This window comes from Thermosporothrix hazakensis (assembly GCF_003253565.1).
Taxonomy (GTDB): Bacteria; Chloroflexota; Ktedonobacteria; order Ktedonobacterales; family Ktedonobacteraceae; genus Thermosporothrix; species Thermosporothrix hazakensis.
On sequence record NZ_QKUF01000032.1, the window covers coordinates 1 to 57,671 of the forward strand.

A 57,671-nucleotide genomic window follows, 5' to 3' on the forward strand; every position below is an offset into this window, starting at 1 on the left:
TTCGACCCATCGAGCTTGTATTCGTAGATCAGCATCCCTTGCTCCTTGTTCGTCCTCACTATCTTCGCGTATCCTAACACAATGATTGTCTTCTGTCAAGCGAAGGGGAACGTTCTGCCTCTGATGGCTTCCTGCGCCATCCATCCCCTTGGCTGAAGCCAGGGGCCTTCTGCCGCTTTTTGGTAAAGGTGAAATCGCATGAGCAGTACATCCTGGAACGAATTGCACAACCGTGTGATCGAGGAGTTTCGCGCAAAGCATGGCAAGGTGAAAGGCCCGGAGGGCGGCGCCCTCATCCTGCTCAACACAAAGGGCGCGAAAACCGGTCAGCCTCGCACCTACCCGCTGATGTCCGTTCCATATGGGGAAAACTATCTTGCTGTTGCCTCCAAAGGCGGGGCCCCGAGCAACCCGCACTGGTACTACAACCTGCTGGCCCATCCCGATGTCACCGTTGAAACCGGCGCCGAAACATTTCCTGCAAAAGCACGTCTGCTGACAGGTGAGGAACGCGACAAGGCCTATGCCCACGCGGCAAGCATTTTTGCGCCCTATGCAGAATATCAGCAGAAAACGACGCGTGTCATTCCCGTATTTCTGCTTGAACGCCAGAAAAACAAGTAAGGCATTGTCCCTGTTTCGTGCAGCAGCATGCTCCGGATTGATACCGCATCCAGCAAGCCACGAGGCAGGGAACACCCTGTTTATGAGATCTCACACCTGCTCCTGTTTCGTCAGATAAGCCAATTTTCCGGTCAAGCAATATCTTAACAAGATTTTAATATATAAATACGCTCACATCTGCTATACTTCATCTGGTATTACCTCCCATCCGGAAAATGCAATTGTTGCTTTGTTAGAAGTCGCTCGGGTGTTCCGGGCGGCTTCTTTCTCTTCGGGAGGATCGCGCTTTTCCTGTTCGCCTGTTTCATGCGCTGCTTTCGCTCACGCTTGCCCATTAAGCGCTATTGTTTTTTTCGTCGATGGAAGCAAAATCTTTCTCTATTCTTTATGCAGCTTCAGACTTTCGCTGCTACAATAGCGACATCACAGAGACGGCCCCGAAAGCTCCCGTCTTCAGAGGGAGAGGAATGGGCCTGCTGCAACAGCTCCAGAAGCGTGTTAAAGAGAGATCAGCAAAGTCTTCCCTTCAAAAATGGTATTTACATCAGAATGCTTGACAAATTCTTCCGATGCTGTATACTACTTCATAGTATACAGCAAAGGCCGATTGCGCCGTGAACTGTTATACGTGGCGAATGGAGAACGCTTCTCGCCCGGTCCTGCCGGACGAGAACGGGGCAGGTGTTCCTTGTCCCTGATGTGTCGGACAAGGAAGCCAAAGCAGCCTTCTTCACAGAGGATTGAACTGCGGTGAAGCCCAGGCACAAGCCTCCCCCTGAAGGAGGTAATTGACCTTTTCTTTTCTCCAATCACCACCATTTCCAAACCAAACAAAGAACGGTGATTCAGCGCTACCCTGTATAGACGGGGTAGCGTTTGCCTGCTTACAGCGAGAAAACAACTGCGTATTGATTAAAAATGAAAAATGCTGTATACTGCTAGTAGGGTTCTCACGAAAGCTGTGCATGTACGTTCTCTCGACATATGCTACATGTATGCACAGCCCTCGGCATGTCTTCTGAGGGAGATACCCGTTCCCTCCTCAGAGCACATGACCATCTACTCATCTTGTTGTTTGTCTCCTCAGTAGACGCTCTTTATGTATGGGTCGGTTCTTCAACCCTGAAGCAACCGAGAGCAAGTATGTAGCATTTTCTGAATGAGTGATCCACTGTCTTCGTTCGGATCGGTGGCCCTGGTGCGACAGGCGAACGAAAAACAGATATCTATACTTTTTCGGCCTTTTATAGCGTCAATATGTATCATCGTTATGTAATGTAAAAAATGTTGTATGTTCAAAATCGGATGTTGTTTTGTTCTCCCACGGAAAGGAAGTGCATATGTTCACCTTTATTCTTCTCTTCTTGCTCCTGCTTATTTTCGTAGGTTCATTTGGCTATATGCTTTACAGCTACGAAACTGAGCTCCGTGCCGAGAAAGCCATAGAAGCAGAAACCGCGAATTAGAAACGCAATGAAATAGCCCGCCCGGCCTTACAGGCTGGAATCGCGGGCTCTTTTTTTAGTCCGGTCGATCGAGGTGCAGCACATCACGCGCAAGCAGGCTCGCCACGCGGTCCGATGGCTTATCCACTGCCCCATAGTGCACACAGGTAAACCCACACGGATTCAGCGCATAGTCATATCCCATGATGCCGCCCGGCAGGCCATCCAGATAGGGATAAAAGTAGCGCGTTGAGGGAAGCTGATACGCCTTCCCCTGCACGCAATGCGTTGCGATCAGCCCCTGATCCCAGATATAGCGAATCGGAATCCCCATCTCCGCGATCCGTGGCACAACCTGTACCATTGTCTCCGCAAGCGCACGCGCCTCCCGCCGACGGCGCAACCAGTACAGCCCCGTGTTAATCTCCCCCGTCCCATGTGCGGGACGCCCCCAGAATGCCTCATATTCCGCGCTATGGTCCTGATCGGGAATGTAGACCAACTGATGACGTTGAAACGCCGTAAGCGCGTCCTGAACCGGCTGTAGCACAAAGATATCGTCATCCATAAAACAGTAGTCAGCAGGCGGATAGAGTGGCCCGATACAGCCCTTCATCACGAACCAGTGACGCAAAGCCAGCTCTACAAGCCGCGTCCCGGCAAGCAGACGAACATGCTCAAGCACCTCATCGGTCGGCACGATCCGGGCAAAGGGGAACAGTTCGGCGAAGCGCCTGCGACTCTGCTCGCTCCATTGATACTCTCCAAAGACAAGCACCTGCGCTGGCTGATAGCCATTCAGCACCATGCTATAGAGTGACAGCGCCGTCCGAAGCGGCGTCCTGCCATCAAAATACATCTTCAACGTCGGGCCATTGGGCTGTTGCAGACGCCGCTCAACCCGTCTCCGCGCTTCGTCGATCCATGTATCATCCTGCCCCACCTGCAGTGCTGCACTCCACTGCCAGCGGCCAGAGCGCTGCCAGTCCGCGACTTCCAGACAGTCCCCGGGCCGCACCTCAAGCGTACAGGAAGCGCCCGTAGCCAGTACGGCCCCATCGCGCCTGATCGTACACGCATGAGATGCCTTCACATGCAGGGTTCCACTCGCACAAAGCCGAAGCTGAAAAACAACATGAAAACCGCGCATCTCTCCCCGATGAGGATAGGAGCCCCAGTAGCGAAGCGAGCCCGCAAAGAAGCGGTTCCAGTCGATCACATACGCAACCTCGTCCTGTATCTCTTGCCAGTCTGGCTGTGGAAGCGTCGGCATCAGTGGCGCATCCCACTCCGGCTGTTCGCCTGGACGCGGCCAGCTACAACGAAGCAGCTCAAATAGCGGTGTGAGCATCCTCTTTTCCTCTCGATCCTCATCACTGAGGCTTTGTCTGCACATTGCCCGATTGCAGCGATTGAAGAAACAGTTCCAGCGTCACAAGCGCCCAGATCATATGGTGAGGGCGGTACGCATCGTGAGGGATCTCTTCCTCGAAATAGCCCTGTAGCAGACGCTCAAGCGCCACAGGCTCAAAGTATCCGCGCCGCCTCAGCCCGTCCAGCAGCAGCGCCTCAACCCACGAGCGCAGTTCCCCTTTCAACCAGATACCAAGCGGCAAAGGGAAGCCACGCTTGTGCTGGTGAATGATGGTCTCGGGCAAATAGGGCTCGGCGATCTTGCGTAGCAGATACTTGTTCATCGAACCGTTCCGTTTGGCCTGTGGAGGCAGCGAAAAGGCATATTCAGCAACACGATGATCCAGAAACGGGACGCGAATCTCAACAGCGGACAGCATGCCCATCTTATCCGCCTTCAGAAGCAGATCATCCACCAACCAGCAGGTACAATCGACATAGAGCATCTGATGCAGCCAATCCCACGAACGCACGGTCGCAGGCAATTGAAGCGGCTCCGGGAGTGCCTCGAATGAGAGAAGCTGCGCCTTCTCTTCCTCGGTGAACAGCACGCCCATCCCCATATAACCGGGACGCGGCTGCGCATAGACCGGATAGCCCGCAAAGAGTTCATCGGCGCCCTCACCCGATAACAGAACCGTCACCCCTGCCTGCTTGATCCAATCACAGAGCAGGTGCAACAACACAGCAGGCGGGTCCGCAATCGGCTCCTCAAGCTGATATAGCGCTTTCGTACAGGCATGCATAAAGAGCTCCGCGTCAACCGGTAATTCTGCGTGCCGTGTGCCCGTTGTTCGGGCAACCAGCCGGCTATAGCGGTGCTCCGAGACGCTCTCTTCAAGCAACGCATTCCCAAAAAAGACAACCGAGAACGTCTGCAAGGGATCCTGACTGGCTCGGGCAGCCATCGCAGTCAACAGGCTCGAATCCAGTCCACCACTGAGCAGCACGCCATATGTCACCTCATCAGCCAAGCGAGCAGTCACCGCCGCCTCTAACAGGGCGCGTCCCCTGACAATCTGCGCTTCTTCGTCATAGGCTATCACCTCTTCTCGAGGATAATCCCAGTAACGCCGCTGCTCAGGCTCATCTACAGCCGAAAAGGTGAGATAACAACCGGGCTGTAGCTTCATGATCTTCTGAAAGATCGTCCGCGGGCCCGGCACAAAGCGGTGCGTCAGATAGCGAGCAAGCGCCTGCAAGGAGAGCTGCGCAAGCTCCGGAAAGCCCGCCAGAAGCGCCTTCAGCTCTGAGGCAAACACCAGCCCGTCCCCGATGCGTGCGTAATAGAGCGGCTTGACCCCGCTTCGATCGCGAACCAGCACGCCACGCTTCGCCAGCCGATCCCAGAACACAAAGGCGAAATCTCCATCAAGCGTCTGAACGCTTTGTATACCCCACTCCTCAAACGCATGCAAGAGCACTTCCGCATCCGTCTGCGAGCGGAAACGATGCTTGCTCAACTGCTTACGGAGCTCCCGGTGATTGTAGATCTCGCCATTGAGCGCCAGCACACAGGTGTCGTCCTCGTTCCAGTGCAGTGGGCTCGCACAGGCCCTATCCACAATTGCCAGGCGACAGAGCGCAATGCCTGCCTCCTCATCGCTATACATCGCCACGCCATCAGGGCCGCGATGCTCGATAGCCGCAAGCATCCGAGCAAGTAGAATCTGTTTCTGTTCGGGTGAGCAGGCACGCGAGTAGATACCAACCAATCCACACATACAGAGGCTCCTTTCCAGCCAGCATTATACTTTTCGAGAGGGAAAGGCGTAGAAAGGAGCAATATGCGTGCAATACCATTCCTCGAAATTCAAGGCGCAGGCACGATAGCCCTCAGCGCCGGGGTGCAACAGGTCACCCTTCTCGGGCAAAAACAGGTGAACATGCTCGGGCCCGAACAGCGTGCGCCCATCCAGGTAGTACACATGCCGATCGCCAGCCTCGCGCAGGATCGCCAGCGCCGTCTGAATCTCCTCCCGGATGCCCTGGAATGAGAGCCCGCCGGGACCGGGGCGCTGTTCCAACGAGGGGGTGTAAATAGGGGATATAACCACAAAAGGCGTTTCTGGATGCTTTTCTCGCACAATCTGAATAAAGCCGATCAGCGCCGAGCGGAAGGAATAGGCATTCAGGCTCCCCCGCTCGTAGATGTTGCCTCCTACACAGATCGTCAGCAGGTCCGCATCCAGATCGCGCATCAGGCGAGCAAACATCACCTGCAAATGGCAGCCATCGCCCATCGCAAGCGAGACCAGATGAAAGCCGCAGCTTCGAGCAAACAGCGCAGGCCAGATCTGCGATGGAGAGGCAGCACCGCGCCCCTGAGTGGTCGAATCGCCAAAGATCAGCCAGCGTGGCCGCGTATCGTGAACAGGTTCCAGCGTGGCCCCGTCGCTGATCTGAAGCGAGCAGAGCCGAAATTGATTGTAGTGTGGCAGCCAGAGCGCCAGCGTCTTTTCTCCGGCTGGCAGATTGAGAAATTGAAAGGAACCGGTATCCCCCTGCTCGATTGTCTCCCACAATATCCCATTGATAGAGAGATCAAGCCGGGGAATTTCCGCCGGTTCGCGGAGCGTCGAGGGTGGCGGGTCGGCTTCAAAGGTGCCCGCAAGCAGCGTCGTATCACTCTTTAAGACGATGCGTACTCCTGAAGGCATCGCCGCCCGACCCACACCCGAAGGGATGCCGGTCTTTCCATAGCCGTTGGGGAAGAAAAGAGGCGCTTCCTGATAGGGGATACGCCACGGGGCGACCCATTGCGGTGTCTTCAGCAACGAGATGCTTCCCTCATAGGTAAGCCGTGGATCATCAGGAGCGATCCGCTGTACCATAGCTCTCCGGTTCCTTTCTCAATGCGAACAACGCGTGCGCTTCTCTCACAACACGTCTTGAAGCGAGAAATCAAGCAGGACGGTTATACTGGAATGTAAATGAGCGGCGGGGCTTGTCTGACAGGTTCTCGGCGGTCTTATGGAGAATCAGGCTATGGAACATCACCGCCGAACCAGGCTCAAGCTCGCAGTAGATGGCCTTCGATACATCAACGCGTTGCTCATCAAGCTGTAACTCATCTCCGTCATGAGGAATCAACCCGAGCTTATGTGAACCGGGGATAAACTGCATACATCCATTCTCTTTTGTTGCAGGATCAATCGCGATCCAGATACTTGTTTCTATCAGGCCACGCTCCGTAAAATAGGCAAGTTCCTGATGCCACGGCTTGACCGATCCAACGCGTGACGGCTTGAACCAGAGCACCGTAGTCGTCACCTGCAAACGCGGGCCAATGATCGCTTGCATCAGCTCGGTAATACGGGGATCTTCGGAAAAGCTTTTAAAAAGAGCAGAATGCGCAATCACGTTATGGACTTTTCGCAGTACACCCTTATAGCTCTTCACACCACCCTGCATCCCGAAAAAGCCGCCTCCAGGCGCTTCAAGGTTGAAGTCGCCAGAACTCTCCTCCCAATCGGCCACCATCGCCTGAAAGCGCTCACATTCAGCGCTCGCCGCTTCCATCTCCTCGCGAGTAAAGAGATGAGGCAGGATGAGATATCCCTGCTCCTGGTACTGTGAGCGTTGTGCTTCTGTCAACATGCCATCACGTCCTTTCTTTGTCAGGCACTCTCTAGAAATACAGCAAGAAACACTTAGACATACAATCTATCTTTTTGCATGTCTTTATTCTCACAAGCAATACTACCATAAAATGGGCAAAATTTCAAAAGATAAATTGAATACCCCAGAGGAGCAGGCAGGCAGCTATAGTACGCTAGCCGCCTGTATTTCCCGCTCCTGAAATCGTGGAGCAAGCAAGAAGAGGCTGGACCCGCCAAACAGCATAATGACCACGCCACACAGCGCAATGCCAGCGGCGGGCGAGAGGTGCGCATACAGCAGGCTTGCACCCATGCTGCCAAGCGAGATCCCTACATTGCTGATGGTCCGTTGCAGGCTGTAGAGTTTGCCGAGGTGTTCAGAGGGGAATTGAGTTTGTAGCAACATCACCAGAATCAGTTCTGCCAGCGAGCCACCAATTGCACCAAGAAACATACTTCCTACAGCCATATATCCCGTTCCAGCCAGCACAAGAAGCAGGAAACTGGCACCCTGAAGAATCTTTCCCAGGTACATCAACAACAGCAGACGCTTCTTCAACACGCCCAGAAAGACGCTGCAAATGTTGCCCAGGCCATACGCGCTGGCGATCATGCCCCACAGCGCAGCGTTCTCATGAAACGTATGCTGCACCCACAGCGGCAACCCGATCATATACGCCGCACTCCATGCAATATTGGTGATGCCAAGCACGATCAGCGACCAGAAGAAGACCGTGTTCTTTCGCGCAAGCGTATAGCCGGTTGCGATATCGCGCCAGAGGTCGAGAAAGAAGGCCTGCTTTTTCGGCGGCTGCTCCTCATGCACCTGCGGAGGCGAGAGCAGGCGCTTCCAGATCAACAGCAGCGAGCCCGCTGATACCACAAAGCTCAGCGCATCGAGCGAGAAGAAGGCGAAGAAGGGAAGAACCGCGAGGATCACCCCGGAGATTGCCGGGCAAATCGTCCTTGCGAGCCGCTTCGTTGTCTCCATGACCCAGTTTGTTTCATACAGTGTCTTGGTGTCTCCTGCCAGCATTGGCAGACTTGCCGTCAGCGCGGGATCAAAGATAGTGCCAAGCAGCTCTATAGCCAGCACCACACAAACAAGCAAGCCTATCTGAACGCCGGTCAGCACCGTCATAATCACAAGGATACCAAGCAAGAGAGCACGAGCAATATCAGTCCAGATGAGCAGTTTTCCCCTATCCACACGATCCGCAATAATCCCACCAAGAGGGCCAAACAGCAAAGCGACAAGCGTCGTTATCCCGAAGATGAAGCCCGCCACGCCGCCTAGCTTCTGTGTTGTCAGCCAGAGGAGCGCCATGCCCGAAAACTGACTGCCGAAGGCTGAAAGCGTCTGACCGCTCCACAGCAGGGCAAGCACAGGCTTCTTCAACGTACGAACGAAAATCATACAATCCTTTCTATCAGTACTTTATGAAAAGAGCAATACTATATATTGTACTGAGCAGTTCAATTGCACAGAAAAAACAGTGAATTCTTTAAATAACATGAATGAGGCATACCCGGAGAGGAAACGCGAAGCACACCACCACACCTCAGCCCTCTCTCTATCTCTTAATCGGCAGAGCAAGCCAGCAATCAAGTTCAGCTATACAAGAGGCTGAGAAGCGCGTTCATACTGCTTAACTGGGATGGACATATCTTTTGCTCATCAAATACGGTATAATAAAGAGAACTCTGGCAGAGACTGGTGTCTGTGGGCACTATTCCCGAGTCGTACCAGAGATGCACAGCCGGGAAAAATTGGCTGAACACGTATAATTGTTCATAGCTTCGTTTCATTGCTTACAAGCGACAAAGCCCTGCACCCCTTCCAGTCGAAAGGAGGAAGAAGTGCGTCATACAACGCTCTACAGGGTATCCACCCGTTTTATCTGGCATATCCTGCTTATTCTCGGCTCGTTTATTATGCTCTATCCGCTGCTCTGGCTGTTCTCCTCTTCATTCAAGCCAGCGGCCTCTATCCAGGATATGAGCTTGCTTCCCCGCTCGCTTACCCTGGACAACTACCGGGCGGGATGGAACGCGCTCCAGTATCCCTTTGGGCTCTTTCTCGGGAACTCTCTGTTTGTCTGCATCGGGGCTGTTGCAGGGAACGTGCTTGCCTGCTCAATGGCGGCATACGCGTTTGCACGTCTTCGCTTTCGGCTCAAACGCGTCTGGTTCGCGCTGATGCTGGTTACCGTTATGTTGCCCTATCACGTGCTTGTTGTACCGCAATATATCCTTTTTCTACATCTTGGTTGGATCAATACATTTCTTCCACTGATTGTCCCGAAGTTTCTGGCCACCGATACCTTCTTTATCTTTCTTCTGGTTCAGTTTATTCGCACGATCCCGCGTGAACTGGACTCCGCCGCCCGTATTGATGGATGTAACGCTTTTCAACTCTACTGGCGCATCATCCTGCCTCTCTCTCTACCCGCGCTGGCAACCACGGCCATTCTCACCTTTATCTGGACATGGAGCGATTTCTTTACGCAGCTTATCTTCTTAAATGACCAGAATACCTATACCATTTCTATAGCGCTTCGGGCTTTTCTTGATAACAGTGGCAATACGGAATATGGGGCGCTCTTCGCGATGTCGGTGCTTTCGCTCATCCCGATTGTCGCCTTCTTTTTCCTCTTCCAGCGCTTCTTGATAAGTGGTATCGCAACGACAGGAATACGAGGATGACATTACCCATTTCACAACAAAAGAGTATCGAGAGCCAGGAGAAAGCTGCCAGGCAGGCACAGAAGAAGAGCGCAGCGGCAAAAAGAGAGAACGTCAGCGGCTATCTGTTCCTGCTTCCCTGGCTGCTCGGGCTCTTCCTGCTGACCATTGGCCCGATCCTTGCATCACTCTATCTCTCCTTTACGCGCTTCGATCTGCTGTCCGCGCCGCAGTGGATCGGACTACAGAATTACCTCACCCTGCCAGGGGATCCCCGCTTTCTGACGGCCCTTCAAGTCACCTTTTCCTATGTTTTTCTCTCGGTGCCGCTCAAGCTGGTTTTTGCACTGCTCCTGGCGCTGGTGCTGAACAAGGGGGTGCGCGGACTCGCCATTTATCGCGCCATCTTCTACATTCCCTCCTTGCTTGGTGGCAGCGTCGCCATCGCGATCCTGTGGCGGCAGATGTTTGGCCCGGGCAGCATTGCCGAGCAGCTCGCCAGCCTGTTTGGCGTACAGCATGCCGGGACCTGGATCTTACACCCACGGCAGGCGCTGCTGACGCTGGTTGCGCTGGCACTCTGGCAGTTCGGCTCACCCATGATTATCTTTCTGGCTGGCTTGCGACAGATCCCGCGTGAGCTCTATGAGGCAGCAGCCGTTGACGGTGCGGGACCGCTCAGGACCTTCTTTCACATCACCATGCCAATGCTCACACCGTTAATCTTTTTCAATATGATCTTGCAGATGATAGCAGCCTTTCAGGCATTCACACCCGCCTTTATCCTGAGTGGAGGAACCGGCGGCGTGCTCGACTCATCGCTATTCTACACGCTCTACATCTACCTTGAGGGCTTTGGAAACTTCCGTATGGGCTACGCCTCTGCGATGGCCTGGATTCTCCTGCTGCTTATCGCCCTCTTTACCGGAATTGCCTTCCTGACCTCACGTCACTGGGTTTTCTATCAGGACGAACAGCATTAGATGCAAGAAAGGATTGTAGTTATGATACCGGAAAGCCACCTCGACCTTGTTCAGAGGCCCATTCTCGCACATCTGGCAACCATTATGGAGGATGGAAGCCCACAGATCACCCCCGTCTGGATCGATTACGACGGCTCTCTGTTGCTTGTTAACACGGCTGCGGGGCGAAAGAAGGAGCGAAATATGCGTGAGCGGCCCGCGGTGGCGCTCGACATTGTTGACCCCGACAACGCCTCACGCAAGCTGATGATCATGGGGCGCGTCATCGAGGCCACCGCCGATGGCACTGAAGAGCATATAGACCGGCTCTCACAGCGCTATCTCGGCGTGCCAACCTATCCCTCACGGGTTCCGGGCGAAACACGGCTGATTGTCAAAATTGAGCCCGAACGTGTGATCGCTCAGTGAGGTGCTCAAAGGCCGCCGCTGCTCGCAACACCAACGCATCCTCACCGCGCCGCCCGACCAGCATCATGCCCACAGGCAATCCATCAATTACGCCACAGGGCACGCTGAGCGCCGGGTGGCCGGTCGCATTAAACGGGCAGGTATTGACCGTCACGGAATTGACCTGTGTAAAGCGCTCTTCTCGCGTTGCTCCGGCCTCGGGCAGCCTGCATGCTCGCATCGGGGTTGTGGGCAGCGCCAGCAGATCGACCTGCTGAAAAAGCGCATCGTAGGCCCGGGTGAGCGCCGGAACACAATTCTGTGCCCTCGCGTAGTATGCACCATGATAGTCTTCATGCAGGTAATGTCCGAGCAAAAGATGCAGCTTCGCGACATCCGACAGGGTGTGTATGCGCTCGCGCTGTCCCCGATCCATTGCGGCAAGCAGCGCAAGCGGAGTGTATCCCTTGCTTGTTGCCGCCCGCCCGCGCTGCACAAAGACAGTCATCCAACCACCCTCAAAATAGAGTGGTGCAAGCAGCGTCACCCCATCGCGATGCAGAGGCAGTGAGACGGCCTCTACTGTGGCGCCAACCTCCCGCAGGCTGAGCGCCGCCTGTTCGACGCAGACATCAACCGCCTCCTCCGAGAGCCCGGGCCAGCCAAACCCTTCACGCAGCAACCCGACACGCAAGCCATCAATCGGCTCCGTCAGACCTGGCAGGCAGGGTGCAAAGGAGACTCCTGACTGTCGGGGGTCAAGCCCGTCCGCGCCCGCGATCACATCGAGTAACAGCGCGACATCAGCCACTGAAGCCGCCATAGGTCCCACATGATCCAGGGTCGGCTCTAGCGGAAAAACACCTGTATAGGGAACCAGACCAAAGGTCGGCTTCAGGCCATAGACGCCACACCACGCGCTCGGCACCCGAATTGAGCCCCCTTGATCGCCTCCAAGCGCCATATCACAGGCCCCGGCCGCAACGAGCGCCGCGCACCCGCTGGAAGAGCCTCCAGCAGAACAGGCAGGCTGACGCGGATTTCGCACCGCCCCCGTATCGGTCGTATGGCTCCCTGCCGAGAAACAGAACTGCTCACAGACGGCCTTTCCGCAGATCTCGCCCCCGGCATCGAGCACCCGTGACACAACGGTCGCATCCTCATCCGGCACATAGTCGCCCAGGAGCGCCGCGCCGACCATCATCGGCACCCCGGCCAGAGCGATTGTATCTTTCAGCGCGATCCGTTTCCCGATCAGTGGTCCCTCGCTCGCTCGCCGCACAGCGCAGGTACAGTACCAGGCATTGTATGGATTCTCGGCCTCAGAAGGGCGCGTAAAGGCCCTGGGCCCCGGGGTAACTGGCGGTGATTGCGTCAGCGCGTCAAACCGGTGATAGGTGGCCAGCGAGCGCCGAATCATCTGACGGAAGAACGCAAGGTCTTCCTCATCCAGCGTCAGGCCGTACAGGTGAGCTATCTCCTGTAAGCGCTGCTCATTCGGCTCTTCAATCATTGCCGGGTCATCCGCCGCTGATAGCGCTCTATTGCCTTCTGCCGCCGCGCCGGAAGCTCATGCGCACCATACCAGGCAGTCACATGTTCTGGCACAATCTTAAACAGAACCCGGACCTCTCCCGGCTCTGTATGGGGGAAATGCGATGTTCCCCGATAGCGCTCTACGAGCCGCTCAAGCTGCTCTACAGCTCCTTCAGTGGTCGCCTCAACGACGCGCCCGCGAATCGCAAGCCAGCGATAGTCATCGTCGGGATCGACCAGTTCAAGCGCCACGCGTGGACGAGCACGCATGTTCTTCGCTTTCTGCCGCTGTTCGGTGGTATTAATGAGAATGTACGTGCCATCATAATCAACCCAGACAGGTGTGGCCTGCGGCCTGCCATCGGGCATCACTGTAGCCAGGTGACCGAGTATCGGACGTTGAAAGAGATCAAGCAAGCTTTCAGGAAGCGCTGTTTCCATAACTGGCTGTTATCCTTTCAGCATTGAGAGATAAGAAAGCGATCAAGCTAGAGATGAGCAAGGTCGATACCATCAAGAGTCTGATGGTACTCGTCGAGCAGACCGGCAGGCATAGGCATAGCATAGTGCACATTGATCTCATGCAGTCGCCGAAAGACCTCCTGCATAGTTTCCATATCCTGCATCAAAATAATACGCAGAAATTTTGCATTCTCTTCATTAAAGGCCCGAGAGGTGGAAAGCTTGACAAAGGCACGACTGGCAACATAGAAATCGAACAGTTCCGCGCCGCTGATCCCGTCCACCGCCTGAAAGCCGGGCGGCACTGCCAGCAGATACTTATACCCGCTTGCCGGAGGATAAATCGACGCTTCGGGCCAACCAAGCGCTTTCCAGGCCTCAAGACTGAAATGGAGAGTCTCCGTAATCGAGCGACTGAGTGCCCGTCATTCCTCGTCCTCGCGGAAGGCCTGTAGCGCCGCGAGAGCCGCATACTGGCAGGGCTCAGGCAACATCACGCTGTATTCAGAATTGTGGATACGTAACGCATTGATCACCTCGGCGTTGCCCGCCACCAGTGCGATGCGCAGGCCCGGTAGGCCAAACTCCTTGCTGAATGAGAGAAGCGTGATCGCCACCTCTTTTGCCCCATCTATCTCAAGAATATTCGGCAAGGAAATGCCAGAAATATGCGCCTGATACCAGCTATCCATGTCATGCACGACGAGCACCTGAAATTGTTTTGCGAACGCAACCACTTCTTCAAAAAAAGCCCGAGTGGCACACACGCCAGTCGGGTTATGCGGGTAATTCAGGTAGAGAAAGCGAATTGTCGGCCGGCCCTCTCGCTCCAGCAAACGAGCAGCCTCTTGAAGGTTCACCAGTCCTGAAACGGGATGAAGCGGGATACGGAGCGGCCTGGCCCCATTGGCAATCGCGATCGTATGAATGGTGCTAATTGCCAGATCGGGTAACAGGAAGCACTCTCCCTGAAAGGTGCGTGAAAGCGCATCAAAGGCCTGGGATGCCCCTGCTGTAATCATCAACTCCTTTTCCATGTCGATATGGACGTTAAAACGGGTGCGCAGGAAGCGCTGCGCCTCCTCCCGAAGCTGAAGCAGACCAAACGATGAGGGATACCAGCGGGCAGTATACGCATAGTCACCCAGAGCCTGTAGCGCCTGTTGTGTCGCGCTATACTGTTGAAAGAACGGGTAGAAAGAATCAGTTCCCAGATCGAGAAATGCTTTTCCTTCCTGTATAGCACGTTGTCTGAGTAATCTTCTGATAACGAGATGTACCTTTTCTGCTTTCCCTGCTTTTCGTCCTGCGATAAGCTGTGGCGAAATCCCGCCGCCAAGCTTCACAGGCGCGAATTCGGGGCTCGAAAAAGGTTGCGTGCGCTCCTCTTTTTCGCCCTCGCGCATGGCTTTTCTCCTTCTCAATCAAAAATGAGGCCAGGAACGTTCTACAATTCACCCCTTTTCGATACAACAAATATAGTAATATCATATGAAATAGAAATCTGCAATTTTATGCTCATAGTATCTATCGTATTTGTTTATTAGCAAAAGCACCATTTCAGGAGAAACAGAGCCATTTGGCAGCAGACCGTACCCTGAAAAAGGGCGAGCATCCTCTGTATTCGAGCAAGAGAAATGGTATACTGAAATAGAAGAGAAGCAGTAGAGAAAAAGAAAGGTGGCCGATGACAGGACATATTTCAAGAAGAGAAGCGCTTCAGGCGGGACTTCTTACGCTTGTCCTGCTTGGCGGTTGCGGCGAGCCACAGGCCAGCGGGAAAGGGGCTCCACTTCAACTGACCTACTGGGGCGGGATCGAGCGCATGCGCCGCACCAATCAGGCGATCACGCTGTTCACCCGGCAATATCCCACAATCGGCATTAGCGCTCAAGCGATGGCCTGGCAGGGTTATTGGGATAAGCTGGCAACGCGCATCGCAGGCGGCAGCGTTCCCGACCTTATCCAGATGGATACACGCTATCTTGCTCTATACATCCAAAAAGGTATTCTCCTCGATATATCGAACTATACATCGAATCTACTCTCTCTTACCGACTTTGATCAGCGGCTGCTGACCGGCAACTTTTTTCAGCAGCGCCTCTATGGCATCCCGCTTGGCGGCCACTTTGTCTCGCTGATCTACGACCACACGCTGCTTGAGCAGGCTGGAATCGAGCCGCCAGCCGCCGCGCTTACCTGGGATCGCTTCGCCACATATACCCGCCAGCTCACCCGGGCGCTCAAGAGCAAGGTCTTCGGCACGAACGACCCGAGCGGCTCCATCCCTATCTTTGAGATGTTCATCCGACAGCGCGGCAAAGAGATGTTTACAGAAACGGGCTCGCTGAATCTCGAAGCGCAAGACCTGATTGATTGGTGGAGCTACTGGGAAGAGCTCCGGCGCTCAGGTGGCTGTATCTCAGCAGATGCACAACTGGCCTTCTCGCGTGCCTATGATCCTGGCCAATCCGCGCTGATTGCCGGACAGGTCGCCATCGATTTCGTCAGCACCAACTTCCTGGAGTCGCTGCAAAAGCTAACGAAGCACACGCTTGCTCTGGCCATTCCCCCGCTCGGGCAGCATCCCGGCCTGTATTTTAAAGCGACAATGCTGCTCAGCGGCGCGGCCAGAACAGCGCATCCAGAGGATGTGGTACGCTTTCTCAATTTTGTGATCCACGACACGGAAACAGCCAGGGTGCTCGGGATGGACCGCGGGCTTCCGGGCACGCAGCAGGCACGAGACGCGCTCTTCCCGACCATGAACATGGTGCAACGCAAGGCGCTGGACTATATCCGACAGGTTGCCAATCCACCCCATTCAACGCCGAAAAGCCTGCTCGATCCCCCGGCAGCGGGCGAGATTGAGCAAATACTGCAACGCATGGCCGACGGGGTCAAGCTCCATATGCAATCCATCCCGGAAGCAGCGGACCGCTTCCTGCGCGAGTCGGAAAAGGCCATCAAAGATAAGGCCAGCTAAAGCCTCAGGAGGAAACTTGTGGCAACGATCCTCTTCTTTATTGATGAGTTCACCGGGCACATTCACGCCACCTACAAGCTGGCCCATGATCTCTGCCAGCGCGGGCACACCGTCATCTACCTGGGCACACCAAAAACCGGACAACAGGTGCGAAAGCAGGGTTTCGCGTTTGAAGAGGCCCCCTTTCTCCATAGCCTGATGCGGATCAGCAAGCTTCCCCGGCCAAACCGTGCGGGCCGGCTTCCGTTCAGGCAGCAGCTCCCGGAAGCATACAGGCAGTACCGCATGTTACGCGAGGAGAGCGCCCGTATCCTGCACGATCTGCACAGTATTCGCTCCATCACCGATGCACTGGTATCACGCCTGAAACCCGACTTGCTGATATTCGATCCATTCTACCTGATAGATGCCATCGCCTTCTATCCCTACCACATCCCGACCACGGTGCTCAGCACCAAGCCGCTGCTCGACCGCGATCCCGCCGTGCCACCCTACACCTCATCCCTTATTCCCCATCGCTCGGCCTTCTCCCCGTTCCTGCTTCAGCTTGTCTGGCTTCACTGTCACACCAAATTCCTGCTCTATCGGCTTCAAATGTGGCTTCGTACGATTCTGATCGGCACATCACCCTATGACCTCGCTCGCCGCCTTGCCCATGCGACCGGCTTCCCCTTACGGCAGGAGCTGGCTCTACGCGGCGTCTCGCTCGATTTCTCTCTGAAGAGCATTCCTGAACTCGTGCTGAACAGCGAGGCCTTTGACTTCCCCCGCAAGCGAGCGCTCAGGCAAAACGTCTTCTATCTGGGCCCATGCGTCCATCTCGAACGGGAAGAACCGGCCTTCCCCTGGGACTCGCTGCCCCCCGGCAACAAGCTGATTTACTGCTCTATCGGCACGCTGCCCCCGTGGCGAGGCGGCCTGGAAGCCGACTTTCTGCGCCGCGTGCTCGATGCATTTCGCCTTCGCAAGAGCTACACGCTTGTGCTATCCAGCACTATCGAGCTTCCCGGGCCACTTCCCGAGAATGTGTTCATTGCTCCGTTTGTGCCTCAATTACAGCTCTTGCGGAGGGCCGATCTGATGATCAGTCATGGCGGCGCCAACTCGGTGAAGGAATGCATTCTGCTTGGCGTTCCGATGCTCATCTATCCCCGACAGGCGGATCAGCCCGGGAACGCCGCCCGCGTGGTCTATCATGGCCTGGGGCTGCGCGGCAATATTCGGAAAGAGAGCAGTGAAGAGATTGCACAGAAGGTCGATCTTCTTCTAGAGAACAGCAGCTATCGTACAAACCTGGAGCGGATGCGTCAGCGCTTCCTTCAGGAACAGGCCTCACTCCGAGGCGTGGAGATTGTCGAAGCGTTCCTCAAAGAAGCAGACTGAACGGAAAGCCGTGCTCTCGCCGCTCTACAAATACTCTACAAAATCAGGCGAGAAAGAAGCTTTGCGCAATAGCTCATCTATAAATAAGAGAATGTATACTTGACACTCAAGAAATCTGTATGAGAGAATCAAGCATGCTGTTGTCCCCTTTGAATAAGGTATGGTCTATGGTAGAGCAAAGCGGGTTCTTTTCACTTTTCACGACTGAGCAAAGCGGGCAGGCAAAAGCCGAGGCTGCTCTTTTTGAGACCCTTCAGGACGCCGTGCTTGTCTGTGACGCGCAGTACCGCCTTTCTTTTTGGAGCAAACAGGCAGAAGCGCTCTATGGCTGGACGGCTGAAGAGGCGCTTGGGCAGGATGTGCGGGAGCTCCTTCACCGCCAACTGATCCACGCGGACAAAGACGAGGAACAGTGTCTCTTTCGCGATCACAGCACCTGGGAAGCGGAACTCTTCCACCGTACAAAAAGTGGTGAGCACATCATTGTGGCCTGTCGCTCCTCGCTCATCTCGGGAAATGAGCATCTCTTTTTGCTGGAAGCGCATCACGATATTACCTCACAGCGGCAACGAGAGCAGGTGCTTGAGGAATACTATCGGCGTGTCCGCAAGGCGATTGATATCGGTGTCTGGCGGTGGGAGTTTCGCAGAGACGAACAGGGCCATCTACACCGCGATGGCGTTGTCAATAGCAGAATGGCGCATCTACTTCATGTACCTGCACATACGCATCTCAGCGAAGAACAGTTTTTTGCCTTTATTCACCCTGATGATCGGCCCGCTGTCGAACAGGCAATCGAGCATACGCTGAGGACAGGCGAAGACTACCAGGCAACCTATCGTCTGCTCGACGAGACTCAGGGAGAACGCTGGATCGCCTCCCGAGGCAGCCTCGTTACTGACCAGCAGGGAACACCACTCTATGCCGTCGGCATCGCCCTTGACATTACCACGCAAAAACAGATGGAGGCTGCTTTACAGCAGGCGAACAGGCACGTCACCTCTATTTTAGAGCATGTAGCAGATGGCTGTATCCATATCGATAACGAATGGCGCTGCACGTATGCAAGCAAGCGTGCAGAGGAGATTACCGGGCTCTTGAGGCAGAATTTCCTGCATAAAAGTATCTGGGAGACGCTCCCTGAGCTGCGTCACACTGAGGTGGAACAGTATCTGAGACTGGCCCAGGAAACGCGCCAGCCGGTCAATTACGAGATGTTTTTCGAGCGTACACAGCAATGGTTTGAAGTTTATGTGTTGCCAGAAGATAACTATCTTGCGCTGTATTACCGTGACATCACTGAACTCAAGAACATAGAGTCGCTCTACAGGGAGCGCGACGAGATGCTACGCCGTCTCTCGGATGCAAACCTTATCTGTATCGCTTCCAGCACAGAGGCAGATGACATTCTTGACGCAAATGATGCGTTTCTCTCATTAATTGGTGCGACGCGCGAAGAGCTACAAGCGGGCAAGCTCAATTTCCGCGCGCTGACCCCCATTGAGTATCGATCGCTGGACCGGGAAAAGCATGCACTCTGTCGGGCGACCGGTGTCTGTCCGCCATACGAAAAAGAATACTATCATAAACGAGGTCATCGGGTTCCGATCCTGGTTGCAGCCGCTTATATGGATCGTTCACAGCATTATATTGCTCTGATAATGGATATTACCAAACAGAAAGAGCTTGAGAAGCAGCGAGAAGTGTTTCTTGGTATTATCGGTCATGAGCTTCGCACGCCGCTGACAGCCATCGCGGGAAGCCTGCAACTGGCTCGCCGTCGTCTCCAACGCTTTGGTACGCAGCAGCCAGTCACAGACAATATTGCAGCTATTCTGCACAGTACAGATCATCTACTCGATCAGTCCTTGAGGCAGACCCGGGTTCAGAATCGTTTGATTGAAGATTTGCTTGATGCTTCTCGACTTGCCATCGATAAACTGGAATTGATGCTTGCACCAGTCAATCTGGATGAGCTGGTAGGCAGCACAGTAGAAGACCTGCGCTCCACTGCTGCAGATCGTCCGCTTGAACTCCGACTGCTCGGGAAGCCGCTACCAGTATATATAGATGCGGCCCGTATTGCTCAGGTACTCAGCAATTATATTACGAACGCGCTGAAATATTCGCCGCCAGAGGAGCCTGTGACTATAGAGATTACCGCCACAGACAATGAGGCGCGTGTCTGGGTACATGACCACGGCCCCGGCCTCTCCGAAGAAGCCAGGCAGAAGATCTGGAGCCGCTTCCAGCGCTCGACGGATCTGAAAACACAGGGCAGACTGGGCGGAGACCTGGGTCTGGGTCTCTACATCTGTCAGTCGCTTATCCAGCGTCATCATGGCATGGTTGGTGTGGAAAGCGAGGAAGGCAAAGGGGCCTCTTTCTGGTTCTCGCTCCCGCTGACATCCGTCCCGGAGAAGCTGTAGAGCCATCGAAAGAGCCACAACACGAAGCGAGGTGCTCCTGTAGGCCCCTTTTCTGTATATTCCTGGCTGACAATCGACATCCCGGGATATGGTGCGGTGAGTTTTGGCGGTGCAGTAGAAGGGGGTATATCCTGCAAAACAACGCCATTGTGATCGCAGAAACGCGAGGGAAGGATTGGCCCCGCGTAGGAAGCGATAGCAACACGCACTCCCAGATCCTCAAAAATCCCCCGTGTTCTCAAAAGAGAACTATTAACCAGTTGCCGAACAGAGTATACCAGTAGCGCTGTCAGGACTCAAGGATCTCTATAATGCCTGCTTCTACTCAGGGTAGAGCATTGCCAGCGCCCTGACCGGGAATGTTCCAACTCCCTTGAACTTAGGTGGAATCGCGCTGAAAGTAAATCCCTCATCCGGTAGCTGATCCAGATGACACATATGCTCAACAATCAGGATTTCGGCCCTGAGCAAGGTAGAATGAACAGGCCGCTCACCGCCGCTGGTATCATCAATATTCACAGAATCGATACCAACCAGCAAGGCCCCGGCTTCCACAAGATAGGTCGCGGCATCCGCCGTGAGGTACGGATGATTTTCAAAGTACTGTTCCGTGTTCCAGTAAGTATCCCAACCAGTATGCACGAGCACGGCACGCCCGCTCACATCTTTATCCCGGAAATAGTCTACACCGATCGCCAGGGACTTGCGATAGTCAGCACGAATGACGATGCCTTCCAGGTCTGCCAACCGCTCCAGAGCGACTTCAGAGAGGTCTTTCCCATGCTCATAACGATGAAAGGGGCAATCAATGTAGGTTCCGGTATTCGCCACCATTTCAATCTTTCCAATCTGGAATTCGGTGCCGGGAGCGTAGTGTGCCCGCGATTCCTCACGACTCATGTAATCGCAAATAATGGGTGCAGGCAGTCCTTTATACGTCACGGTGCCATGTTCGATGGTATGGCTGAGATCGATCAGCTTTCTCCCTCTGGCTGAAACCGCCTGAGAAGCACTGTTCCGTTCAGCTTCAAAAACAAGCTTATTGCGAATATGCACCTGTTCAACCATCAACAAATGCTTATTCTGGACCAGGCGACGAGCAAGCTCTTCATCGCTGATACGGTCCTCGCTGATATTCAGGCGAAAGCCCTGGCCCTGTATTTTTCTGCCGTCGGTAAACTCTAGCTCAAAATCAAACTGCACTACTCGCTTCATACGCCCCTCCTTTCAAGAAAAACGTCTGTTAGAACAAAGAGGGCAGCGCTTCATTTCACCACCTCGACGTTTTTCGGCATCGATTCACTGCTATCGCATCAAGTATAGAAGAGCGACAGAAAAACTGCACACTGTTCCTTATTATTAAGAAAGTTTTATACTATAAATACTCGAAAAGTGTTGGGTTGTCAACTATTCGGCCATCAACTCGGTTCTATCAGAATATTGCGTCAAAATGGTAGACCCGAAATCAGGGGCCAGTATATCCGAAAGCGGAGGGCAGAAAAAAGGTAGACCCTATCGCTTAAGGCAGCATGCCGGGCTGCGTGTAGAGCTCTTTCACGCGAGCAAGCAGGTAGAACCATGAAGGTAGATCCGAACTGCATTTCTCTCTGCTTCATCCCGGCTAACCGGGAAATGCTTTCTACGGCCTCTATTTGGCTTTTTTGGCGTTTCAAGGATTCAAGGGATAGGGCAAGGGAAGAAAGGCCGTTTTTTTGGCCATTTTGAAGGGGTTTCCAGAGGGAGCTTTTGGCGATTTAGAGAAAGATCTTCCCAAAGAGGAAAAAATCTGCTTCGTTTGGAAGCTTGCTAAACGCCTTCAGTGAGTTTCACTATATCCTCTTCAGTAACTTTTAGGGAAACGTTTATTAGTGATAATTACTGAATTCACTGAAGGCGTTGCGCGGGTCTGCCGGTTCGCTGCGGAATGGTAGACCCAACGGGCCAGGGGTTCGGTCTTTTCCTTGTGGCTCCCTTAGATTCCCTGGCCTGGCTGCCTGGACAAGTGAGCTCTACAGGCGGATGTAGCCCTCTCCTTTAAAGGTCAACAGAGAGGAACAATCCTCGTTTGCATGATCGCTAATCCCTCAAAGGCTGCTTTCTGCCTGTAGAGGTTCCTGAGCAAACGACAAAGCGGCTAAAGCAGCTTCTTATCGGCCTTGAGGTCCTGCTCGATATTACAGCGGATGATCGCTCCAAAAGGTAGACCTCACCGAGAGCAGACGTACAGGGAGCGGGATAAGGGTCTACCAATGAATTTCCGCTTGTCTCTCGCTCACGAAAACGCTGAGATCAGGTCTACTATCTTGCAGAGGGGTGCTCTATAGCCAGGTTCTCCCTCGATTTCGGCTCCAGTTCGGGTCTACTATCTTCCTCTGAAAATGGCTGGAAGCAAGGAAGCGCTATCTTCACTTCTCGCTTGCTTTCAGTCAGATTGCAGGCCCATATGCACAAATAGATCCCCATAAGCCTGGATGTCTGGCCAGCAGGCGACATCCCATTTTCATATTGGTAGACTCAAAGCCTGCGCGAGCCAGAGCAGCCAGTTTGGATGTCTCTCATATTGGTAGACCGAAACCTCACACGTTTCCATGACTGCTTGCTTAGAAGGAAAGGCTCTTTATATAGAGTCGTATCTGCTGGCAGGCGATATCCCTCCGGGAGCCGAATCATTGGGTGCGAGTAAGAGGCCCGTGTCTACTGGTAGATCTCTATCTCTCTGAGCCAGGGAAGCCCGACGAAAAGGCCACACATGACAGGAGATCTCTATCTCTGATACACCAGAGAAACCTATCCAGAAGGCGAAGAGCCTATACAAGTCTGCTATATGTGCTGCTCTACTGATGGACCAATGCCATAAATATGGAATGAATACTTCTGTGCATCAGAATAGCAGAATAAGTCTCCATATCTTATTAATATATCTCAAATATAAAAACAATAATAATATGAGATATTTATTATTGATACCTGAAAGTAGCACTTATATTATGAATCTCCTTAAAAACAGAGGCGAATCAGGGTCTACGAAAAATGGTAGACCCATACGGGCTACCCTCCTGTAGCAACAGAGATCGCTTACTCCTACGAGGAGTAAGGGTATACGAACTGGATCGGAGAAAGTATACCCATTCTCTGACGGCTTCCATAAGACGCGTTAAGGGTATGCTATCTCGATAATATGGCATACCCTTCTCAACTATCCCTGCTCGCCTGCCTGAGTAAGAGTATACGAATGTGTTCGGTATTGTGATACCTTAACACTCACACATTCCCTCCTATCCAGAAAGGGTATGCTAATTGATGAGAAATAGCATACCTGTTCTCTGTTGCCTCGCCGGCCTCACTTGAAGAGTATACTATTCTTCATCTAGAAGGCAGACCCATCCTCATAGCCCTGCTCTATCTTATCTCTCTGGCGTAAGGAGAGGTATACGAAATGGAGAGAGAATAGTATACCCTTCAGGCGAGAAGATATCCCTTTCTATAAGCTGGACGTGGCTCAAGCAGCATGAGAGGCGGCTTCAGCATCGGGTCTACCATCTTCGCAGGCAGATGATAGTTCAATGGAGCGAGAACAGATACTCTATCGAGCCTCCGCTCATGGGAGATTGGAAGGAAGGTGTGAAGCAGCGTGGGAAGCGGGTTGAGCATCGGGTCTACCATCTTCATAAGCAGATGAAGCAGCATGGGAAGCGGCTTCAGTATCAAGTCTACTACTTTCTCAGATGGATATGGAGAAACAGTGAGAGCCGTGTTGTGACTATTATCTGATGGAGTCAGAAAGCACAATCTATCGGTGTGGTGTGAAAGGGGATCTGCCTGGCTGGTCGGTTGCAGGGCTCTTTCCCTTCGATAGTTCTCGCTATCGCCGAGCCCTTGTGCAGGCTCATGTTTAACGCATTCTACGAGGCCTGACATATCAAGCAGATCCAGAAGTGGCAGCTCGATCGAGAGCCAATTCAGCGACGAGCGATGCGATCAGAAGGCATACTGCAAGATCTGGATCGTGTGTTAGCCGGGCAAGGCTGGCGCAGAAACGCGTTCTCCAGGCAGTATAAGGGAAGGAATATTTACACCCCAGAAAGCGCAGGACTACAGCCCCAAAATCGGGCGTTTTGAGCCGTTAACGCTCGCAAGAGACCTGCTCACCCCTGAGAGCAGGAACATCACGATATGGTCTGAATGGCTGGTCGGGTGATGCCTGAAATCCGGCCTGGAACCATACTCGACCCCTCACGAGGCGCTGGAAGGTGCATACCTCCTACCCCTCGCGTCCTTCTTCAGCCTCTTCTTCCTCGGCGATAGCTTGTTCCCACTCTCGCTGCCTGATAAAGGTTGCGACGTCCTCAGCAGAACGGAGTATCCAGGATTGGCGCATATCTTCCAGATTCAGTACCTCGAGGATGTGGCGGCGGTCCATAGGCGCGATGAGGAGCCGAACCTTGTAGTGCTGATTGCTCAGTTGCTGTCTGAGTGCACCGATCCAGTCGAATACCTCGCGGGGGATCCTTTGCATCAGTTCCGCTTTTTCCTCAAGCGTGTAGGCATATTGCTGAACCCAGTCCACATAGGTTTGGAGTTCATGGCATATGCTCTCCGAGAGCTCTTCGGATTTTTCCCCGGTGACAAAGGCCTCCAGAGCGTTCAGACGAAGCTGCTCATACTCTTCGGCTGGCAGAATATCACCCTCGACATCGACAAAGAGATGACCATAGAGCAGGAGTCCCTGGGCCCCGTTCTGATGCCAGAAGTTGCGCAGGTAGGAGTGATCTATCACCACTTCTTCGGGCATCGGGCGCTTGCGGACTGTCATTCCCTGCGAATCCTGCCACTGTCCGACCTGCTTGAGAATGTCATCCAGCAGCATATATTCATGGATTAATGCCGGCCCTGTTTCGCGCTCAAGCAGCCAGTCAGCCCATGCCTCGATTTCTCGGAGAGCCCCGACTTTTTCATGATAGCGCTTGTACTGGCGCGTTACCCATCCTCCGCCGAGCGGTTCCCGCTGATGCCCTGAGTCTGGGAAGTGACTGCGGATCAGGCAATCTACAATAGCGAGGTGTAGCGCCTGCGCGTCCTCCTGAAGCAGCTTCCGATAGTGTCCGATCTTCGATTCGTCATTATTGAAGTAGAGCGAAAGGGCCTTGCTCAACGTGACCTCTTCTTCCGGTGTGAGCGTGATGGTGAGTTCCTCAATCTCGGGTATGCTGAAAGGGAAATCCTCCTGCCATTGGGACGGCGTTTTCGTCTCGGTAGCCTGCTCAGTTGTCGGAGCGATGGCAGCTACAGTATCCGCTTGCTCGATTGTTTGCATGGAAGCCGCTACAGTGTCAGCTTGCTTGATTGTCGGAGCGATGGCAGCTACAGCGTCCGCTTGCTCGGTTGTCGGCACGGCAGCAGCTACAGTATCAGTCGGCCTGACAGGCGCAGGGAGTGCGGCTTGCTTTGCTGTGCACGGCTCGGCTATGGTCGTCTCAACAATTGGTGGCTGATCCGATTGTGTCTTTGCCTCGGAAGCAGCATCTTCTGTTCGCCCCACTGGTTCACCGGCTAGCTTCTTGACAACACGTGCGGTATGATCGGTCAGAATGTTCGCGATTGCCTGCGCGAGCTTCTGAGCAGACTCCGGAGCTTCGCGCTTGAGCAGTTGGACCACTTTCTTCATGCTCCGTCGAATCTCGGCCTGATCGCTGCTGAGCTGCCCGGGCTCAAACACGCTTTCAGCGTTCGTCATGCGCTTGAGAGCGCCACTCTTTTTCAGCTTCGGGCGGCTGTTCTCAAGTACCTCGACGTTGATATGTTCTGGTGGCCTGTACGCGCCAAGCGGAAAGTACAGCGTAGTGCCTTCCCCTCTCTTCTGAGAGGTGGGGCGATATAGCACACCTGCCAGAGACAAAAGCGAGAAATATTTACAGGTGGTGTCGTAGCACCATTTCCAGTCGTATTTTCCACTGTAACACAGCGCTCTGATGCTCGGAACGCGGATAACCGCAACATCCTCCAACTCGTCAGAAAACAAGCTCATCTGCTTAATCGTGGCCAGATGGAGCAGATGCGCCAGAAATTGTAGCCCATTTACCGCTCGCTTATCCGATGCCGAAAAAATGTAAAGGACCACCTGCAATACCGATTCATGCACGCGCTCTATATTCGGACTATAATTCAGTAACTCTGTATATTCCTGACTCTCCTGCAACCCAAGGAACCCTTCCATGTTTTCCCTCCTGCTTTTCATAGACCGATATTTATTGACTTTGGAGAGCGCAGCCTGTATACTGATTACAGACTGTTTTGTGTTACACAGATTGTGTATACAGACTGTGTATACAGGGTTTGTATACAGACTGCGTGTGTGTTGTATACAGACTGCGCTGCCCGCCCATCTTCGGCGGGCACTTTTTTTTACCAGTTCGCCGTGTCACAACTACACTGTACAGCCTCTGAAGCTCGATTTCAATCGAATTATTTCGATGTATATGGGAGGCGATCACCCCTTTTTGCTCCTCTGTGGTAGAAATGGCCCGGGAAGCCGGCTCATCCGAGATTTCCTCAGCGAAGGGTGCTATTTTCTCAGCAAAAAAAAGCCATTTTCCTCAACGAGGGGTGTAAATTCCTCAGCGAAGGGTGCTAACTGCATCAGAAAAGGGGCTTATTTCCTCAACGAGGGGTGTAAATTCCTCAGCGAAGGGTGCTAATCCGGAGACCCAAGAGTACTATTCGGGTCATGTCACTTTTTCTATTTCCTCAACGAGGGGGATTAATTCCTCAGTGAAGGGCGCTAATCCGGAGACCCAAGAGTACTATTCGGGTCATGTCACTTTTTCTATTTCCTCAACGAGGGGGATTAATTCCTCAGCGAGGGGGATTAAGCCAGGGATGTAAGAATCAGAAATTCCTCAGCGAGGGGGATTAATTCCTCAGCGAAGGGGATTAAGTCAGGGAAGTGAGAATCAGAAATCCCTCAACGAGGGGGATTAATTCCTCAGCGAAGGGGATTAAGTCAGGGATGTAAGAATCAGAAATTCCTCAGCGAGGGGGATTAATTCCTCAGCGAAGGGTGCTAACCGGGGCCATTTTCCTCAGCGAGGGGGATTAATTCCTCAGCGAAGGGGATTAATATCATCAAAAGATGCAGGAAATTCTTCAGCGAGGGGTGCTAACTCTTCATGTGGCTGGTGAAAAAGTGGGTCTCGCAGCGCTCGATACCTGCCCTTCTGCTCTCTCAAGGCAGGCAAGCAGAGAGGGAAGCAGCTTACTTACCCTCTCGCTTTGGCGCTTTTTCGTCGACAACGATCAGCCCTGACTGATTCTCTAGAATCTCTTTCTGTTTCGCCAGGAACTGGGGACCGGGATGAAAGACCAGGCGAGTACAAAACTCAGGGTTTTCGCGCCGCAGCTCCTCCCGTGAGGCATCAACGTTCAGCAGGCGTTGCAGCGCTTTACGACGCCTGGTCTTCTGCTCTGTCTTCGTGTAACCCTGAAGAGCCGAGAGCTGACCCTGAAGCTGCTCCTGACGCGCGGGAGCCAGATCGCCAACCTTAGCTGTACCAAGCAAGATATTAACAGCAAGAATGAGATCGACATCTGGGTGCGGTTCACAGATCAGGAAGCCATCACGCTCCAACTGCATAATCGCGAAGATGACCTGCTGTGCGTCGCGCATCCTGTTTTTATTGCTCGAAAGCAGCTTGTCATGCGAAAGCAGGCCACTATGCAGGCACAGAGTGGTGAAATAGAGAGAATAGGAGCCCTGCGCGAGCCGATTTCCCAGGAAGAATGTCAGCATCAGCTCATGATGCGATTTTGCGCCATGATAGCCGATGACGCGTGGTGTTGGCAACGGATACAGGCTCGGTTTCGGCCCACATAATGCATCGTAAAACTCCACCCCGAGGTGATAACGTAGCCGCACAGTCCCAAACTCATCAGCGGTCGCGCTTTCTAGAATGAGCAGCGGTGAAATGCGGGTTTGTGCGGAGGTGCGCCCGATCACAAAGGTCCGTGCCAGATAGAGGGCAGTATTCAGCAGGTGGGCCTGCTCGTCGTCATCATCGGCGTGACGGCCCTTCCCGATACGCTGAAGCACCTGCTTGGCTGTTACTTCAACATTCTGGGTTTGATCCTGCCCCTGCGTTAGCGACAGATAGACATCGATCAGCCCGACAAGCTCCTTCAACCCTTCCGGGCCAAGCTCACTCGCAACATAATGCTGTAAGGAAATGTTCTCGCCGACCGTATTTCCCTCAATGCGCAATTTGCCGGTCGGTGTGAGCAGGTCGAAGCCTTCCCCTTCGTTCCAGAGTGTTGGCTGCTTGGTAACGCTCGGGCCAAAACTGGTTGTGATCATCAGGAATGGCTCGGTTCCTGGAAGTGGCGTTGTATGTTTGGAGGTGACGCTTGGGAATGGAGGAACCCGGCGTGCTCTTTTGGCAGGTGTAACAGGAACTGCTTTCAAATGTCTCAGCGTCTCCTGCACGGTAGAAAGAGTTCCAGGAGAAATAGGTGTAACATTCCGAATATCACCTTTATGGTTAATAAGAGCCAGATACATTGAATTTTCGTCATCCATTTCGTCCTGGGAAGAAATGGGCTCTTCATTCTCCTTCATAATACACCCCCACTAAATAACGATAAGGCACATTCTACAAAAACGCTCTCTTCTTTTATGCTACCGAATTTCCGCTTCATTGTAAAGTTTTTGAGCCGCTTAAAAGGGTGGAGCGTAGGGAAGGGAGCGCTTAGCCAGAAATGAGCAGAGCTTCCTCTTGAGCGCTTGTATGCAGGAGCTGGCGTAACCTGTGTGCCGTTTCGGGATCGGCTGCAAGGTACATATGACAGCGAATTTCGGGCTGTTCCACAAGCTGAAACTTCGCATATTCAAGCGTCAGGGTGCCTGCCCGAGGATGAGAGAGCTGTTTTGTGTTGTCACAACTTGAGCGAACGTTGTGCTGTGCCCAGTAATGTTGAAAACGGGGACTCTCCTGCTGAAGCCGCGCTATAAAATTGTGGATCTCGGGCGTATCCTGCGCGGACATGATACGCTTCCGAAACGTTTCTACAACTTCTCTCGCATATGTATCCTGTTCCTCGAACAAGGTGATACGCTTGCTTGCTGGAGAAGTGAGAAAGAGCAGCTTGAGAATATTTCGTTCTTCGGGGGGAAGCAACTCAAAATCGCCGAAGACCAGCCGTGCCGCGCGATTCCAGCCAACCACATCATAGACAGGATTGGTCAGCATTGCGGGGATATCTCCGAGGCTATCCAGCACTCGTTGATAGGTGGATAGGGAAGATTGCCTGTATCCCGGCTCCTGGGGCTGATCTGCAAGCGTGAAAAGATACTCACGCTCATCCTCGGTAAGCCGAAGGACGTCTGCCAGGCTGCTCAGGACCACTGGAGAGGCGTGAATGTCACGTCCCTGCTCGAGGTAGGTGTACCAGCTTGTACTGACCCCTGCTGCAACAGCCACTTCCTCGCGTCTCAATCCGGGCGTTCGCTTGCGGGGCGCTCTCGGAAGGCCAAGCTGCTCAGCCGACAGGCGTGCGCGACGAGTGCGGAGAAACTGACCCAGTTCTTTTCGGCGTTGTATGTTCTTGCTTTGCTGCATACTTTGCATCCTTTTTCGTACTCTGCTAGCGACCATAGCTCAATTGTACTCTATCAAGCAATCAATTTTTGAAGAGAAGCTGTGTTCTCTGAGAAGAGAAAGACGCGGCTTATTGTGTGTTCTCTGTATTATCAGGAATCGATGGAAGATGTGTCGTCGGAAGATCTGCTAACGGGTGCTCTGCTCTCTCATCGAGCACTTTTTGAACTTGCGCGACAAGCTCGCGTACAATCAGCGGCTTTGTCACAATTCCGACTCCACCTGCCATACGGGCCTTGAAGCGCTCAACCAGGCCTCCACGGCGAGCGAGGAAGAGCAGCGGTAGATTCGCGAACTCAGGGTGGGCCCTGAGAAGGTGGGCAAACTCGTATCCATTCATCCCTTCAAACTCGGTGCCGATCAGGAGGAGATCCGGAGGCGTTTCATTGATACGTTTATATGCCTGAATACAGTCTGCAAATGTGACAACATCGTATCCTGCCCGGGATAAACTGATTTTAACGATTTTACGTGTTATTAGAGAGTGATCTATTACCATAACCAACCGCACATACTACCTCATTTCCTGTGTAAAGTTTGTTATTCACTTCTATTATTGTAGCATAAAGCAACATGTCTTCAGGAGTCATAGCATGACAGTACTATTTTTTTCATCTTCATTACTCTACTATTATTTCTTCTATGATGTTAACGCGAAAGATTATTTTTAAAGCTTGAGAAGATGAGGAATCTGATAGGTGAAATCGTTCTATAGGCAAGGGATGTGTTACAGCAAAAGACGTATCTGCTCCCCTCTGTAGCTGTTGTAACAGAAAAAGATATCATGAATACTTTATTATTTTATACTCTCTTTCTTTTCTATTGCCTGGTACTCAGACTACCAGTAACAGAGAACTCTGTTTCTTCTACTTATTTGCTGCTATGGTGTGAGCAAAAGATGAAAGAGGTAGAGAACCGTGTCAGATTCTCCTCAATTTGGATTAGTGCTTTCCAATCGAAATATCGTGACTGGCAATTCAACCGTCAGCGAGCTGATACAACTTGCTCAGAAGGCTGAAGCGGCTGGATGGGGATCTATCTGGGTTGGAGATTCGATCTTTGCCAAGCCCCGCCTGGATGCTCTGATGCTTTTGAGTGCGCTGGCTGTCTCAACACAGCGTGTGAAGCTCGGTCCGGCCAGCTTTACCAGTACGCCGCTACGAAACCCATTGCAGCTTGCATATCAATGGTTCAGTCTGGATGTGCTCTCGGGAGGACGCACCATTTTCAACGCCAGTCAGGGAGCGGGTGGCGCTGGCGGTGGCGCGTTTGCCGAAGAGTTCGCGACATTCCAGATTGACCCGGCCACACGTATGCGCCGAATGGAAGAGGCAATTGACATTATGCGCCTGACCGCCTCCCAGGAGCGGGCCAGCTATGAGGGCGAGTATACCTCGTTTCAAGATGTCACTGTGTTGCCTCGTCCTGTTCAGCGCTCTCTGCCCATCTGGATCTCGACGGCAACCGATCCGCGTAAGCCGAAGATGACCGCCCGAGCTTTGCAGCGGGTTGCACGGTATGCCGACGGCTGGATGACGCTGAATCGACCGCCCGAGCTTTTTGCTGACAACCTGGCAGACATTCGGCGATATGCTCGCGAGATGGGACGCGAACCGGGACCTGATTTTGTCGCCTCGCTCTACCTTGATGTCAACCTGCGTGATGATGAGCAGGTTGCATTTCGTGAGAGCAAGGAATTTCTTGACGACTATTATATGTACAACTTCTCACGGGCAGAGGTCGAGAGACGTACGATCTTTGGCCCGCCACAGGTCTGCATTGAGCGCCTGCAACGCTATGTAGACGCGGGTGTCACATGGTTTGTGCTCCGCATCATCGGGCCTGAAGAGCCACTTCAATTGCAACGTCTGACTGAGGAGGTCCTTCCAGCATTCCGCAAGGGAGCAATAGAGAACGAGATCACAGGACTTGCTCAAAGGGAAGGGGCATCTCTCCGGCGGCTCTAGAAGTAGCAGACCATAGAATATCGTCTCTATTCCTGCGTGCCTGGCAGGACGTGGGAAAGTCGCTCGTCTGGCACAGGGAAGAGAAGGCCCCGCGACAGAAGCCTTCTTCATGCGCCGCAAGCGTGCTAGACGAGCCGATGTCCTCCATCGACCGGCAAAATGGTCCCGGTGGTGAACTCGTTCTCCATCAGGAAGAGGGCTGCATGTGCAATATCTTCCGGACGGCCCACACGCCCAACCGGCAGGCGCTGCGCCATCTGTGCGAACATCGTCGGTGTATTGGCACCTGCGATCACGTCCCAGACAGGAGTATCCACCCAACCTGGCGAAAGCACATTCACCCTGACCGGAGCCAGCGCAATCGCCAGACCATAGGTGAGTGAGAAGAGCGCCCCATTCACTGCCGCTACAACCAGGCCAGTTGGCAGCGGGCGCTGTGCGGCAATCCCGGCCGTCAGCGTGATGGAGCCCTTCGAGTTGATAGAGGTGCTTCCATGTTTGGCAAGAAGTAGCGCTCCGATCAGCTTGGAATCGACGATGCGGCGCGCTTTATCGGGGTCTACCTCCTTGATGGGCTGGTAGCTCAGGTCGCCTGCCGCTGTCACAACCAGGTGATCGAAGGGGCCGACCGCCTCAAAGAGGGCTCGCACATCCTCCTCGCGTGTGATATCTGCTGTGATAGGGGTGACACGTTCCGGGGTTTCCAGCGTTTCAAGTGCCTGTTTGAGCTTCTCTTCCGTACGACCAACCATCATCACGTGCGCTCCTCGGGCTTGCGCAGCTCGTACAACGGCAAGCCCCATTCCTGAGCTGCCTCCGACAACAATGACTTTTTGACCTGTGATTTCCATATCTATGTCTCTCCTTTGCTGTACTGAGATTGATTACCCTGGTAGTATAAAAGCTAGAGCGCGCACCAGGTCAAGAGGAAAATGCCACGAAAAGTCGGCTTTTCTTTATAGAAGAGAAAAAGCAAGCGCCCATCCCTCAAACTGGATGAGCGCCAGCAAGCTATTGCCTGTGTAGTTGCTTTGCTTGCCACCAGCAACGAATGACCGACACCACATGTTCTGCCTGCATCGCCTGCATATGGTTCAGGCCTTCCAGCACCTCTACGTCCCAACCGAGCGCCTGAAGGGTTGTTCTCTCGCGGAGTACCGGTCCCGCGATGTCCACAACGACATTTCCCCAGTTCTCGTTATAGGAAATGGTGTCTGCTGATCCCACAAAACTGAGCCGTGGGCAGGTTAACCGCGCTTGAATGGCCCGATCATCAAAGCTTTGTAGCTCTTTATAGAGGGTGACAAACTGACGCGTCTGCTCTTCAGAAAGAGAGCCAGATGACCACTCATCATCAGGTGAAGGGCGAACGCCACGTGCGATATCATAACTTGCCGTTGTGACGGCCATCATCTCCTTGTATGGTCCATCCAGTGGCGGATAACCACCCAGAATGAGCGCTGAGAGCCGATCGGTACGGATCGCAAGCTGTAGTCCGGCGACCGCAAGCCACGAGTACCCGTAGTACGCGAACCGATCGGCCCCCGCTGCGTCGGCCACGGCCAGAAAATCAGCGGCGATATTGTCAGGCGTCAGTGTATCCGGTTTTGGCGTGCTCAACACATGTCCCTCATAATCGAAGACAACCAGGCGAAAGAGGTCTCGCAGGCCCCGAATGAAGGATTGTCCCAGAGCCGGATCTGTGCCATACTGGCGCATCTGTTCGGCTTGCGCTCCCTCGATGGGGGTTGGATTGAGAGGCAAGAGGAGCATTGGCCCTTCTCCATGAAGCTCAAACTCGATCAGGTTTCCATCATGCAATTGGGCTTGAGGCATGTATCCTGTTCTCCTTTATTTTAGTGATTTGGTCCTACTATACAACACCGATGCCCACCTTGAGGGTTTTCCCGGGCTTGTGACGCTCTTTCAGCTCTACCAGGGGGGGAAGTCTCTAGAAGCAAATGAGGGTTTTACCTTGAAGTTCTTGCTGGCTTTGATCGAGCTGTTTAGATCTATGCCGTGTGAGTCCTCGTTATACTGGAGAGGAGAAAAGGGAAGCAGAACAAGAGGGCACTTTGGGCTGAATTGGACGAGTGCTTCGGCTGCTGCTCGGTTCAGGGAAATACGTTATATTGCTTTTTGTGCATATTTCTATATACTTTCTCTCCTCTTTGTGTCTCTTCTTGGAGAATACGTACCTTCTTCCTTTTTATTGACAGTTGCCCTCTTACCGAGTACGATAGACAATAAACATAGAAGGAGGCTTTATGAGCCAAGATCAAATCAGACACATACCAGAAACGGTCAGTATTCGCGCTCTCCTGGCTGATCGAGACTACTATTTTAACTTCCCGGATTTTCAACGGGGAGGAGTATGGTCACGTCCGCTGAAAAACGCCCTGATCGAGACGATCTTGCGCGGGCTCTACCTTCCCGAACTGGTCGCCTTTCGCGCTGACAACCACTTGTATGTGCTGGATGGACGCCAGCGCCTGACGACCATCTATGACTTTCTGGATAATCGGCTGCTCTATCGCAATCGCGCCTTTTCGTCTCTCTCTGCGGAGGAACAAGACCGCTTTCTCTCCTATCAACTTCGTTTCGCGGTGCTTCAGAACTACACCGACGCCCTGTTGCGCAATACCTATCGCAACCTGCAAAACCAGGTGATTCTGACCTATGCCGAGAAGCTCTTTAGCTATCAAAGTAAGGCGCTTGCCGTCGCTCGACAGATCAGCGAGCATCCCTTTTTCGCTGAAGTCTATGGGGGCAAGCGAGAGCGTAAGGAGCCTGTGCAGGCGGGCATGTATCCGGTGACAATGGAGCTCTCAACGCCTCCCTACTTCACACAACTGGAATCCTATCGTCTGAATCGGCTGGCGGAGGGAAGTCTTGACGAGTTTATCGTTGACGTCGATGCGCTGGTGCAGCGGATTGAAGAGAAGCTTGAGGCCTGCTTACACCTCTTTGCCAACGTGCGCACGCGTTCAAAGGTTGCAACCGTGATGATGTATCAGCTCGTCTGTTTGCTGGAAATCCTGGATATTGACCCCTTTGCTCTGCCTGCCGGTGCGCTAACGGCCTGGTTCACCGAACGAGAACAAATGCTTGTCAACCGCACGGGAAGCGTGCTGGTGAACTTTACCAAGTATGCCTATCAGCGGGCCTTCTGGGGAAGCCACCTTCCCGAACTGATCTCGGTGCTCTCGTTGTCAGAAGAGAAGCGGATGAAGGTCATGCAACTGCAACACTGGTTCCTTGAGAATCGCCAGTGCCCACAATGTCACCAGCAGGTGGAGTATCCCCGAAGCATCTGGCATCACGGCTTTGCACGTCAGCAGTGCGTTCATACCTCCGCGACGCCTCCTCGGAAGGAACATATTCCGGCTTGAGGTTCAGAGGTTTCGCCTCTTTGCTTTGTCGCAGGTGAAGAGGCGACAACCGGACGTACTCCTTTCAGGATGAGAATATGCCGTGTACTCATCTGCTTGCTTGCTGCTCAGAGACACAGACCATTATTTCCATTCGGGCGGAGTGGTGGGCTGGTACCTTCTGGCCTTTTACGTGAGAAATTGGGAAAGATGTTTTATACTGGATGGGTGCACTACGGGTGCATGTCGTTTTCTTCTATTGAAAGAATGTAGTGAGGGAAGAGAGGTTATGAGGAATCAAATGGGTAGACCTGTCATTTCTGTATGAAATGAACGGTGAATGTGTCGTTCAAGCAATCAGACGGAAAGGAACCGGAATGAAGAAACTGCTGAAACATTGGGGTTGGGCTGGGTTTCTTTGCGTGGGGCTTCTGGCGGTCACGCTCCTGATATCGACACAGACTGATATCGCCAGGGCGGCAAGCTGGCCGACCTACGGGCAAGGAAGCAGCGGCGAAAACATACGGAGCATCCAGTATTTGTTGCGCCAGCGCGGCTATTCGCTGGATGTAGATGGGATCTACGGCGCGGCGACCGAAGCAGCAGTCAAGGACTTCCAGAGCAAGAATGGCCTGAGCGCTGATGGCATCGTCGGCCCCGACACGTGGAGCAAGCTCATTGTGACTCTCAGAAGCGGCAGTAGCGGTGCTGCGGTCACGGCCTTGCAGCGTCAACTGAATGCACATGGTGCAAGCCTGACCGTTGATGGTGCGTTCGGCGCGGCGACCGAAGCAGCAGTCAAGAGCTTCCAGAGCAAGAGCGGCCTGAGCGCTGATGGGATTGCCGGCCCCGACACGTGGAACAGGCTGATTGCCGGTGGCGGGAGCGACGGTTCGACGAAGCTGACCCACAGTGAGGCGATGTCTATGTTGCGGGCAAACGGAATCTCTGTTGTGTCTTCGGGCAATTGCAGCGACCGCAATCGCTCAAATTGTACATCTCTGGAACAGGTACGCCGCAATACGATCGAGCAGATTATAGCATTCAAGCAGAAGAGCGGCTGCGCGATTACGATTACTGGCGGCACCGAGACAGGACACGCAAGCGGCACCTATTCGCATTGGAACGGCTATAAGCTTGATATTCAGCCGACTTCCTGTGTGAGTAACTATATTACCGGCCATTTCAAGGCGGCGGGCACCCGGGGCGATGGCGCAAAGCTCTATACCGATGGCGCTGACCGCATTTATGCCCGTGAATCCAACCATTGGGATATTACATATAAGTAGTCTTGAGCAGGCTGCAATGCGGGAAGCGGCTCTATGGGCTGCTTCCTCGCCTGCCTTGATGATGCAGCTCTGCCTGCCTGACACTGAGAACATCTGATATGGCTCACTGAAACAGGTCAGGGCGATGGGTTTTGACCAGTCGGAAACCAAACTGAATCACGCTTGGTTCGCGGGTATAGCGGTCATCATTGCGCAAGTCTTGATAAAGATTGTGCAGCCGAATCAGGTGCAATGGTGAGTTCTTCACGGTTGAGAGCGTTGATTCAGCAATAGTCAGCCCTTCATCGAGATATCCTGCTTGAATGGTTGCCTCTGCTTCCTTGATCTTTGCTGTCAGAAAGCGCCGCATCCCGGGCTGTGCAGGTGGCATTGCTTTAAGGATGGTAAGCGCTGTCTTTGGCTCTTTCATCGCAAGGTGCATATGGGCAATTCCAATGATATGCCAGCTCTGGTCGATTCTATGGAAAAGCGGGTATTCGTCGTGCTGGCTCTGATACCGCTCTGTTATCAGTCGTGCCAGATCGTTTTGTTGTCTGGCTACAGAGAGATCACGATGAGAACGCGGAGAGAGGCTTAAGGCAGTTGCAAAGCGCTCCCGAATGGCACTTTCTACCAGGGGCGGGACTGCATAGTGCTCGGTAATGTGCAGCGCTTTTTCTGCATATTCCAGCGCCTGAGCCATCTGTGTTGGGTTGCTGTCAAAGCTTGCTCTGTGCATCTCGCAAAGGATGTAGGATTGCATATAGAACGCCTTTGCCAGCAATGAAGGGTAGTCACGCCTTTCTGCAAGCTGGATCGCTTTCTGTGTGGAGGCTTCTGCTGATGTGAGGTAGCCCTGCGCCCGCTGCATATTGGCAACGGCGATCAGGTATTCGCAGAGGAGCCTCATCGTCGAGTCACTTGCATCATGATAGAGTGCATAATCCTGCAAGGCATAGATGAGCGAAAGAGGCTCATCAAAAGGGACATAGGGATTTTGCCAGAAAGACAGGAGTCGCTCTTTATAGAGGTTCAGATTCACTGGGGGAAGTTTTCCCGGCGTTGGCTGGAAGATTGTTTGTAGCTCATTGAGGTTGGACAGTGATTGCAGACCCAGGTAAGCAGGCGGAATATTGAGAAGCGTATGAATAAGCCAACGTCTTTTTTCATCTACGGGAACCCTGTTAAACTGCTCAAGACGTTCCCACCAACGTTTATGCACTGGTTGCTCTCCTATTGACTGCATGCAAACTATGTCTGGTTCGCGGTGAAAGAAGCGCTAGCCGATGATGGGAAGCGCTTCTGCCTCTACGGTTGCTTGAACACTCCTGCGGGAAGCGTCAGGTGAAACTGTTCGAGTGCTGCGTCACATTGCAACTTAAGCTTCTTTGCCTCGATGGTTCGGCCATAGGAGGTGAGGGAAAGCGCATGGACGATTTCAGCAATGAAGACAAGGGTGGGCATAGATCGGATGCTTACGGCTTTTTGCAAGGCGGCTTCAAGCGCTCCGGCAGCCAGTTCAGGTTGTTTGTCAAGCAGAGCAGCGCGAGCGGCAAGGGTATCGAGAATAGCCAGGCGGCGGGTATAGCGTGCATCAGTATGCATAGCGATATCCAGCGCGTCATGTAGTTCGGGATCACGGGCATGTGCATGGGCTTGAGCTGCCTGCAAGTGTGCGAACTCCACTGTGGGCTTGATCCAGCCGGTGTCATCTTTGTCGTTTGCTTTTCGTGCAATCGTAAGGCCTTTGTCCAGAGCATTCCAGTAATTTTTCTTTTCCGCGGCGGCAGTTCTTGCTATACATAGATAGACAGAACTGAGTGCAGCCCGGGGCAATGTATCAGGTAGCTTTACCTGACTAATTATTTGGTTCGCTTCTTGAAACTTGTAGTGTTCATAGTAAGCATCTGCCAGACGTATACGACAGGTTGCTTCTAACAAAGGATTATGAAGATCCTTTATTATTGTAAGTGAGAGATCGGAAAATTCGCGTATCGCTTGCCAGTCATATGCCTCGCGTGCGATATCGAGCCCGAGCATGCCATATTGTGCGAGAACCTCCTGTATTTCCTTGTTTTGCTGAAACTCTTGTAGGTGTCCTATCATTAAGCGCACTCCCTCAACTCCCCCCACATTTCCGCCGGAAAAGTAGGCCTCCCGATGCACGTGGAGCGTATGGCGGGCCACTTCTACGTCAATATAGCGAGCAGTCGGCTTATCGTCTGGTGCGAGCCCCAGGAGAACCGGGCTTAATCCAAGAATCGTGATAAGCTGTCTTCGGGTATAAACAGAGTCCAAACCGTAACCCTCCGTTTCCATACGGGCGACATAAGGCCGCGAGACGCCTAACATATGTGCGACTTCTCCTTGAGTATATTTCAATTCAAGTCGCCTTTTCTTAATAATCCTGCCTAATTCCTCATAACGACCCATACAAGCTCCCTTTCATCATAAAACGAGATATCTCGTTTTGCAAGGATGTAATAAGCACCTTGTTAAATTAATAACATTTTACCATATATAACCATCTTATGTATATATTTCTCTTATAATTTGACCATTACAGTGAAACATCTTTTGCTACCTGGACATTTGGTTCGTGGGTTCTGTGTAGCTGATGAGGAGGTTCATAGACCGTGAGTACAGAAATCGAAGTTGAGGCGTTGAGGGCACAATGTTACCGAATCTTCACCTGCATTCGGGAGAACCTCAAGCAGATTGAGCAGTCACAGGCGTTGTTGCGTGAATGTGTGCGTCTGCTCGATGCGCGAATTGGGGAGGAAGCGACGAACCGGATGCTGGCGCGGGCGTGCCTCAAGGTGGGGGTAATCCCGAAGACGCTACGGCAGGAGGACGGGGAGACGCTGGTCTCGTATGTGCCGACAGATGGAGAGGTGTGAGATGCTTCAGTATTTATGGAAGATGCCATTGCACGCTCTGCTTGAGATCGCGAAGGATGCTGTTCAGGGCTTGATCCAGGAGTTTCACGCCCTGATTTCAGCTTATCGACAGGAAGAGAACCCGGAACGGCGCAAGGCGTGGGGCGCAATGGTGCGGGATCGGCTGCGCTGGCTGAAGGAATATCGAGTTCCGAAAGCCCTCTACGCGGCCTATCCCTGGATACAGCCGCGCAGCCCGGAGGTCTGGGTTGAGTTTGAAAAGCATAGCGAGCCGCTTGAGCCGCTGGCGCTCGAGCAGTTGATGAGTATGCTCAAGCAATTTGCCAGACAGCAACAGAAACATCTGTATCTCTCGTTGTGTTGTACCCATACGTCAGTGAGGACAGAGGGAGAGGGCCATGAAACAGCAACCAGAGCAGACGAGCAAGAATCCTGAATACACTATCAAAGCTGGCGACATCATCATATTCGAGGGCAACGAGCTTGAGGAGGCGCGGGAGGCCTATTTACGTGCGGCGCTGGAAGAGAAATACTATGCATACAAAATCCATTTCTTGCACGGTGAGAAGGTGGTGTGTTCGTTTTTGGAGCGGGTAGGATATCGCCCCTCTGATAAGAGATAACCCCCATCGCTACCCTTATTCTGGGGAGTCCCGGAAGTCCGACCGGGACTCTTTTGCGTATAGAGAATATGGGTACTGGCGCAGGATATAGCACGAAAGGAGGGGCATATGCCCGTATTACGTGCTGCACTTGTGACGCCGTTGAGCGGGCCGCTGGCGCTCTATGGAAGGGCCAGTGCAGCCGCCCTGTGTTTGTGGGCGAAGCAAGCCGCGCAGCTTCCGGCAGGTTATACCGGAGTCACACTTGATGTCTATGATAGTGAAGCGGACGCGCTACAGGCGATGCTCAGCAACTATCCCGATGTCGTGTTTGGTCCCTACGGAAGTGGCCCGATGCTGCGGGTTGCTCGCTCCTGCACGCGGCTGATCTGGAATCATGGCGGGGCGAACTCGCGGCTGGCTCAGTTCCCTCATGTCATCAATGTGCTATCGCCTGCCTCCATGTACTTTGCAAGCGGGCTGCGGGCGCTCCATACCATGTACCCGGCGCTCCGAACGGTATCGCTGTTTCATAGCACAACAGGCTTCGGACGCGATGTCGCGGCAGGTGCTCAAGAAGAGGCACAGCGCCTACAGATGAGCGTGCAAAGTGTCGCTTTTCCTTCCGGACAGGCAAGCGCGCGTATTGGGCTGATCCCACCTGCCGAGTGCCTGCTTGTGGTCGGGAATTTCGCCGATGAGCAGGCTATCATTTCTCAGGTGCGTGAGCGAGCGTGGCGCTTTGTGGGATGCGTCGGAGCGGGGGTCGAGGAGGTGTTAACGCCAGAACAGCGTGAAGGGCTGCTCGGGCCTGCGCAATGGGTCGCGAGGACTGCCCTTGAGCCTGATGAGGGGCCCGACGCGAGATGGTTTGTTACGCGGTATCGGCAGGAGGTGGGAAGCGATCCGCCCTATGCAGCCGCCCAGGCGTTTGCCGCGGGTATCGTGTATGCTCGTTGTCTGCGTGAGACCGGCAATCCCGATGAGAAGCTGATTCAAGCTGCTGCTCAGAGGCTGACCTGTCGAACGCTTTTCGGCGCCTTTCGCCTTGAGCAAGGGAAACAGGTTGGTCATCAGATTGTCCTTGTGCAGTGGCAGCAGGGACAGAGGCGCGTCGTCTGGCCTCTGGAGCAGGCGGAACGTCCGCTTTATTCCTTCAGGTGAAGCCTTCCCCCTGAATATGCCTGCTTGTTCTCCCCTTCTGATTGCTTCCCCTGCTTTGCTATGATATACTGCTTTAGTTATAGTGTAATACTTTCCGTCATTGATTGAAAAAGGCGTTCAGGTATGTGAGAGGAGGAGAACGTATGCCAGAGGTATACACTGTCGATTCGGTTATTCAGATCAAGCGTCCAGCCGCAGAGATTTACGACTTTGTCTCGACGCCTGCGAACTGGCCGGGCCTGCATCCTGACACGATCGCTGTTGGAGGTGATACCAACCATCCAGAAACGATTGGCTCTCGCTTTGTCGAGGTGGTTCGGCATCCCGGGCGGCACTCCTCGGGCACTCCTGTGCTCTGGGAGGTCACGAAATCGGAGCGTCCTCATCTCTGGGAAATCAGCCTGTCGGGCGGGTCCGAACTGGTTCAGCAGTGTGTGATTACCTACACTCTCGTACAGCAGGGGGAGGAGACGCGCTTTAGCCGACACATGGTCACGGTGCTCCAACCCGATGCAAAGGCGAAACTGAAACCGGAGCGCCTATCCAGTTTTCAAAAGAGTGATGTGCATGACGAGTATCTTCGGCGCGTTAAGGCGCATCTGGAAGGCGGTGTGACGGCATAGCCTGGCCTCTGGCGCTGGCTTATCAGCATCTCGCTTGTGGAAAGAGACGGGAGAGAGGATTGTGAGTCACTATCTCTCCCTGTCTGATGTGTGCTATAGGTGGTATCGTCAGGCTTCTGGCGCGATCTCATCTCCAATAGTGAGCAGGCCATCAGTGAGAATTTGAGCATGCAGGCCGCCACGATGAATCAGCGATGAGAGTAGCGCTTTCTTCCCTGTGACCTCGACAAGATGCTGACATGGCTCACAGATCTCGACGCCACGCAGCAACACCTCGCCAACGCGAAAGGTCCGCCCTATCAGATGCCCGAGCGGAACACCTTGCGTCACCAGATTGCGCCGGGTCTCGCCGGGCTCAAGCTGGATGTGATGATCCTGCGCCAGTCGCTCCAGGACCTCGGCCTCGATCAGCGAGATCTCGCGTAAAGGGCCGCGAAACCATGAGTAGAAGCCCTCCTCTTTGCAGTAGCGATCCCCTTCCAGCCCTTTACCCGCGACGGCACGGACCGAGCGAAGCGGCTTCATGGGCGCCCCCGCTGTATCGGCAATATGGATTGAGACAAGTGTACCTTTCCACATCATGTGGTCTCCTTCCTGATTCTGTGGGCATCAGAACCCGAAAGGACAGCCCAAAAAGCAAGCGACCGCAGGTTCTTGATACCCACGGTCTTTTCTGTTGCTCTTCGTATCTCTTCTCAGCAAAAATGCACGTAAAAAGGGCAGAGTTCACCCGTGGGCAAAAGAACCACGGGACAGCCTCCCGCCGTTTCAACCGGCATGATCATCCTCCTTGACGTGCATATAATGCTCCTGGAAGGGAGTATACAGCCTTTTCTGCCTGTCCGTCAAGGCGGGCACTGTATGGGAGGAGACGGGAAAAGCAAGATCTGAGAAGCTTCTTTACTGTTTTGGGAAATGGCGCAATCCCTGTTGAGCGTCTTGCAGGGGTGACGATTCCCACGCTTGTGCTGGACGGAAGCGCGAGCCCGGCCTCCATGCGTGACGCGGTGCGGACCGTCGCGAAGGCGTTGCCGCAGCTCACGTGATGGGCAGACACACAGTTTCGGCGGAGGTGCTGGCCCCCGTGTTGGCCGCATTCTTTCGCGACTGAACAGACACATCTAACGAGCTGTTCCATATGCCTGTTGCTGTCAAAAAGACATACATATATATGTACATGCTAATGTAATTCTAATAGTGCTTGAGCTTGATGGCGTTCGCTGCCTGTTGTGTGGCTTGCGACATTTTTCCGACAAGGGAGCGCTGACGAGGCAGGAGCGAGAGCAACCGAAGCATCAAGGTACGCAGTCCGATCTCTATACGCGTGCGTGGGATGCTATCCCCGACACCTTGCGCGCCCAGATTTTGGTTCGCTGTAACATAACCGCGCAGCACGTCTTCATAGCGAGCAAATGCTGTTCGATAATCGCCATGAGCCTCGGCCAGCTCACCCGCCAGGACGTAGGCTCCTACCAGGGCCAAACTGGTTCCCTGACCAGAGGCAGGCGATGCGCAATAACCGGCATCCCCTGCAAGCACTACTCGACCTGTCGACCAGCGATCCATATGTATCTGGCTCAGTGAATCGAAGTAGAAGTCAGGGGCATCCCATACCGCCTCAAGCAGTTGTGGAACAATGCCACCTTCGCCCGCAAACTGCTCGACCAGCAACAAAAGCAGTTGCTGATAGTCCCGATAGTCATAGGTGAGTTGGGGTGACATAAAGTAGAAGAATGCCTTCGCATCCTCCGTATCGTGTGCAGCTATAGCTGCCGACGATCTTTCCGGGCAATGGATAGTAGAGTTCGTGGTGATCGAGCTGAAAGAAGTTCGGCGTACTGAAAATGGAGACATAGGCTCCGAGGTGGCGGATGAACTGCGCTTCGTCTCCAAAAGCAAGCGTTCGTACATTGGAGTGAAGCCCGTCCGCGCCGATCACGAGATCAAACGTTCGTGGTGCCGCGTGTCTGAAGCTGACCTGCACGCCATCTTCATGCTGCTCGATAGCTGTGATGGAGTCGCCAAACAGGTATTCAACATCGTCGCGCGTGTGCTCGTAGAGAATGCGTGAGAGGTCTCCGCGTACGACCTCATCATCTCGTCCCTCGCGATAATTGAGGATATCAGCGGGAATAGAGGCAACGGGTCGCTTTCTGCTGTCAACATAGGTTCCGCCTTTCATCTGCGTGCTGGCCTGTCGAATGGCGGGCAAAAGCCCCATCCATTCGATCACATCGATAGCGACTCCACGAATATCGACTTTGTACCCTCCTTCACGAAGGGTGGGTGCTTGCTCCACAATGGTTGGTTGGAAGCCGTAGCGAGAGAGCCAGTAGGCGAGGGTGGGGCCGGTAATACTTGCCCCTGAGATGAGAATGCGTCGGTTTGCGGGGGTATGCATATTTTTCTGCTCCTATTCTGCTTTATCTGCATGTGGGAATACGCCATCAAGCGCCATTTCTACAACGCAGTCACACAGCTCTTCGAGAGACTTTTGTGTGGTCAATTGTTGCTGTGTGTAGGACTGAATCGCCAGCATGCTTAACGAGAACATATTCATGATAATCAGGTGTGCGTCGAGGTTCGGGCGGATCAATCCAGCTTCCTGCGCCTTCCGAAGAAAAGCTACTGCGGCCTCGCCCCATTCAACCTCCAGGTTTGCCGCGGGAATATTCGGGAACAGGCTTCCAGGTGCTCCAATACGCCAGTTAAGCAATCGAAGGAGATAGGGATGTCGATGTGCGAGATGGAAGTACCAGGACGCACAAATTTCAAGGAAGCGGCGCACTTTTTCGGGATCGCGGTGGGCGACCTCGTCATTGATAAAAGGGGCGATCAGCTCCCCGAGGGAATCATTTTCCTGATTGCGCAGGCGCTCTATGACAGCCCGGTATATTCCTTCTTTGCTCTCAAAGTAGCGAAACAGCAGCGCGATATTATACCCTGCTCGCCTGGCGATCACGTCCATGCGAGCCCCATCAAAGCCATTCTCTGCGAAGGTTTCCGCCGCGGCTTGCAGGATAATCTCCTGTGTGCGGGCCGCGTTCCGTTCTCTTCTCATTCCTTGCGACATCTTCGATCCTTTCTTGTGTAAGTAATAATTTACTTACAAGTATCTTATCAGAAAAGAATATGGATGTCAAGGGATGCTTGAGGAGATCTGAAGTGAGGTACCGGGAATATGGACGCCCTGTGTTATTCCCTTCTTTGCACTTCTCTGCCTGAAGCACGCATTTCAGATCGGAGAAACACAGAGAAATCATGCTCCTCGTTCGCTCCAGATATGTGAGATGTAGAAGAAAAAGCGTAGTATCAGGTAGAGATAACTCTTGAAGAGATAGTAGATTTTTATGTATTCTCAAAGAGATAATGACACTTCTGAGAGACAAGTGAGAGAGAAAATGGGAGAGGAGCGCTGCTTCTAAGGCCATCTTCTGACAAAGGCAGGGACGAGAGCGCTAAAAGAGAGAAGCTTGACGAGAGAGGTTAGTGGAATGGCTGGAAGACGAAAGAGAGGAGCTTGATGACAGAGACCGGAAGCCTGATGAGAGAGGTCGATAGAATAGATAGAAGACGAAAGAGAGGAGCTTGATTTGAGAATGCCTGTAATACTGCGTTTGCTACTGTGAGAGTGATGATAAAAGAGAGGATGAACTGAAGAGAGGAAAGAGAACTGATCTATGAACACGAACCCACCACAGAATGATTATACAAGCAAGGGGACCTGCACTACTACAAAGGCGTCGATGTTTCCGGCATGGATTGGTATTGGTATCGCGTTTGGTGTTGTTTTTGGCTTGCTCTTCCATAACCTGGCTCTGGGTGTTGGTATTGGCCTGTCCCTCGGTATTGCAATCGGCAGCGGTCTGACAGCGGCACAGTCAAAGAAGAAAGAAACAGATGGGCCAGAGCGGTAAGGCTGGCCCTATCCATTGTCGCGCCATAATATTATGCATATCTCGAAGGAGGGCCAGGAGCTTGCTGGCCCTTCTGGTATTTGTTCTGCTGCTCTCCATATGAATGCTGCGGTAAACATTCGAAACCGCTTTACCGTGTTTCGGCACGGTGGGCTCTCGTCAATGAGCCCTGAAGCCCTGTCTTCTTCGGAAGATGAGGGCAAGCCTCCGTCTTCAGCCGGGGGTCATTGACTGTTAATCGACGGTTTCAAGGTAGCGTTGGAGTGCTTCAAGAGCGATTCGGCGCATGCTATAGTGCGTCTTCTCCTCGGGCGACATCTCGGCGAATGTCTTCGTTGAGCCATCGGGCTGAAAAAGCGCATCCCAACCAAAGCCATTGGAGCCGCGCGGTGAAACCACGGTTCCCGAGATAACCCCCTCAAAGAAGTGTAGCGTTCCTGCCTCATCCGCGTACCCGATGAGCGTGCGAGCAGTCGCTTTTGCGTTCTCAAACGTTTCGGTCAGCTTGTAGATCCCCTCGACGCCAACCGTTTTCAAAAACCACTTGACCAGCGGCCCGGGCAGCCCGTTCATGCCCTCAAGGAAGAGCGACGTATCTTCTACAATGAATGAGCCAGGATGATGCTTCTGTGCCTCTCTCAGCTTGGCGGCAATGATGGTATGGGGGTCTATCTCCTGAAGCTCTGGAAGATCCATATCTATGCCCTCTACATGGGGGATCAAGGCGCGTACTTCTGCGAGTTTATGCTTGTTGCCAGTCAGAAAAAATAATGGCTTCATCTCTCTCCTCTCTCTTCTCTGCTTTTATTAGGAAAAAGCAATGATCACGCTGCATTATATGCTCCTGGATGGGGATGTGCCACCGCCGCTTGACAATCCCGATTGCCGCCCGGTACAATAAGAACGTTGAAACATCGTGACAGAACTGAGAAAGGAGAAGTCCCAATGTCCCCTATCCTCTCTCTTGTTCTGTTTTTCATCTCTTCCCATTATCACCATAGACCTGCTTCTCATCTCGCCCAGGGGTGAAGTATGCCCATTGACAGGCATATCCTGTGAAGACCTTCCCTTCGTTGTAACAGACTCATATCCACCTCTACGGCTCTTCTTTGTATTCTTTTACCCTTTTTAGCGTATCCTGCTCAGGAGATGTATATGCACTCTGTTTTGGACCCTGCATTTCGGCGTGATCTGGGCGATGGCCTTGTATTGCGCTGGTCTACTGCCGACGATATCGAGCGTATCGCAACTCTACACAGTCTGGTCCATCGTGACGCGGTCGACGCGCCTCCCAACGAGGAGTACATCCGGCAGATTCGGCGGATGATGTCTGATGATTTTCCTCTGATGGGGCCGCGGGATTTCGGCGTTGTTGAGGATACCAGCAAGGCGGGTAACCCCATTATCGCCACAACCGCTGTCTGGCGGCACACCTGGGCCTACGAAGGGATTCCCTTTCATGTGGGCCGTCCGGAAATGGTCGCCACCGATCCCGCTTACCGCAATCGCGGGCTGATTCGGGCGCTGTTTGAGCTCTTTCACGCACGCAGTGAGGCTCAGGGAGATCTTGTACAGGCCATTACCGGTATTTCCTACTTCTACCGACAGTTTGGCTATGAATATGCGCTTGAGCTGGATGATCGGCGCATGATGCCCATTGCCCTGATTCCCGAAGTCAGGGGAGCTTTGACGCTTCGTGAGGCCACCGTTGATGATATTCCTCTATTGGAGGAGCTCTATCGGCGGCGTCAGGCCAGTGGGATTCTCTCTGAGCTGCCAACGCGAGCCATGTGGCTCTATGATATTGAGACCTGGAAACGACATCCCGAGTTGCGGCATTTTCTGGCCTGCTACATGCTTGTAAACGCGGCTGGCGAGACGGTCGGCGCCCTTATCACCGATGCATACCGCCGGGGAAAAGCGCTCTATGTCTGGCTGCTGGAGCTGATTGAGGGGACGAATATGCAGGCTATCCTGCCCTCACTCTTGCAGGCGCTGCGGGCGTATGGCGCTGGTATTGAGCCGGCCTTGCCCGATGGCGAGCCGTTTCTGGAGATCTGCTTTGCGCTTGGAACCACACACCCGGTGTTTGAGTTCGCAGACATTACGCTCCGTCAGCCTGTGGAGGCACCCTATGCCTGGTATCTGCGGGTGAAGGATCTGCCCGGATTTCTGCTTCATATCGCTCCGGCACTTGAACAGCGGCTGGCAGCGTCGTCCCTTGCGGGCTACAGCGGCGATATCAAGGTGAATTTCTATCGCGGTGGGCTTCGTATGCACCTTGAACGCGGGCGCCTGAAGGTGGTAGAGGACTGGCGCAAGCCCGTGTATGGAGAGAGTGAAGATGCCTCTTTTCCGCCTCTGCTCTTCCTTCAAGTGCTCTTCGGATATCGGAGCGTTGACTTCTTACGCCAGGTTTTCCCTGATGTGTGGGCCAGCGTCGAAGCCGCGCCATTGCTCAAGGTGCTCTTCCCCACGCGCCCCTCGTTCATGTTATGCTGGAACTAATGGTGTATCCAGAAAAAGCAGGGCCGGTTGATAACAGCATATTCGCCGGCCTGCCACTCATCCATTGCCCTTTCTGGCTACCGACCGTTTTCTATGCAACAGCGCAGAAAGTGGAATACGAGAAGGTTGGGCTGCTTGTATTGCCATCGTACAGAAGCTCGTACTGGCTATGGGGCAGATAGTATCAAGCAGCCAGCAATGAGGAGGGAGTAGTCTCTTTTCCTGAGCGTCGTACGCGGCTTCTCACGAGGCTGTCAGAGTTTGAGGCAAGAGCAAGTGAGTTGAGGGAACGATGGACGGCGGCTCCTCGTCTGAAATGCTGGTTGATGTACGTCTTTATACAGGCCCTTGCCTCTCCCTTTTCCCCACATCGCATATCCCTGCTCTTCGGGAAAACGAGTCGCTCTGCTAGAGGTGTTGTGCTATAGAAGAATCTATTCCAGAGCTGAGCAGTGTGGATATATATGCGAAGCAAGATAAACCCATCCATAGTAATGGAGAAAAAATAGCTATAAAGACTCAATTCTATTGAGATTACTGGACAAACAAGAGGTAAAATGATATAAAAAAGCTGTAGTAACAATTTGGCGGGCCAGTATATACCGGTCATGCATATTACTGATACTTTTGCGGTGGAGAGCTGCGAATAAATGCGTAAAACAGCTCTCTTTTCTCTATTCTCACATCAAGCTGTGTTTGCCTCCTGATCTGGAAATGGAGTAAGGATATTCCTTGTCTGGAAATGGCGCTCTACAGGCGCTAACACAGGAGCAAGCTGACGACAAAAATGGATGCAAGGATGCGTAGAACATGGTTGAGAGACGAACCGGTTTCCCTGGGGAACAATGCTTTTACCCCCTTCTCCTTTCACAATGTCAGCCGTGATTGCCTGATTCTCTCTGTCCTGCTGAGAGGCGCAAAAAGAGGCACCCACCATTCCGTCTCTCTCAGACAGGCAATAGTAGAAACACTTCAATACCGATACTTCAGGGGATATCACTGCTTCTTTACTCGACGTTTGCCAGGCGTCGCCTTGCTTTATAGGGAAGCATGATATTATCGGTCGAGCTTAGAAAGCGGTATGGCATCGCATGTGCCAACGCAAAAATCACGTAATGGATGGTATAGAATGCAAGATCCAACGACTCATCAGACTGACGTACAACAAGTGCCCGAGCCGGAGGCGCTTGAGCCGGGGCAAGATCGAAGCGCCTTTCAGTCTTTTTTTCGCTGGTGGTATGCTTTAACAGCTATTTCTGAGACTGAAGATGTGCCAGATCTTTTGGAACGCGAAATTATTCGGAAATCCCGTCTCCTCAGTGTGATCGTCTTTTTTCTGCTGGTTATCTTCGTTCTGTTTATTCCGGGATGTCTTGCACTTCCGAACCGCTATGTGCTGGTCGCGGACCTGGGCATGATGGTGATCTGTGTGCTGGCGCTTTTCCTGAATCGCGCTCACAAGCCGATGGTTGCGGGTGTGCTGCTGGTACTCTCCTTTGAGGCTGCCCTGATGATGGTCGTTCTGACAACGCAGCCGCTGGACGAGCCAAGCATCCAGCAATATGAGCTCTTTGTCTTTGGCGAATTGCTGGCGGTCTCGCTGCTGAGCGCTCGAAGCGTCTTTTTCGTCGCCCTGTTCAATTCTGTCTTCATCTGTCTAAGTCTGCTCTATCAGCCGCAAACGCCAACTCTGGCGGCTGACCTGCACACCCAGTTCTGGCCGATGTTGCTTCGTCCGGTTGGGGTGCAGTTGCTGGTCGCTGGTGTCACCTATCTATGGGTGTCGAGTGCCAGTAACTATCTCTCTCGGGCGTATCGCGCCGAAAAAATCGCCACGGCTGCTCAGCAAACGGCGGAGAAACAGCGAGAGATTGCTGAGCAGGATCGCCTGCGTCTGCAAACGGACATCGAGCGCGTGGTCCACAATCATGCGACCGCGATGAACCGGCGTCTGATTACCAAGATTCCGCTGCAAGAGTATGAACCGGTTCTCTGGCCGCTCATTAACGTCTTTAACTCGCTTCAGAACCGCTTGCAGCATACGCAGCAGGTGGAGCAATCCTTGAAGCAGTTGAATCAGGCGATCTCACAGTGCGCGGAATTGATCTCTTCGGGGAAATACTCCCCGCTGCAACCGCTACAGACAAAAACGAACCTGGACTTGCTCCTGACCGCATTACGCGAGCATTTCAAGGGAGCACAGCGCCAGGACGAGAGTAGTCATCCTCCCTTTTATCGATAAAGTGGGGTGGCTTGCTCCCTATTTTGTATCACGGGAAAGGAAACGTATGCTATGTCGACATATTCAGCTATAGAAGTCCTGCTTCGTGCTCTGGAAGAGGAAGGAGTAACCCATCTCTTCGGGGTGCCCGGCGGCCCGCTGGTCCCGCTGTATGAGACGCTGGCCCGGCGTAAGAAGATCCGCCCGGTGCTTGCCAAACATGAAGAGGGGGCGGCCTTTATGGCTGAAGGATATGCACGCGTGCGCCGAGGACTGGGCGTGTGCTGTGGCACCAGTGGCCCCGGCGCAACCAATGCCCTCACTGGTGTGGCAAGTGCCTATAGCGACTCGATTCCGGTGCTCTTTTTAAGCGCCCAGGTTTCCACCACGACCTTTGGCAAAGGCGCGTTACAGGATAGCAGCGGCGGCAACTGGAATCTCGATATTGTGGATATTTTCCGTTCGGCTACCAAACTCTCAACGATGCTTTCCAACGCCCAGCACATGCCGCATGTGATCCGACGCGCGATCCGTACAGCCCTCACCGGGCGTCAAGGTGCGGTGCACCTGAATCTGCCCGCTGATCTGGTCAAGCAGCCGGTGACGATTGAGCAGATTGACACCGCGCATCATCGCACCCATACCACTGCGGTTGGCGATCCCGAGGCCATCGCCCGCATCAGCCAGATCTTGCAGTCTGCTCGTACGCCTGCGTTCTTTGTCGGGCATGGTGTCAATCTGTCAGGTGCCTGGGAGCCGCTGCGCCAGATTGCCGAGCTGCTCCAGATCCCGGTAGCGACGACGATCAAAGGCAAGAGCGCCTTCCCGGAGGATCACCCGCTCTCACTGGGCGTCTTTGGCCTGGGCGGCAGCGAGTATTCCGACGCCTATATGCTTTCTGAGGAGGTCGATGTGCTGGTGATTGTGGGAACCAGCCTCGGCGAGTTCCAGACGCATGGATGGGATGCACGGCTTGCCCGTAACCGCACCGTGATTCAGATTGACCTCGATCCGCTGGAAATCGGCAAGAACTACCCGGTTGATGAGAGCGTGGTGGGCGACGCCCGCGCTGTGCTTCAGAAGCTCTACGAGCACTTGCGCTCGGCCGGTGTAGAGGCCCGCCACTCGAATGCCCTGCTGTATCGCATCAAGCAGGAGTACCCGCGCTACTACAACTCTGAGGAATTGCAGGGAGACGCTGCATTGCTCAAGCCGCAAGCGGTCGTGTCCCGTATGAGCGAGCTGTTGCCATCTGACACCTTGCTCTTCGTGGATAATGGCAACTGCCTGAGTTGGATCGGTCAATACTATGTGGCACGCCAGCCGGGAACGATGTTCATGGCGCTCAATGTGGCCTCGATGGGCTACGCGATGGCGGCTCCTATCGGGGGCAAGATTGCCGCGCCTGATCGTCCGGTCGTGGCGCTGGTGGGTGACGGTGCCTTCGCCATGAACGGCCTGGAGATGCATACGGCGGTCGATTACGGGGTACCGGTGGTCTGGGTGGTGCTCAACAATGGCGGTCATGGCATGGTCTACAACGGCGAAAAGATGCTCTGTGGTGAATCCTTCGCGACCGTCTTCCATCACCAGATGGACATTGCGACCATCGCGCGTGGGCTTGGCCTTCGTTCCTACAAGGCTACGACGCTCGATGAGCTCTCCGAGAGCCTACAGGATGCATTAGAGGCTCAGGTACCCTGCCTCATCGATGCGATGGTTGATATCAATGAGGTGCCCTACGCCCTCCAGCGGCGTGTCAACACCTTGCAGGCTTTCTTCGGCAAAAGCGAATTGCAACCGGCCCATTAAGCGCTGAACAACAACACGAGCAGCCGGGAACCCACCTTCCCTGCTGCTCCTTGCTGAAAAAAACCTTTTCTAGAATGAGGAAACGATAGCATGACAGTTGGTATTCTTGGTACTGGCTATAGTGTTCCCCCGCATATCCGGACAAATGATGATCCCCTTTTTGATCAGGTGAAACGGGTTGTCAATTCAAAAGGGATCGCCGAAAAAGATCTGTTCACCGGCTTACGCGAACGTCGCTATCTCAAAGATGGCGAGCAGCTTGAGTCACTGATGCTCGATGCGGCTCAGAAGGCGCTGTCACAGGCGCGGGTCAGCCCGGCAGAGATTGACCGTATTTACGGGTACGCCTCTGTCTCTCCCTATCTGACGCCGAACGCCCTGTATGCCATTCACCGAGATCTGGGGCTGCCTCAGCACACGCTGGTCGTTCCGATCAATAGCGAGTTCAGTAACTTCTTGCTCAGCTTGATTCAGGCGTGGGAGGCTATTCTTGCGGGCCATTGCCGTTACGCGCTGATTGTCTGTGGTACGAACTGGACCCGCTATATGGACTACACCCAGGGACATGCGCTCAGCGTGGGTGATGGTGCGGGTGCGGTCGTGCTTGGGCCGAGCACTTCTTTTACCCTGGTGGATTATGCCACACAAACTCTGAGTGAACAGTACGGGGCAATGGTCATGCAGACGCGCCCGCTTCTGTTGAATGGTCGCCGCTACCTCCCCGTTGATGAGCAGAATGTCCCTCTACCAACCTATGAAATTCTGCTGGAAAGCGGTATTCACTCCTTTCAGACGGCTGGCATGGAGGGGCCTCCATTCCTGATTCAGCAACTCCTGCAAAAACACGGCCTGACCGGTGAGAACGTCGCTCTGCTGACCCACCAGGCCTCGCGGCTGATGCTCGATTACTGGGCCCAGCGCATTCGTCCGAAAGAGTATCTGGAAACGCTGGAACGCTTCGGCAATATGACGATGGCAACCTATCCTGTCAATCTGGCTTACTTCTTCCATCAAATTACCGCCGAGTATGTGGTGCTTGCCGCCGTTGGTGTCGGTTTTCATCAAACAACCGTTCTGTTGAAACGGTAAAAACTACCCAATTCCCATCATCTAAAAGGCGTATCCCTGAAGTCAACCTTTCTCTCGATAGTGCATATTACAACGATCAGGAGAATAGTAAGAGACCATTGGAGAGCATGCTAAGAAGATTACTCTTTCCTGAAGAGAGGAGTAAAAAGAGCAAAAATGAACAGAAGAAGAGTTCTGTGGCCCGCTTACGCGTGGCCTTCCAGGGTGTGGATGGAGCATATAGCGCTGAGGCGGCCCGCTCATGCTTTGCGGGAACAGAGATAGAGCTATGCCCGTATCCACGGTTTACTGATGTGTGTGATGCGGTAGCGCGTGGGGAGACGGTGTACGGAATTCTGCCTGTTGCTAATTCGCAGACAGGCCCGATCGCCGAAATGGAACAGCTCCTGCAACGCTATCCGCTCACTGTTGTCAGGTCGATTGATTTTCCTGTGCGCCATTGCCTGCTCTGCTTACCGGGACAACAGCTTCATGATCTGGTCATGGTCGTCTCGCATCCGCAGGCACTGGAACAATGCAGCGTGTATCTGGAATCGCTCGGGGTGCAGGTTGTGCCAATGGAAAACACGGCAGAAAGCGCAAAGATGATTGCAACCAAGCAATTAAGAGGCTTTGCAGCCATCGCCAGCGCACGCGCCGCAGAGATCTATCGCCTTCAGATTCTGGCAACTGATATCCAGAATACGCCGGACAATACTACGCGTTTTAGCATTCTTCAAAAGAATCCGCTGGCTATTCCTGGATGACATGGTCCGGTCGGCAGGGACAGAGTGACCCTCTCTCGAGGGCCTGACTCTGCCTCTGTGGCCTGGTGAACAAAGTGCTGCTTGACAGGGGTGGCATTTCTCTGATAGAGTTCGTTCCAAAAGCGAGAAAGGAAAAGCAGACGATGAATGCTTCGGGCACACTTCCCTGTGCAGCCAGATTCCCCGCATAAGCGATCACGCCGGGCTTATGCGGGAAAAAGAGCGGGCGTTTCACTGTTGATAGAGATTCTCTACACATTTCTCTCCCTTTTTCCCCTTTTCTGACTCTGCATAGAGAACATAGAATGGCATGTAATGTGCCTGTGGCTCTGTTGCTTCATATCCTCTCGGCGTGCGTCGCTGGGCATCTCGCGTTTTTGGGATGGTCCTGCGAACTCCCATAGACACGCGAATGTCCCCACTCCACTCATTTTCCCTTGATATTCCTGCCAATCCCTTTCCAATGAATAGAAGGATACTATCACATGCTTTCAAGGTCTGGAGTTGGACGACGTTTCTTGCTGGCCCGTATCGCGGTCAGTGTGATGTTCTTTTTGAACGGATTTCTGGGTGCGACTTTTTCCGTGCGGCTTCCAGCTATTCAAACGAAGCTCTCTCTGCAACCAGGGCTGCTCGGACTTGCGTTACTGGGCTGTACGGTTGGCGGATTGCTTGCGATGAACGTTGCCGGGCGTCTATCTGGTCGCGTCGGTAGTGCATTCATTACTGTGCTTGCGACGCTGATTATGGGATGTTCCCTGCCTCTGATCGCCTATGCGCCCATGTTGCCCTTGCTTGTGCTTGCGCTGTTCCTCTTCGGGATTGGCAATGGCGCGATGGATGTAACGATGAACATGCAGGGTGCGGCTGTCGAGCGCGCCTACGAGTGGCCCATTATGAACTCGTTCCATGCCTGTTTTAGCGTGGGAAGCCTTGTCGGTGCTACCTTTGGGAGCTTGCTGGCTGCCATGCGGCTAAGCCCTGAACTGCATTTCTGCATGATCGCGATCTGTGCTCTACTCAATCTGGCATGGTGTTCGCGCTTCCTGGTGCCTGAGAAGCCGACGCAACAGGAACGGCCTGCTCGCAAGGGCTTCTCGCTGCGCGGCTCACGTACGATCATCCTCCTGGGGACAATCGCGTTCTGCTCTTTGCTCAGCATTGGTGCAATCTATGATTGGAGTGCGGTCTATCTCTCCGGAACGCTGCACGCGGACGCCGGTCTTGCGGCTTCGGGCTTTACCATTTTCCTGGTTTGTCAGACGCTCGGGCGCAGCGTTGGCGATAAGCTGGCGACTCGATTTGGCGCTCCTGTGCTGGTGCGTATCTCCTGTGCGCTTGCTGCAATCGGGCTGCTGATGGCGCTGTTGTTCCCCTGGGTGCCTGTGGCGCTGGTGGGATTGGGTCTGGTAGGCATAGGCCTTTCTGTGCCGTTCCCGCTTGTAGTCAGTGCTGTCGGGCGGCTTGCGGGCGCGAATACCGGGGCTCTGCTGTCGGCCATTTCCACATGGGGGTACTTCGGGATGATTGCGGGCCCGCCTGTCATCGGCTTCCTTGCGGATTGGGCCGGGTTGCGTGTTGCGCTGGTGCTGGTCGTGTGCCTGTACACGCTGGCCGCGCTCTGTGCTTCTGGGACCGAAAAGCGCTGACGTTTTGTGGGAGGGCCTGCTTTCGGGTGGGCTCTTCCTGCGTGTTCAGTGATTGTACAGGAGAAGGACAGGGTTTGTTCTGGTTTCTTCCGCGATATCCGGGCATACTGAAAATGATGGCTGCTGCTGAACAGAAGAGAGTGTACGAATCTGGTAGAGAGAACAGCAGCAGCTCTCAAATTGGTCTACAGTCAAAATGAGCAAAATGGATTAAGAATCAGAGTGAGCCATTGAAATTCGCCACGAAAGAGCGTCTCAGGTAGCGGTGGCAGATCTATGTGGGAATACAGGGAATAGGTGCCCTTATAGGGGCGAACTTCTCCCAGGTCAAAGGAGATCCAGCCATTTTTCAGCATGTCGTTTTCTTCTTTCTCTTCAGAAACTCTTTACCCTCGAATTGGATCCCGGCCTGCTGAAACTGGCAATGTGCAGCGTGCTTCGGCTTGCTGATGCGCTTTGATGGTTTTGAGAAGCATGGAGAAGGAGGCGGGGCCTGTCGAAGCACGTGGAGAGCGGCATGAGAACAGCAGCGCTGCAACAGGCTGTGCAACAGAGGGTTCGAGCCGTCAGCGTGCGCGACAGGCCTGACGGGGTTATCTATGAAAAAGCATATACGCTACTTTTGCTTCTTCTTGCGTTGCTTGCGTGGTTTCTTGTGTCCGAATGATTCCAGAAAAGCATACAGTCTCTGGAAAAAGGGTGATAGGTCGTAGTAATTGGCGAGTTGCTGCTGATCGGGGCCATACTGTGGGGTGACATGTAAGAATCCTTTCTGGCTCATGCGAGCAATATAGCGGCGAACTTGTCGGTTGCTTTTTCCCAGGTGCATGGCAAGCGTGGAAACCGACGGCTGTATCTGTTCCTCTTCAAGATAGGAGTAGAGCGTGAGCAGAAGCGCAAACTCTGTCGGCGTCAGGAAGGATTCCTCACTCAGCCGATTTCCCTCCCGGTCGTACAGTGGTTTTCCAGGCACATACCGATACCAGCGTTGTGCCAGAATCGGAACCGAGGTGAAGCCTTCCAGAAGAAAGCCCGTCTCATATAACTCCTCGAATTTGCGTTTAAAGTCTTCAATTTCGTTCCCTGCACGAATCTGACATTGAAAGCCATCTTCAGGAGAAACTACCACGTTGCTACCTCCACATCTTCCGCCTTGAACGGAGAGTCTATTTCTATCGGGCCCAAACGGAACGCGACACTTCCGCCTGAACCGCCAAAAATGGAAGAAAAGATCTTTGAAGCTCCAGCGAGCGCAACACAAGCGGGCTGGATGCTGTTGTGTTGCGTTTTGAGCTTTCTTGATCCAGACAGAGTTTCTGTATACTGATATTGTATTCAATTACACAGCTTTTGTACAATCCTTTGAACAGGAGAATCACCATTTTTCCCTATTTCTTCCCTGACTGTATTGAAATATATCTCTGTACCGCTCGCTCTTTTAGCGAGTAACGGAGGTATAGAGGAGGGAAGGCTTCTCTTGAGTCAGGACGCGCGGTAGAGAAGGCAGGCGCGACGAGAATAGATGCCCGAAAGCGGCCCCTGTGGTAATATCAGAATATGCAACCTGAAAAGGAAGCATTGTAAGCGGGCTATTTCCCTCGCTTGCTTGTATTTGTGAACAGCGGGGAGCGACAAAGCACTATGAAAGGTTTTGTTATGACGGAGCGAGAGCAGGAGATTATCCGTTCATTGCTCGCTCCACTGGGTATCACCGAGTACGACGTTGTGGTCTACGCTAATTCTGGCTATGATCTCCCAGAAAGTAGCTATAGTGGCGAGATCAGCTCTTTTGAGGGGTTTATTGTCACGGCTGAGAAGATCTACTCTTTCTGGCTTGATTGGGTGGATGGACATTACACTCTCGGTCAGGAAGAGGAACTCTGGGAAGAGGTGGAACTTGAGACGATTCTACCTGAGGTGACGCGGACTTATATTCAGCAGGTGCAGCAGCGACTCAGGCGCAGCCTGCCATAGGAGCGCCTGCCAGGAAAGAAAAAAGCCGCTCAAGGAGCGATTGAGCGGCTTCACAGAAGGAGTAATAGTAGTGCTACATGTTTGACACTCCCCTCCGATTTCCGGGGGATTCTTCCTTTATCCATGTGGCGAACTCGTTTGCCGGTCTCATGACAACGAGCAGCGGCCACCAGTCAGGAAGCGTTTTGACACTCCCCGGGAGCTGAAGCCCGGGGACGCTTCTTGTATCCGGCATGCCTTGTAAGCCGTCGCATAGACGGACCCATAGCGGCACGCGT

General features: G+C 53.4%; 51 protein-coding genes. 26 read left to right on the top strand and 25 right to left on the bottom strand.

Going from position 1 to position 57,671, the window contains the following annotated elements; all coding sequences use genetic code 11:
* Positions 1 to 198 precede the first annotated feature (198 nt).
* A complete protein-coding gene (locus EI42_RS26475; protein ID WP_111325652.1) occupies positions 199 to 624 on the top strand; it encodes a nitroreductase family deazaflavin-dependent oxidoreductase in 426 nt (141 codons plus the stop codon).
* Between the two features lie 1,521 nt (positions 625 to 2,145).
* Here EI42_RS26475 and EI42_RS26480 read toward each other — a convergent pair.
* The 5 genes from EI42_RS26480 to EI42_RS26500 all read right to left on the bottom strand — a co-directional run bounded on the left by EI42_RS26480 (position 2,146) and on the right by EI42_RS26500 (position 8,501).
* Positions 2,146 to 3,420 (bottom strand): hypothetical protein, encoded by a 1,275-nt coding sequence (locus tag EI42_RS26480; RefSeq protein ID WP_111325653.1) that lies wholly within the window; start codon positions 3,418 to 3,420, stop codon positions 2,146 to 2,148.
* A 22-nt stretch (positions 3,421 to 3,442) separates the two neighbouring features.
* A complete protein-coding gene (asnB, locus tag EI42_RS26485; protein WP_111325654.1) occupies positions 3,443 to 5,206 on the bottom strand; it encodes an asparagine synthase (glutamine-hydrolyzing) in 1,764 nt (587 codons plus the stop codon).
* Between the two features lie 24 nt (positions 5,207 to 5,230).
* Positions 5,231 to 6,316 (bottom strand): GDSL-type esterase/lipase family protein, encoded by a 1,086-nt coding sequence (locus EI42_RS26490; RefSeq protein WP_111325655.1) that lies wholly within the window; start codon positions 6,314 to 6,316, stop codon positions 5,231 to 5,233.
* Between the two features lie 70 nt (positions 6,317 to 6,386).
* Positions 6,387 to 7,082 (bottom strand): phytanoyl-CoA dioxygenase family protein, encoded by a 696-nt coding sequence (locus EI42_RS26495; RefSeq protein ID WP_111325656.1) that lies wholly within the window; start codon positions 7,080 to 7,082, stop codon positions 6,387 to 6,389.
* Between the two features lie 165 nt (positions 7,083 to 7,247).
* A complete protein-coding gene (locus tag EI42_RS26500; protein WP_111325657.1) occupies positions 7,248 to 8,501 on the bottom strand; it encodes an MFS transporter in 1,254 nt (417 codons plus the stop codon).
* Between the two features lie 443 nt (positions 8,502 to 8,944).
* Here EI42_RS26500 and EI42_RS26505 point away from each other — a divergent pair, with 443 nt between their 5' ends.
* From EI42_RS26505 to EI42_RS26515, 3 genes are read left to right on the top strand one after another with little or no spacing between them, the layout of a single operon-like run.
* On the top strand, positions 8,945 to 9,790 hold the full coding sequence (locus EI42_RS26505; RefSeq protein ID WP_246046458.1) for a carbohydrate ABC transporter permease: 846 nt from the start codon (positions 8,945 to 8,947) through the stop codon (positions 9,788 to 9,790).
* Positions 9,787 to 10,752, top strand: coding sequence for a carbohydrate ABC transporter permease (locus tag EI42_RS26510; RefSeq protein WP_111325658.1), 966 nt, complete (start codon positions 9,787 to 9,789; stop codon positions 10,750 to 10,752). Before EI42_RS26505 ends, EI42_RS26510 begins: the two co-directional genes overlap by 4 nt.
* A gap of 21 nt (positions 10,753 to 10,773) precedes the next feature.
* A complete protein-coding gene (locus EI42_RS26515) occupies positions 10,774 to 11,160 on the top strand; it encodes a PPOX class F420-dependent oxidoreductase (RefSeq protein WP_111325659.1) in 387 nt (128 codons plus the stop codon).
* Here EI42_RS26515 and EI42_RS26520 read toward each other — a convergent pair.
* The 4 genes from EI42_RS26520 to EI42_RS26535 form a co-directional block, all read right to left on the bottom strand.
* Positions 11,126 to 12,652: an amidase gene (locus tag EI42_RS26520; RefSeq protein ID WP_111325660.1), complete on the bottom strand. Its 1,527-nt coding sequence runs from the start codon at positions 12,650 to 12,652 to the stop codon at positions 11,126 to 11,128. The genes EI42_RS26515 and EI42_RS26520 overlap by 35 nt on opposite strands.
* Entirely contained in the window at positions 12,649 to 13,116 is a 468-nt protein-coding gene (locus EI42_RS26525; RefSeq protein WP_111325661.1) for a PPOX class F420-dependent oxidoreductase, read from the bottom strand. Before EI42_RS26525 ends, EI42_RS26520 begins: the two co-directional genes overlap by 4 nt.
* 47 nt (positions 13,117 to 13,163) lie before the next feature.
* The gene (locus EI42_RS26530) at positions 13,164 to 13,442 is read right to left on the bottom strand and encodes a hypothetical protein (RefSeq protein WP_111325662.1); all 279 of its coding nucleotides are present in this window, start codon (positions 13,440 to 13,442) and stop codon (positions 13,164 to 13,166) included.
* 120 nt (positions 13,443 to 13,562) lie between these two features.
* On the bottom strand, positions 13,563 to 14,543 hold the full coding sequence (locus tag EI42_RS26535) for an aminotransferase class I/II-fold pyridoxal phosphate-dependent enzyme (RefSeq protein ID WP_111325663.1): 981 nt from the start codon (positions 14,541 to 14,543) through the stop codon (positions 13,563 to 13,565).
* A 281-nt stretch (positions 14,544 to 14,824) separates the two neighbouring features.
* Between EI42_RS26535 and EI42_RS26540 the strand changes: the two genes are divergently transcribed.
* The 3 genes from EI42_RS26540 (at position 14,825) to EI42_RS26550 (ending at position 19,935) form a co-directional block, all read left to right on the top strand.
* The gene (locus EI42_RS26540) at positions 14,825 to 16,123 is read left to right on the top strand and encodes an ABC transporter substrate-binding protein (RefSeq protein WP_111325664.1); all 1,299 of its coding nucleotides are present in this window, start codon (positions 14,825 to 14,827) and stop codon (positions 16,121 to 16,123) included.
* Positions 16,124 to 16,141: 18 nt separating this feature from the next.
* Positions 16,142 to 17,506 carry a nucleotide disphospho-sugar-binding domain-containing protein gene (locus tag EI42_RS26545; protein ID WP_111325665.1) on the top strand — a complete coding sequence of 455 codons (1,365 nt, stop codon included), beginning with the start codon at positions 16,142 to 16,144 and terminating at the stop codon, positions 17,504 to 17,506.
* 167 nt (positions 17,507 to 17,673) lie between these two features.
* Positions 17,674 to 19,935, top strand: a complete 2,262-nt coding sequence (locus EI42_RS26550) for a sensor histidine kinase (RefSeq protein WP_170142929.1) — start codon at positions 17,674 to 17,676, stop codon at positions 19,933 to 19,935.
* Positions 19,936 to 20,256: 321 nt separating this feature from the next.
* On the opposite strand, the gene EI42_RS26555 is transcribed toward EI42_RS26550, so the two are convergent.
* Entirely contained in the window at positions 20,257 to 21,150 is an 894-nt protein-coding gene (locus tag EI42_RS26555; protein WP_111325667.1) for a cyclase family protein, read from the bottom strand.
* Between the two features lie 2,385 nt (positions 21,151 to 23,535).
* Here EI42_RS26555 and EI42_RS33490 point away from each other — a divergent pair.
* Positions 23,536 to 23,706: a hypothetical protein gene (locus tag EI42_RS33490; RefSeq protein WP_211326353.1), complete on the top strand. Its 171-nt coding sequence runs from the start codon at positions 23,536 to 23,538 to the stop codon at positions 23,704 to 23,706.
* On the top strand, positions 23,706 to 23,831 hold the full coding sequence (locus EI42_RS34510; protein ID WP_282957336.1) for a hypothetical protein: 126 nt from the start codon (positions 23,706 to 23,708) through the stop codon (positions 23,829 to 23,831). The genes EI42_RS33490 and EI42_RS34510 overlap by 1 nt, the downstream gene beginning before the upstream one ends.
* 365 nt (positions 23,832 to 24,196) lie before the next feature.
* Here EI42_RS34510 and EI42_RS26565 read toward each other — a convergent pair whose 3' ends face one another.
* The 4 genes from EI42_RS26565 to EI42_RS26585 all read right to left on the bottom strand — a co-directional run bounded on the left by EI42_RS26565 (position 24,197) and on the right by EI42_RS26585 (position 30,081).
* The gene (locus EI42_RS26565) at positions 24,197 to 26,149 is read right to left on the bottom strand and encodes a hypothetical protein (RefSeq protein WP_111325669.1); all 1,953 of its coding nucleotides are present in this window, start codon (positions 26,147 to 26,149) and stop codon (positions 24,197 to 24,199) included.
* A gap of 1,038 nt (positions 26,150 to 27,187) precedes the next feature.
* On the bottom strand, positions 27,188 to 28,504 hold the full coding sequence (locus tag EI42_RS26575; RefSeq protein WP_111325671.1) for a hypothetical protein: 1,317 nt from the start codon (positions 28,502 to 28,504) through the stop codon (positions 27,188 to 27,190).
* Between the two features lie 169 nt (positions 28,505 to 28,673).
* Positions 28,674 to 29,543, bottom strand: a complete 870-nt coding sequence (locus EI42_RS26580; RefSeq protein WP_170142930.1) for a helix-turn-helix transcriptional regulator — start codon at positions 29,541 to 29,543, stop codon at positions 28,674 to 28,676.
* 109 nt (positions 29,544 to 29,652) lie between these two features.
* On the bottom strand, positions 29,653 to 30,081 hold the full coding sequence (locus EI42_RS26585) for a response regulator (protein WP_111325673.1): 429 nt from the start codon (positions 30,079 to 30,081) through the stop codon (positions 29,653 to 29,655).
* A gap of 418 nt (positions 30,082 to 30,499) precedes the next feature.
* Here EI42_RS26585 and EI42_RS26590 point away from each other — a divergent pair, with 418 nt between their 5' ends.
* Entirely contained in the window at positions 30,500 to 31,549 is a 1,050-nt protein-coding gene (locus EI42_RS26590) for an LLM class flavin-dependent oxidoreductase (RefSeq protein WP_111325674.1), read from the top strand.
* A gap of 125 nt (positions 31,550 to 31,674) precedes the next feature.
* On the opposite strand, the gene EI42_RS26595 is transcribed toward EI42_RS26590, so the two are convergent.
* Together EI42_RS26595 and EI42_RS26600 are read right to left on the bottom strand one after the other, a co-directional pair.
* Positions 31,675 to 32,400, bottom strand: a complete 726-nt coding sequence (locus EI42_RS26595; RefSeq protein ID WP_111325675.1) for an SDR family oxidoreductase — start codon at positions 32,398 to 32,400, stop codon at positions 31,675 to 31,677.
* A 160-nt stretch (positions 32,401 to 32,560) separates the two neighbouring features.
* Positions 32,561 to 33,385 (bottom strand): alpha/beta fold hydrolase, encoded by an 825-nt coding sequence (locus EI42_RS26600; protein ID WP_111325676.1) that lies wholly within the window; start codon positions 33,383 to 33,385, stop codon positions 32,561 to 32,563.
* A 431-nt stretch (positions 33,386 to 33,816) separates the two neighbouring features.
* Between EI42_RS26600 and EI42_RS26605 the strand changes: the two genes are divergently transcribed.
* Together EI42_RS26605 and EI42_RS26610 are read left to right on the top strand one after the other, a co-directional pair.
* Positions 33,817 to 34,941, top strand: coding sequence for a DUF262 domain-containing protein (locus tag EI42_RS26605; RefSeq protein WP_111325677.1), 1,125 nt, complete (start codon positions 33,817 to 33,819; stop codon positions 34,939 to 34,941).
* A 356-nt stretch (positions 34,942 to 35,297) separates the two neighbouring features.
* A complete protein-coding gene (locus EI42_RS26610) occupies positions 35,298 to 36,209 on the top strand; it encodes a peptidoglycan-binding domain-containing protein (protein ID WP_111325678.1) in 912 nt (303 codons plus the stop codon).
* Positions 36,210 to 36,312: 103 nt separating this feature from the next.
* Here EI42_RS26610 and EI42_RS26615 read toward each other — a convergent pair whose 3' ends face one another.
* On the bottom strand, positions 36,313 to 37,434 hold the full coding sequence (locus tag EI42_RS26615; protein WP_211326354.1) for a hypothetical protein: 1,122 nt from the start codon (positions 37,432 to 37,434) through the stop codon (positions 36,313 to 36,315).
* A 62-nt stretch (positions 37,435 to 37,496) separates the two neighbouring features.
* Positions 37,497 to 38,621 carry a helix-turn-helix transcriptional regulator gene (locus EI42_RS26620; RefSeq protein WP_111325680.1) on the bottom strand — a complete coding sequence of 375 codons (1,125 nt, stop codon included), beginning with the start codon at positions 38,619 to 38,621 and terminating at the stop codon, positions 37,497 to 37,499.
* A gap of 203 nt (positions 38,622 to 38,824) precedes the next feature.
* Between EI42_RS26620 and EI42_RS26625 the strand changes: the two genes are divergently transcribed.
* The 5 genes from EI42_RS26625 (at position 38,825) to EI42_RS26645 (ending at position 41,477) form a co-directional block, all read left to right on the top strand.
* Positions 38,825 to 39,088, top strand: a complete 264-nt coding sequence (locus EI42_RS26625) for a hypothetical protein (RefSeq protein WP_111325681.1) — start codon at positions 38,825 to 38,827, stop codon at positions 39,086 to 39,088.
* A gap of 1 nt (position 39,089) precedes the next feature.
* Positions 39,090 to 39,524: a hypothetical protein gene (locus EI42_RS26630; RefSeq protein ID WP_111325682.1), complete on the top strand. Its 435-nt coding sequence runs from the start codon at positions 39,090 to 39,092 to the stop codon at positions 39,522 to 39,524.
* Complete coding sequence (locus EI42_RS26635) at positions 39,487 to 39,711, top strand: hypothetical protein (protein ID WP_111325683.1); 225 nt, start codon at positions 39,487 to 39,489, stop codon at positions 39,709 to 39,711. The genes EI42_RS26630 and EI42_RS26635 overlap by 38 nt, the downstream gene beginning before the upstream one ends.
* A gap of 108 nt (positions 39,712 to 39,819) precedes the next feature.
* Positions 39,820 to 40,854: an ABC transporter substrate-binding protein gene (locus EI42_RS26640; RefSeq protein WP_111325684.1), complete on the top strand. Its 1,035-nt coding sequence runs from the start codon at positions 39,820 to 39,822 to the stop codon at positions 40,852 to 40,854.
* 143 nt (positions 40,855 to 40,997) lie between these two features.
* Positions 40,998 to 41,477 carry an SRPBCC family protein gene (locus EI42_RS26645; RefSeq protein ID WP_111325685.1) on the top strand — a complete coding sequence of 160 codons (480 nt, stop codon included), beginning with the start codon at positions 40,998 to 41,000 and terminating at the stop codon, positions 41,475 to 41,477.
* A 108-nt stretch (positions 41,478 to 41,585) separates the two neighbouring features.
* Here the strand turns inward: EI42_RS26645 and EI42_RS26650 are convergent, their stop codons facing one another.
* A complete protein-coding gene (locus EI42_RS26650; RefSeq protein WP_211326355.1) occupies positions 41,586 to 42,059 on the bottom strand; it encodes an MOSC domain-containing protein in 474 nt (157 codons plus the stop codon).
* Positions 42,060 to 42,385: 326 nt separating this feature from the next.
* Between EI42_RS26650 and EI42_RS32840 the strand changes: the two genes are divergently transcribed.
* Complete coding sequence (locus tag EI42_RS32840; RefSeq protein WP_170142931.1) at positions 42,386 to 42,523, top strand: hypothetical protein; 138 nt, start codon at positions 42,386 to 42,388, stop codon at positions 42,521 to 42,523.
* A gap of 145 nt (positions 42,524 to 42,668) precedes the next feature.
* Here EI42_RS32840 and EI42_RS33495 read toward each other — a convergent pair whose 3' ends face one another.
* The 3 genes from EI42_RS33495 to EI42_RS26660 are packed head-to-tail and all read right to left on the bottom strand — an operon-like array spanning position 42,669 to position 44,538.
* On the bottom strand, positions 42,669 to 43,199 hold the full coding sequence (locus tag EI42_RS33495; RefSeq protein WP_211326356.1) for an FAD-dependent monooxygenase: 531 nt from the start codon (positions 43,197 to 43,199) through the stop codon (positions 42,669 to 42,671).
* The gene (locus EI42_RS33500) at positions 43,177 to 43,878 is read right to left on the bottom strand and encodes an FAD-dependent monooxygenase (protein ID WP_211326357.1); all 702 of its coding nucleotides are present in this window, start codon (positions 43,876 to 43,878) and stop codon (positions 43,177 to 43,179) included. Before EI42_RS33500 ends, EI42_RS33495 begins: the two co-directional genes overlap by 23 nt.
* A gap of 12 nt (positions 43,879 to 43,890) precedes the next feature.
* Positions 43,891 to 44,538 (bottom strand): TetR/AcrR family transcriptional regulator, encoded by a 648-nt coding sequence (locus tag EI42_RS26660; protein ID WP_211326358.1) that lies wholly within the window; start codon positions 44,536 to 44,538, stop codon positions 43,891 to 43,893.
* A gap of 619 nt (positions 44,539 to 45,157) precedes the next feature.
* On the opposite strand from EI42_RS26660, the gene EI42_RS26665 reads away from it, so the two are divergent.
* Entirely contained in the window at positions 45,158 to 45,394 is a 237-nt protein-coding gene (locus EI42_RS26665; protein WP_211326359.1) for a glycine zipper domain-containing protein, read from the top strand.
* 234 nt (positions 45,395 to 45,628) lie between these two features.
* On the opposite strand, the gene EI42_RS26670 is transcribed toward EI42_RS26665, so the two are convergent.
* Positions 45,629 to 46,174 (bottom strand): non-canonical purine NTP pyrophosphatase, encoded by a 546-nt coding sequence (locus tag EI42_RS26670; RefSeq protein ID WP_111325688.1) that lies wholly within the window; start codon positions 46,172 to 46,174, stop codon positions 45,629 to 45,631.
* A 375-nt stretch (positions 46,175 to 46,549) separates the two neighbouring features.
* Between EI42_RS26670 and EI42_RS26675 the strand changes: the two genes are divergently transcribed.
* From EI42_RS26675 to EI42_RS26700, 6 genes are all read left to right on the top strand, one after another.
* A complete protein-coding gene (locus EI42_RS26675) occupies positions 46,550 to 47,902 on the top strand; it encodes a GNAT family N-acetyltransferase (RefSeq protein ID WP_111325689.1) in 1,353 nt (450 codons plus the stop codon).
* Between the two features lie 1,129 nt (positions 47,903 to 49,031).
* Positions 49,032 to 50,144, top strand: a complete 1,113-nt coding sequence (locus EI42_RS26680) for a hypothetical protein (protein ID WP_111325690.1) — start codon at positions 49,032 to 49,034, stop codon at positions 50,142 to 50,144.
* A gap of 51 nt (positions 50,145 to 50,195) precedes the next feature.
* Entirely contained in the window at positions 50,196 to 51,935 is a 1,740-nt protein-coding gene (locus tag EI42_RS26685) for a thiamine pyrophosphate-binding protein (protein ID WP_111325691.1), read from the top strand.
* Between the two features lie 90 nt (positions 51,936 to 52,025).
* Positions 52,026 to 53,024 carry a 3-oxoacyl-ACP synthase III family protein gene (locus tag EI42_RS26690; protein ID WP_111325692.1) on the top strand — a complete coding sequence of 333 codons (999 nt, stop codon included), beginning with the start codon at positions 52,026 to 52,028 and terminating at the stop codon, positions 53,022 to 53,024.
* Between the two features lie 176 nt (positions 53,025 to 53,200).
* Positions 53,201 to 53,770: a prephenate dehydratase domain-containing protein gene (locus EI42_RS26695; RefSeq protein WP_170142932.1), complete on the top strand. Its 570-nt coding sequence runs from the start codon at positions 53,201 to 53,203 to the stop codon at positions 53,768 to 53,770.
* Between the two features lie 485 nt (positions 53,771 to 54,255).
* A complete protein-coding gene (locus EI42_RS26700; protein WP_111325694.1) occupies positions 54,256 to 55,419 on the top strand; it encodes an MFS transporter in 1,164 nt (387 codons plus the stop codon).
* A gap of 191 nt (positions 55,420 to 55,610) precedes the next feature.
* Here EI42_RS26700 and EI42_RS32845 read toward each other — a convergent pair whose 3' ends face one another.
* Both EI42_RS32845 and EI42_RS26705 read right to left on the bottom strand, forming a co-directional pair.
* Positions 55,611 to 55,775 (bottom strand): hypothetical protein, encoded by a 165-nt coding sequence (locus EI42_RS32845; protein WP_170142933.1) that lies wholly within the window; start codon positions 55,773 to 55,775, stop codon positions 55,611 to 55,613.
* A gap of 260 nt (positions 55,776 to 56,035) precedes the next feature.
* Positions 56,036 to 56,548, bottom strand: coding sequence for a helix-turn-helix domain-containing protein (locus tag EI42_RS26705; protein WP_170142934.1), 513 nt, complete (start codon positions 56,546 to 56,548; stop codon positions 56,036 to 56,038).
* A 512-nt stretch (positions 56,549 to 57,060) separates the two neighbouring features.
* Between EI42_RS26705 and EI42_RS26710 the strand changes: the two genes are divergently transcribed.
* Positions 57,061 to 57,393: a hypothetical protein gene (locus EI42_RS26710; RefSeq protein WP_111325696.1), complete on the top strand. Its 333-nt coding sequence runs from the start codon at positions 57,061 to 57,063 to the stop codon at positions 57,391 to 57,393.
* The last annotated feature ends 278 nt before the right edge of the window (positions 57,394 to 57,671 follow it).

Excerpts from the sequence above, each read along its gene's own strand:
- EI42_RS26580 (WP_170142930.1), bottom strand. The coding sequence starts at position 29,543 with ATGCAGCAAAGCAAGAACATACAACGCCGAAAAGAACTGGGTCAGTTT.
- EI42_RS26600 (WP_111325676.1), bottom strand. The coding sequence starts at position 33,385 with ATGCCTCAAGCCCAATTGCATGATGGAAACCTGATCGAGTTTGAGCTT.
- EI42_RS26700 (WP_111325694.1), top strand. The coding sequence starts at position 54,256 with ATGCTTTCAAGGTCTGGAGTTGGACGACGTTTCTTGCTGGCCCGTATC.
- EI42_RS26630 (WP_111325682.1), top strand. The coding sequence starts at position 39,090 with ATGCTTCAGTATTTATGGAAGATGCCATTGCACGCTCTGCTTGAGATC.
- EI42_RS33500 (WP_211326357.1), bottom strand. The coding sequence starts at position 43,878 with ATGCATACCCCCGCAAACCGACGCATTCTCATCTCAGGGGCAAGTATT.
- EI42_RS26510 (WP_111325658.1), top strand. The coding sequence starts at position 9,787 with ATGACATTACCCATTTCACAACAAAAGAGTATCGAGAGCCAGGAGAAA.
- EI42_RS26520 (WP_111325660.1), bottom strand. The coding sequence starts at position 12,652 with ATGATTGAAGAGCCGAATGAGCAGCGCTTACAGGAGATAGCTCACCTG.
- EI42_RS26620 (WP_111325680.1), bottom strand. The coding sequence starts at position 38,621 with ATGGGTCGTTATGAGGAATTAGGCAGGATTATTAAGAAAAGGCGACTT.
- EI42_RS26685 (WP_111325691.1), top strand. The coding sequence starts at position 50,196 with ATGTCGACATATTCAGCTATAGAAGTCCTGCTTCGTGCTCTGGAAGAG.
- EI42_RS34510 (WP_282957336.1), top strand. The coding sequence starts at position 23,706 with ATGGAGTCAGAAAGCACAATCTATCGGTGTGGTGTGAAAGGGGATCTG.
- EI42_RS26540 (WP_111325664.1), top strand. The coding sequence starts at position 14,825 with ATGACAGGACATATTTCAAGAAGAGAAGCGCTTCAGGCGGGACTTCTT.
- EI42_RS26550 (WP_170142929.1), top strand. The coding sequence starts at position 17,674 with ATGGTAGAGCAAAGCGGGTTCTTTTCACTTTTCACGACTGAGCAAAGC.
- EI42_RS26690 (WP_111325692.1), top strand. The coding sequence starts at position 52,026 with ATGACAGTTGGTATTCTTGGTACTGGCTATAGTGTTCCCCCGCATATC.
- EI42_RS26645 (WP_111325685.1), top strand. The coding sequence starts at position 40,998 with ATGCCAGAGGTATACACTGTCGATTCGGTTATTCAGATCAAGCGTCCA.
- EI42_RS26565 (WP_111325669.1), bottom strand. The coding sequence starts at position 26,149 with ATGGAAGGGTTCCTTGGGTTGCAGGAGAGTCAGGAATATACAGAGTTA.
- EI42_RS33495 (WP_211326356.1), bottom strand. The coding sequence starts at position 43,199 with ATGTCACCCCAACTCACCTATGACTATCGGGACTATCAGCAACTGCTT.
- EI42_RS26525 (WP_111325661.1), bottom strand. The coding sequence starts at position 13,116 with ATGGAAACAGCGCTTCCTGAAAGCTTGCTTGATCTCTTTCAACGTCCG.
- EI42_RS26605 (WP_111325677.1), top strand. The coding sequence starts at position 33,817 with ATGAGCCAAGATCAAATCAGACACATACCAGAAACGGTCAGTATTCGC.
- EI42_RS26610 (WP_111325678.1), top strand. The coding sequence starts at position 35,298 with ATGAAGAAACTGCTGAAACATTGGGGTTGGGCTGGGTTTCTTTGCGTG.
- EI42_RS26710 (WP_111325696.1), top strand. The coding sequence starts at position 57,061 with ATGAAAGGTTTTGTTATGACGGAGCGAGAGCAGGAGATTATCCGTTCA.
- EI42_RS26500 (WP_111325657.1), bottom strand. The coding sequence starts at position 8,501 with ATGATTTTCGTTCGTACGTTGAAGAAGCCTGTGCTTGCCCTGCTGTGG.
- EI42_RS26635 (WP_111325683.1), top strand. The coding sequence starts at position 39,487 with ATGAAACAGCAACCAGAGCAGACGAGCAAGAATCCTGAATACACTATC.
- EI42_RS26575 (WP_111325671.1), bottom strand. The coding sequence starts at position 28,504 with ATGGATGACGAAAATTCAATGTATCTGGCTCTTATTAACCATAAAGGT.
- EI42_RS26675 (WP_111325689.1), top strand. The coding sequence starts at position 46,550 with ATGCACTCTGTTTTGGACCCTGCATTTCGGCGTGATCTGGGCGATGGC.
- EI42_RS26680 (WP_111325690.1), top strand. The coding sequence starts at position 49,032 with ATGCAAGATCCAACGACTCATCAGACTGACGTACAACAAGTGCCCGAG.
- EI42_RS26535 (WP_111325663.1), bottom strand. The coding sequence starts at position 14,543 with ATGCGCGAGGGCGAAAAAGAGGAGCGCACGCAACCTTTTTCGAGCCCC.
- EI42_RS26595 (WP_111325675.1), bottom strand. The coding sequence starts at position 32,400 with ATGGAAATCACAGGTCAAAAAGTCATTGTTGTCGGAGGCAGCTCAGGA.
- EI42_RS26585 (WP_111325673.1), bottom strand. The coding sequence starts at position 30,081 with ATGGTAATAGATCACTCTCTAATAACACGTAAAATCGTTAAAATCAGT.
- EI42_RS26640 (WP_111325684.1), top strand. The coding sequence starts at position 39,820 with ATGCCCGTATTACGTGCTGCACTTGTGACGCCGTTGAGCGGGCCGCTG.
- EI42_RS33490 (WP_211326353.1), top strand. The coding sequence starts at position 23,536 with ATGGGAGATTGGAAGGAAGGTGTGAAGCAGCGTGGGAAGCGGGTTGAG.
- EI42_RS26650 (WP_211326355.1), bottom strand. The coding sequence starts at position 42,059 with ATGATGTGGAAAGGTACACTTGTCTCAATCCATATTGCCGATACAGCG.
- EI42_RS26475 (WP_111325652.1), top strand. The coding sequence starts at position 199 with ATGAGCAGTACATCCTGGAACGAATTGCACAACCGTGTGATCGAGGAG.
- EI42_RS26665 (WP_211326359.1), top strand. The coding sequence starts at position 45,158 with ATGAACACGAACCCACCACAGAATGATTATACAAGCAAGGGGACCTGC.
- EI42_RS26660 (WP_211326358.1), bottom strand. The coding sequence starts at position 44,538 with ATGAGAAGAGAACGGAACGCGGCCCGCACACAGGAGATTATCCTGCAA.
- EI42_RS26490 (WP_111325655.1), bottom strand. The coding sequence starts at position 6,316 with ATGGTACAGCGGATCGCTCCTGATGATCCACGGCTTACCTATGAGGGA.
- asnB (WP_111325654.1), bottom strand. The coding sequence starts at position 5,206 with ATGTGTGGATTGGTTGGTATCTACTCGCGTGCCTGCTCACCCGAACAG.
- EI42_RS26555 (WP_111325667.1), bottom strand. The coding sequence starts at position 21,150 with ATGAAGCGAGTAGTGCAGTTTGATTTTGAGCTAGAGTTTACCGACGGC.
- EI42_RS26515 (WP_111325659.1), top strand. The coding sequence starts at position 10,774 with ATGATACCGGAAAGCCACCTCGACCTTGTTCAGAGGCCCATTCTCGCA.
- EI42_RS26495 (WP_111325656.1), bottom strand. The coding sequence starts at position 7,082 with ATGTTGACAGAAGCACAACGCTCACAGTACCAGGAGCAGGGATATCTC.
- EI42_RS32845 (WP_170142933.1), bottom strand. The coding sequence starts at position 55,775 with ATGCTGAAAAATGGCTGGATCTCCTTTGACCTGGGAGAAGTTCGCCCC.
- EI42_RS26670 (WP_111325688.1), bottom strand. The coding sequence starts at position 46,174 with ATGAAGCCATTATTTTTTCTGACTGGCAACAAGCATAAACTCGCAGAA.
- EI42_RS26615 (WP_211326354.1), bottom strand. The coding sequence starts at position 37,434 with ATGCAGTCAATAGGAGAGCAACCAGTGCATAAACGTTGGTGGGAACGT.
- EI42_RS26480 (WP_111325653.1), bottom strand. The coding sequence starts at position 3,420 with ATGCTCACACCGCTATTTGAGCTGCTTCGTTGTAGCTGGCCGCGTCCA.